Consider the following 55915-nt stretch of genomic DNA (forward strand, 5'->3'; position numbering starts at 1 on the left):
CGGGTGGCGGTGGTGGATCGGGCGGTGGCGGTGGCGGTGGCGGTCACGGCGGCGGCGGCGGGGGATCAGGCGGTGGCCACGGGGGCGGTGGATCCGGAGGCGGAAGTTCAGGCGGCTCCGGCGGCGGTCATGGTGGCGGCGGTTCGAGCAGTGGCGGCAGCTCCGGCGGCAGCAGCGCTGGTGGCTCCAGCTCCAGCAGCGCCGGTGGCGGTGGTGGACGGAGTTCCGAAAGCCGTAGCGCCAGCAGTTCCCGGTCTGACGACCGTGGCCGGGAGTCGGAAGCCCGTGGCCGCGAATCCGAAGCCCGGGGGCGCACTGCCGAAGGCGAGACCGAGGCCCGGGGCCGGGAAGCCGAAGCCCGGGGACGTGCTGCCGAGGGCGAGACGGAAGCGCGCGGTCGCGAGACCGAGGCCCGGGGCCGGGAAGCCGAAGCCCGGGGACGTGCCGCCGAGGGCGAGACGGAAGCACGCGGTCGCGAGGCCGAAGCCCGTGGCCGGGTCGCCGAGGGCGAGACGCATCGTCGCGGGCTCGACGACGCGGCCCGCGCATCCACCCGCGCGGAGATCGAGAAGGGCATGGCTGCTTCGACGTCAACCGCCCGGATTTCAGCCTACGAGCACGCAGTACGGGAAGCAGGCCGGATCGAGGATGCGGCGGCCCGGCGGGAAGCCCTGGGTGCTGCGGCGGGTATGCTGAGCCACCGCTGACCGTTCCCCTACCGATCGATAGTACGGCGAGCGCGGCGGACAAGTCTCCGCCGCGCTCGACTTTGTTTCAGAAGAAAGCCATTATAATTTTAGCTAAGGGGCGCTGATAGTTTCGTGTGCTCCCGATTCTTCGAGCCTCGATTTTCTGTGCTTTCAGGGAGGACGCCGCACCAGGGGCGGCCGGAACGACGCATGAAGCTGTTCTCACGTCTGATCATCCTCGCCGCCCTGCTCGGCGCGGGCGGTGCCGCGTACTGGTATTATAACGTCTATCTGGCCGGCACCATGCCAGTGACTGCCCAGGCACCAGCTCCCGCATCCGGCGGGGGTGGACCGCCCGGCGGCATTCCCGTGGAGGCGCAGAAGGTCGAGGTCGGCGCCGTGTCGCGCTCGGTCACGTCGGTCGGCACGCTGTTCTCCGACGAGTCGGTGATCATCCGGCCGGAAGTCGCCGGCAAGATTACCGAGATCCGGTTCAGCGAGGGGCAGGCGATCCGCAAGGGCGCCGTCGTTCTCCGCATGGACGACGCCATCGCGCGGGCGACGGTCGATCAGGCGCTCGCCAGCCTCAACCTCAGCAAGACGGAAGCGGACCGGGCGGACGAGCTGTACCGCCAGGGTTCCGGCAGCGCCCGTGCCCGCGATCAGGCGCGCGCCAAGCTGCTGGCCGACGAGGCTTCCGTGACGCTGGCCCGCGCCCAGCTTGCCAAGCTGGAACTGAACGCGCCGTTCGACGGCGTGCTGGGGCTGCGGCGAGTCAGCGTCGGCGACGTGGTCCAGGCCGGCAAGGACATCGTTAACCTGGAAGCGATCGAGACGCTGAAGCTGGACTTCCGGGTGCCCGAGCTTTACCTGCCGTCGGTCAAGGTAGGGCAGACGCTGAACATCGTGGTCGATGCGGTGCCCGACCGTAAGTTCGCCGGCACCGTCTTCGCCATCGACCCGCTGGTCGACGTCAACGGCCGCAGCATCAATGTCCGCGCCCGTGTGCCGAACAAGGACGACGCCCTGCGCCCCGGCCTGTTCGCCCGCGTCAACCTGACCCTGACGACGCGCGAGAACTCGATCCTGGTGCCGGAGCAGGCGATGGTCGCGGTCGGCGTCGACCAGTTCGTCTTCAAGGTGGTGGACGGCAAGGTGGCGCGGGTCAAGGTCCGCACCGGCGAGCGCCGCGCCGCCAAGGTGGAGATCCTGGACGGGCTGTCTCCCGATGACGTGATCGTCACCGCCGGACACCTGAAGATCCGCGACGGCGTGCCGGTAACGGTCGTTCCCGCGGTCGGGAGCTGACCGCCATGCAGATGTCCGAACTGAGCATCCGCCGTCCCGTCCTCGCCACCGTCATGAGCTTGACGGTTCTGCTGGTCGGCATCGTGGCCTATCAGCGCCTGTCGGTGCGCGAATACCCCAAGATCGACGAGCCGGTCGTCACCGTCACGACCAAGTACCAGGGCGCCAGCGCCGAGATCGTCGAGAGCCAGGTGACCCAGCCGCTGGAGGAAAGCCTGTCCGGCATCGAGGGCATCGACGTGATGTCGTCGATCAGCCGGTCGGAAACCAGCCAGATCACCGTCCGCTTCCGGATCACCCGCGAACCCGACGTGGCCGCCAACGACGTCCGCGACCGGGTCGGCCGCGTACGCGGCGCCCTGCCGGACGAGATCGACGAACCGGTCATCGCCAAGGTCGAGGCCGACGCCCAGCCGATCATCTATCTGGCCTTCTCCAGCGACCGCCACTCGCCGCTGGACGTCACCGATTACGCCGACCGCTTCGTCAAGGACCGGCTTCAGAACCTGCCCGGCGTCGCCGATATCCGGATCTTCGGCGAGCGGCGCTATGCGATGCGGATCTGGCTCGACCCGACCCGGCTGGCGGCTTACCGGGTCACCCCGCAGGACGTCGAATCGGCGCTGCGCCGCCAGAACATCGAAATCCCGGCGGGCCGGGTGGAAAGCGTCCAGCGGGAGTTCACCGTCGTGTCGGAAACCGACATGCGGACCCCGGCGGAGTTCGAGAACATCATCCTGCGCGACGAGTCCGGCTATCTGGTCCGGCTGCGCGATGTCGGCCGGGCGGAGATCGGGGCGCGCGACGAGCGGGTGAACGCCCGGTTCAACGGCCGCAATGCCGTCGCCATGGGCGTCGTCAAGCAGTCCACCGCCAACCCGCTGGACGTCTCCAAGGCGGTGCAGAAGACGCTGCCGGTGATCCGCGCCGGCCTGCCGGAAGGCATGAGCGTCGATATCGGCTACGACAGCTCCGTCTTCATCGCCGAATCGATCGACGCCGTCTTCCACACGATCCTGGAAGCGATCGTCCTGGTCGTGCTGGTGATCTTCTTCTTTCTGCGGTCGCTGCGTGCGACGCTGATCCCGCTGGTGACCATCCCGGTGTCGCTGATCGGCGCCTTCGCGATCATGTTCGTCTTCGGATTCAGCATCAACACGCTGACTCTGCTGGCGATGGTGCTGGCGATCGGGCTGGTCGTGGACGACGCCATCGTCATGCTGGAGAACATCTACCGCCACGTCGAGGAAGGCATGCCGCCGTTCCAGGCAGCCCTCAAGGGCGCGCGGGAGATCGGCTTCGCCGTCGTCGCCATGACCATCACCCTGGCGGCGGTGTACGCGCCGATCGGCTTCCAGACCGGACGTACGGGGCGGCTGTTCACGGAGTTCGCGCTGACTTTGGCGGGCGCCGTGCTGGTGTCGGGCTTCGTGGCGCTGACCCTGTCGCCGATGATGTGCTCCAAGTTGCTGAAGCATCAGGCGAAGCACGGCCTGATGTTCAACCTGATCGAAGGCTTCCTGAACGGCCTGACCAACGGCTACCGCTGGCTGCTGCGCAATTCCCTGCGCGTCCGGCCCTTGGTCCTGCTGGTCGGTCTGGGAGTCGCCGGCTCCAGCTATGTACTGTTCGGCCAGATCAAGTCGGAACTGGCGCCGACCGAGGACCGGGGCACCATCGTCGGCATCGCGATAGCTCCCGAAGGTTCGACCATCGAGTACACCGACCGTTATACCCGCGTGATCGAAGGCTTCTACAAGCAGATCCCGGTGGTCGAGAAGTTCTTCATGGTCGTGGGCTTCCCGGTAGTCAATCAGGCGATCTCCTTCGTCCGGCTGATCGACTGGGACCAGCGCGACGTCAAGCAGCAGCAGATCGTCCAGCAGCTCGGTCCGAAGATGTTCGGCGTGCCCGGCACGCTGGCCTTCGCGGTCAATCCGCCCTCATTGGGGCAGAGCCCGACCGAGAAGCCGATCCAGTTCGTCATCCAGACATCGCTTCCCTATGGCGAGTTGCAGGTGATGGTCGACAAGATCATGGCCGAGGCGCGGACCAACCCCGGCTTGATCAACGTCGACAGCGACCTGAAACTGAACAAGCCGGAACTGAAGGTCTCGCTGGACCGCGACAAGGCGGCGGACCTTGGGCTGGAGATCGATACGATCGGCCGGACGCTGGAAACCCTGCTGGGCGGACGTCAGGTCACGCGCTTCAAGCAGAACGGCAAGCAGTATGACGTGATCGTCCAGGTCGGCGGCGTGGACCGCACCAACCCGGACGACATCGCCCGCATCTATGTGCGCGGTAAGCAGAACGAGATGGTCAGCCTCGCCAACCTACTGAAGATCGAGGAGCGGGTGTCGCCGAAGGAACTGAACCACTTCAATAAACTGCGCTCCGCCACCATCACCGCGACGCTGGGGCCGAACTACACGCTGGGCGAGGGGTTGACCTTCCTGACGGATGCTGCGGAACGGGTGCTGTCGGCCTCGGCGGCGCAGGTTGACTATGCCGGCCAGAGCCGCGAATTCCACGAGACCAGCAGCAGCCTCTACGTTACGTTTATCCTCGCGCTGGCCTTCATCTATCTGGTGCTGGCGGCCCAGTTCGAGAGCTTCATCGACCCGTTCGTCATCATGCTGACGGTGCCGCTGTCGATCACCGGAGCGCTGCTGGCGCTGAAGCTGACCGGAGCGACGATGAACGTCTACAGCCAGATCGGCTTGGTGACGCTGGTCGGCCTGATCACCAAGCACGGCATCCTGATCGTGGAGTTCGGCAACCAGCTTCAGCGTCAGGGCGTGGACGTACGGGACGCCGTGATCCAGTCCGCCGTGCTGCGCCTGCGCCCGATCCTGATGACCACGGGCGCCATGGTCCTGGGGGCGGTTCCTCTGGCGCTTGCGACCGGCGCCGGCGCCGAAAGCCGGCAGGCGATCGGCGCTGTCATCGTCGGCGGCATGCTGCTGGGAACGGTGCTGACCCTGTTCGTCGTGCCGACCGTCTATACATACATCGCGAAGAAAAAGCCGTTCGAGGGCGAAGCTCCCGTAGCCACGCAATTGCATCCGGCGGAGTGAGCCAGTCGCTATAAACCTCGGATTTGTAGGTCGGTATAGTACTACCGCGGATCGACTCGCTCCGGAACTTGTCGGCTTTACTGTTGACGTCAAGTCAGGATCGTTTTGGCGATCCGTCACATCAACTCGCGACGTGCACAACTCTGCTCGAGATGATGCCAATTCAGTAACGACCTTCCTTGATCAGCAGGGCCGCAAATGTCTGACTCGGCGAGCCGGATTGCCGGCTATGGCCATTGGGTTGCGAATAGCCTTCGTTCGTTGTGGGCAGCCGAAGCCTCGAAGGATTATCTTCAGGCAAACACACGGCAGGCGGAGCTCGAAGGCCTCCAGTTTGCCTTTTACGCAAGGCTGACGGCTATCGTCATCGTTTCGGCGTGGCTTTTCTCGATCGTGCCCTGGCCGCGCGACCTCTATTACGGCGGATACGCCTTCGGGTTCTTCCTGCTTGGCTACATCCCGTACCGATTGCGGCACCATCCTCACGGCGAAACCATCAAGCTTGGCTTTATCGTTCTTGACGTGGCCTTGGTGTCCGCGGCGATCCTGGTTCCGCCTCCGGTCGATTTCGGCTCACAATGGCCCGTCCAGACGCGGTTGCGCGGCCAGGAGTTTCTCTACCTTCTGCTGCTCCCCGCCGAGGCCGCCCTGACCTATTCGCCAAGACGCGTCATCTGGACAGGGGTGTCGATCCTCGTCATCTGGTCGATCGGAGTGTTCACGATCTACTCCCAGCCGGACACTCTGCGCTTCAATGACGTCGCCGCCGAAGAGGTGCTGACGTCGGCCACTGTCCTGGAACTTTCCCTACAGCCGACCTTCGTTGGCCTGACGCCGTGGTATACCCAGCTTGTCGCGACGTCCCTGTTCACCCTGCTCCTGACGCTGACCGTCTGGCGCAGTCGGCGGACCTTGTTGAGGCAGGTCGAGACCGAGATCGTGCGGGCGGATCTCGCGCGCTATGTTTCTCCGGATGTGGCCGAGGCTCTTACCAAACGCGGCGGGACCAGGTTTGGAGATCCGACGACAAGGACGGTGACCGTCCTGTTCGCGGATATCGTCGGGTTTACGAAGCTAAGTGAAACCCTGTCCCCCGACCGAACATTCACCTTGCTGCGGAGCTTTCAGGAGCGAAGCTGCGCCATTGTCTTCAAACATGGAGGAACACTCGACAAGTACCTGGGCGACGGCTTCATGGCGACTTTCGGCTCGATCGACCCGCAACCGGACGCTTCGGCCCGCGCGCTCGCCTGTGCGTTCGAACTTCAACGGGAAATCGAACGCTGGAGCCTGAAAAGGTCCGGCGACGGCGCGGATCCACTTCGCACATCGATCGGAGTCCACTGTGGTCCCGTGACGGTCGGGAATCTCGGTGGCCGGGAACGTGTCGAGTTTACCGTCGTCGGGGACGTGGTGAACGTAGCGAGCAGACTGGAGGAGGTTACCCGGGAGATCGGTGGTTCGATCGTGGTCTCGGAGGACTGCATCGGGGCAGCGGGACGCTCGGAGTGGATCGACAGGTTTCAGTCGTCTCGCGAGATTCACCTCCGAGGCCGCCAGCAGGGCATCGTCGTTCACATTGCGGTATGATACCAGGGGCCGAAGACGGCGCGACCTGTGTGGAGGGTGCTTGTTGGGCCACGGCCCAACCTACAGGCTCCTGCTTCGTAGGTTGGGCCGTGGCCCAACACTTGCCGAACGCCTCCTCGTGGTTCCCGGAGTGGGCCTCAGGCCGGCAGCAGGGAGGCGATCATCTTCAGCAATTCCGTCGGGCGGACCGGCTTTCCCAGAAAAGCGTTCATCCCGGCGGCATGGCAGGCCTCGCGGTTCTCGCCGTCGGTATGGGCCGTCACGGCGATGATCGGGGTCCGGGATTCATCGCCGGGCAAAGCGCGGATCTGGCGGGTTGCCTCGATCCCATCCATGCGTGGCATCATGACGTCCATCAGGACCAACCCGATGCCGCCTTCCCGGATGGCGTCAACGGCGGTGGAGCCGTCCGGAACGATACGCGTCTGATACCCGGCCTTGCGGCAGATGAGATCCACCAGCTTCTGGTTGATCGGGTTGTCTTCGGCGATCAGGATCTGCATGTGCGCTCCGGCAGCCCGGAAAATATCCGGGAAAAGAACTTTAGAGAGAAATATAAACAATTTTCAAACTAAATAAGTGAATAGCGTGGTCTGCCGGGTTCGGTCAATCGGGAAAGGCTCGTTTGTCCGTTAGAGGAAACGACCTATGCCTTTGGGCAGGTCCTGCGCGGCTTCGGTCACCGGCAGCAACAGCCGCGTTCCGGCCGCGTGGAAAGTCAGGGTGATCGTCCGGCAATCGACCAGCCGCGTTTCAGCCGCTTCCGCCCCAGTGCCGGGATTTACGGGAAAGGCCGGGAAGCATGCGCCGGCAAGGCTTAGACGAAGGCGGCTGCCGGCCGGGACCGTGACGCAGACCGCTCTCATGCCGACCTGGACAGGGCGGATGGCGTTACCCTCCTCGACCCGCCGGTAGCCCTGGGTCAGGTTCAGGACGCGGCCATCAGGCTCGACCTGCGCCAGGACGGCCGAGATGTCGAAGCTCGGCGCATCGGCCTCCACCATCAGGTCGAGCCGGACCGGTCCGGCCAGAAGCAGCGGCGTTTTGAGCGGCTCGGTCGTGTAGCAGGCGATATCGGCGCGCTCGTCCAGCGCCGCCCGGTCACGCACTCCGCTTTCGCTGCCGGCATGTCCGCCGATGCTCGGAATCGGACGCCAGGGATCGTGGACGATGCGGTCGGGAAACGCGCAATCGATCGGCTGGGGCGTCAGCCTGCCGTCTTCCGTGCTGATGGCGGCAAGGCCGGTGCTGGAAATGTGGAGGGGGGCAGGCTCCGGTGACGGCAGGGCGTCGTAGACTTGCCACCGCTTCGTGCCGAGATCGAACAGCTCGACGGCGGGTCGCACCGGTCCGGCCTTGCCCTTCAGGTGACGGTCGAACCACGCGACCTGTTCGGCGTCGATCCTGCTGACCGCTTCGGCGCCGAAATCGACGGCTCCCACTCTGCGGCTCCAGGGCATGTGGGTCCAGGGACCGACCAGCAGCCGTTGCGGCGACGCGGAACGCCGGCTGATCTCGTGGAAAGCGTTGAGCGTGCCGGTCAGCATCTGGTCGAACCAGCCGCCGACGAACAGCATCGGCACGTCGACCGGCTTGTCGGACAGCAGCGCGCGGGGTGAGATCCCGTCCCAGTAGCTGCCGGGAAGTAGATTGCCGAGCCAGTCGTCATAGTGGGAATAGCGGGCGTAGCCGCGCAGCACGCGCGGATGGGTCGGCAGCTCCTCGTCCAGCGGCAGGTTCCGCGATGCGGCGTAAAGGGCCTGATGGGCGATGAAGTCCTGGCGCCTCCGGGCGGCTTCCGCCGCCATCTGGATGCCCCAGGCAAGGTTGTCGGCCAGCCGGAAGGCTCCCCCTTCATAGGCCCAGTCGGCATGCATGTCCCATGCAACCATGGCGGGGCACAGCGCCTTCAGCGCCGGCGCCCCGGCCGACAGCGCCAGCAACTGGATATTGCCCTGATAGGAGAAGCCGTACATGCCGACCTCGCCGGTCGACCCCGGCAGGTCGGCAGCCCAGGCGACCGCGTCGGCGCCGTCCTCCGCCTCATGTTCGAACAAACGGAACTCCCCGCCGGACGTGCCGCAGCCGCGCACGTCCTGAACAACCACGATGTACCCATGGGCCGCGTACCAGGCGGGATGGGCATAGACGACGGTGCTCGCTATGACGCGGCCATAGGGCTGGCGCATCAGCAGGACCGGGAACGGACCGGGGGCCTCCGGCACATAGACGTCGGCGTCCAGCCGCGTTCCGTCGCGCGCATTCATCGACAGGGTTTCCGGCGGACGGACAGGGATCATGGCGTCGGTCCTCAAGGCCGTTCGGAGTGCAGGCCGTTCAGAAGGTGATCGGATGTGGTGACGAAGCCGAAGCACTGCTTCACATTGTACAGCGTCGCCTCAAGACAATAGCTGGGAGACGTGGTAGCCGAGCAATCGCTTACCAGAATGCAGTCATAGCCCAGGAAATTGGCGTCCTGGAGCGTACAGAGGACGCATTGGTCCACGTTGACCCCGGCGAACAGCAGCGTCGTGACGCCCAGGTTGCGCAGGATGCTGTCCAGTTCGGTATCCCAGAACCCGCTTATGCGGTACTTGGCGACATGGATATCGGCCGGCTCCGCCGTCAGGCCGTCCACGATGGCCGCCGCCCAGCTGTCGCGTTCGAGCACCCGAGCACCGGCCGCCGGGCTCGCGGAGCCGGGCAGCGGATCGCCCAGTCCGACGCCTTCGCCGGTCGGCTTGTAGACATGGAGCAGGGAAGGGCTCAGGTTCAGCCGGTCGGGGCGGTTGCCCCAGTTCAGCCAGAGCACCGGAACGCCTTTTCCGCGCAGGCGCGGAAGCAGCGCCTGAAGCGGCGCTATCGGGGTGCGGACGGGTGTCACGTCCACCCCGATATGCGACAGCCAGCCGTGGGGCGAACAGAAATCGTTCTGCATGTCGATCACGACGATGGCGGTGCGGGCGAGATCGATGACGATGTTCTGCGGCTCGGCCTTGGCGGCCAAGGGATAGGGTGTCGGCGGCGGCCGCACCATGTCCACCGTTTCCCTGCACACGCGCCAGCGGTTTACCGGTGTCGAGCCGAGTGGAACCATCGCCTATCCCCTGTCCTGGTATCACCCCTCCAGGACCCGCACGCACACGCCATGCCAGAAACGGCGGTGGCGGCTTACTCCCATATGCTCCGGCATCCGGTAATCCGATCCGGCTATGCCCACACCGATGCCCGCCAAATGGGCGGTGACTTGCCCGTCTATTGGGCTTGATGCGCCGCCAGTACCCGGTATCGTAAGGTGCTATGACGAACGATTGGGCGGCAAGGTGTCGGACATGGCTGACGGGGACCGGGGAAAGCCGATGAACGGACTGCACGGGAACCGGCTCGGCGCCTTCTGCCCTCACATCGCCCTGGACGTGCCGGGCGCCGCCGAGGGGCCGCTGGCAGGATTGACTTTCGCGGCGAAAGATCTGTTCGACGTGGCCGGGCACGCCACGGGGGCCGGCAACCCGACATGGCTTGCGACCCATCCGCCGGCAACCGCCACCGCGCCCGCCGTGAAGACTCTGCTGGATGCCGGGGCGCGGCTGGTCGGCAAGACGATCACCGACGAACTGGCCTTCAGCATCAACGGCGAGAACGCCCATTACGGCACTCCGTTGAACGCCAAGGCGCCGCAGCGCATCCCCGGCGGCTCGTCCAGCGGGTCGGCTTCCGCCGTTGCCGGCGGCGCCGTCCCGCTGGCGCTGGGGACGGACACCGGCGGCTCCGTCCGGGTGCCCGCGGCCTTCTGCGGGATCTACGGCTTCCGCCCGACCCATGGGCGCATTTCGCTGGACGGCATCACGCCGCTGGCTCCCAGTTTCGATTCGGTCGGGTGGTTCACCCGCGACGCCGGACTGCTGGAACGGGTGGGGCGGGTCCTGCTGGACCTTCCGGGTGACGAAGAAGGACGGCCCCGCAGCCTCCTGCTGGTGGAGGACGCCTTCGCCATGACCGACCCGTCCGCCCGGGCGGCGCTGGGTCCGGCGATCGACGCCGTCACCGCCACGCTGGGATCGCCGCGCGATGTCAGGCTGAGCGGCGACGGGCTGGGCGAAGGCTGGCTGAACGCTTTCCGCACTTTGCAGATGCACGAGGTCTGGCGCACCCACGGCGCCTGGATTTCCGGTCACCGGCCGCATTTCGGACCCGGCGTCGCCGAACGGTTCCAAGCGGCGTCGCGGGTGACCGACAAGGCTGCCGGCGAGGCGGCCAACTTCCGCCGACGCGTGACGGAGCAGATGGACAGCCTGCTGGCGGGCGGCGACCTCCTGCTGATGCCGACGGCGCCCGGCATAGCGCCGCTGAAGAACACGCCGCAGGGGGAACTCGACCAGTTCCGCGCCCAGGTCCTCAGCATGACCTGCATCGCCGGGCTTGCCCGCCTACCTCAGGTCAGCCTGCCGGCCGCCGAGATCGAGGGCTGCCCGGTCGGGCTGTCGCTGGTGGCGCGGCGCGGCGGCGACGGGATGCTGCTGGCGGCGGCGAAGCGGGTCGCGGAAGTCCTGTGACGCTGCCCGGTGCCGCCGGTGGCCGATAGCGGCCGGCTTACGACTCGTAGCTGACCAGCGAATTTACCGGCACGTCGAGCTTTTCGGCGCCCTTCAGGAAGGCCAGCTCGATCAGGAACTGTGCCGCGACCACCTCGGCGCCGACGCTCCGCAGCAGGTTGATGGCGGCGACCATCGTGCCGCCGGTAGCGAGCAGATCGTCGCACACGACGACGCGGGCGCCCGGCTTGATGGCGTCAGCCTGGATCTCGATCGTGTCGGAGCCGTATTCCAGGTCGTAGTTGTGGGTGATGATGTCGCCCGGCAGCTTGCCGCGCTTGCGGATCATGACGAAACCCAGGCCCAGCGTCAGCGCCAGCGGGGCTGCGACCAGGAACCCGCGCGATTCGATCCCGACTAGGACGTCCGGCTTGTAGGGCTTGACCGCGTCGGCCAGTTGGCCGACGGCATCCTTCCAGGCTTCGGCATGGGCGAGCAGCGTGGAAATGTCGTAGAACAGGATACCGGGCTTGGGAAAGTCCGGGATGCTGCGGATATGGTCTTTTATGTTCATCGCTGTCCTGCGAATTCCCGTGACTGGTTCCCATGAATGGATCAGGGCGGCATCCTAGTGGGCCGGCGCATCACATGCAAACAGGTGACCCGTCATGACGGATCTTCAGGTGAACGGCGGGGGATGGATCGAGGCCGTCGAAGCGGGTGATCGCGGCGGTCCGGCGCTCGCCGCGGTCGGGCGCTGGGTCATCGCGACCGCCCGCGAACTGAGCGCCGACCTGGAGACGGTCAGGCTCGAGCGGGGCAGGGCCATGCGCCTCGACCTCGGCCGGCTCGAGGCGGTCGATACCGTCGGCGCCCTGCTGCTGCTGCGGTTCCAGGCGAAGCTGAACGCGGCCGGCTCCCCGCTGGAACTGACGGGAGCCAGCCCCGCCCACGCCGCCCTGATCGAGGCGGTGAGACGCGCCGACCGGCGCTGCGACCATACCGTCAAGGACACCCGCCACCCCATCGTAGCGATGGTCGAGCGAACCGGTGCCGCCACCTTCCAGGCCGGGCGGGAGGCGTTGGATCTTCTGAACTTCCTGGGCATGATGGTGACGGCGCTGGCGCGGACGGTCGCCTCGCCCCGGCGGCTGCGGGGCATAGCGCTGGTCCACCACATCGAGCAGACCGGCCTCAACGCCCTGCCCATCGTCGGACTGCTGTCGTTCCTGATCGGGGTCGTGCTGGCCTACCAGGGGGCGGACCAGCTTCGCCAGTTCGGCGCGGAGCTGTTCGTGGTCAACCTGCTCGGCGTCTCGATCCTGCGGGAGATCGGCATCCTGATGACCTCGATCATCATAGCGGGACGGTCGGGCTCCGCCTTCACGGCCCAGATCGGCACCATGAAGGTCAACCTGGAGGTGGACGCGCTGCGCACCCTCGGCCTCGATCCGATCGAGCTGCTGGTGCTGCCCCGGGCGATCGCCCTGATGATCACGCTGCCGCTGCTGGCGTTCTACGCCGATGTCGTGGGGCTGCTCGGCGGGGCGGTGATGTGCTATTTCGTGCTGGATATCGGGTTCGGCCAGTTCGTCCAGCAGCTCCATGGCGCGATCAAGCTTTCCACGCTTATGGTCGGACTGTGCAAGGCGCCGGTCTTCGCCTTCGTTATAGCCCTGGTCGGATGCTACGAAGGGCTGAAGGTCAGCGGCAGCGCCGAAAGCGTCGGGCGGCTGACGACCCGGTCCGTGGTTGTGGGAATTTTCCTGGTGATCGTTCTCGATGCGCTCTTCTCGATCCTGTTCTCGTATCTCGGCGTCTGAAGAATGCCGGCATCCGACCACAGTGCCGTGATCCGGGTGCGTGGGCTGGTCACCCGGTTCGGCGCCCAGACGATCCATGACGGGCTGGACCTGGATGTCCGGCGCGGCGAGGTGCTGGGCGTGGTCGGCGGCTCCGGCACCGGCAAATCGGTGCTGCTCAAGGCCATCATCGGTCTGGTCCGTCCCGCCGCCGGATCGATCGAGGTGCTGGGCGAGGACACGGCCACCCTGAACGACGCCGAACGCATCGGCCTGCAAGCGCGCTGGGGCGTCCTGTTCCAGGACGGCGCGCTGTTCAGCTCGATGACGGTCGCGGAAAACATCCAGGTCCCGCTGAAGGAGCACACGACGCTCGACCGCGCGACCATCGCGGAGGTGGCGCGCATCAAGATCGCCATGACGGGACTGCCGCCGGACGCGGGATTGAAGTATCCGTCGGAACTGTCCGGCGGCATGAAGAAACGGGCGGGGCTGGCCCGAGCGCTGGCGCTCGATCCGGAGATCCTGTTCCTGGACGAGCCGACGGCAGGATTGGACCCGATCGGTGCCGCCGCCTTCGACGACCTGATAAAGGGCCTCCAGCGCAGCCTGGGCCTGACGGTGTTCATGGTAACCCACGACCTCGACAGCCTGCGCGCGATCTGCGACCGTATCGCCGTGCTGATCGACAAGCGCATCCTGGTGGACACGATGGAGGCCCTGCGTTTGCTGGACCAACCCTGGATTCGCGAATACTTCCATGGACCGCGCGGCCGGGCCGCCCTTGGCGCGGGTGCCTGAGCGATGGAGACGCGCGCCAGCTATCTCCTGGTCGGCGGCTTCACGCTGGTCTTCATGGCCTGCCTGTTCGCGTTCGTCGTCTGGCTGGCGAAGTCCAGCTACGAGGAAGCGAGCTCGACCCGCTACCACATCTACTTCACCGGCTCGGTCGCTGGATTGCAGGAGGGCAGCCCGGTGCGCTACCGGGGCATCGCCCTGGGATCGGTCCGCGACATCCGGATCGATCCGAAGAACATCGCGCGCGTCCAGGTGACGATCGAGGTCGCGGCCAATACTCCCATCAAGGAGGATGCCGTGGCCTATCTGGCGCTGGAGGGGATTTCCGGCGGCGCCTATGTCGAGATCTCCGGCGGCACCCAGGAAAGCGCCCTGCTGAAGCCGGAAGACGGCGACTTGGCCATCATCCAGAGCCGGCCGTCGTCGCTGGCGGCCCTGGTGGAAACGACGCCGGAACTGCTGACGCGGCTGGTCGGCCTGTCGACCCAGGTCACCGGGTTCCTGACGCAGCAGAACCAGGAGGAAGTCACCCGCATCCTGGTCAATGTCCGCACCATGACCGACCACCTGGCGCAGGCTTCCGCCGGGGCCGGCGGGACGGTCGAGGAGCTGGGCACCACGCTGGGGCTGGTCAACGGCCTCGTCATGGACCTGCGCGACCATGCCGACAAGCTGGCCGGCAGCGCCGACGCGGCGCTGGGGCAGGCGCGCGTCACAATGGGGACGGTCGGCAAGGACGCCAGCCGTCTTTCCACCGACTTCACGCGGCTGTCCGGCGACCTGCGGACCTTGACGGCCTCGCTCGACCGGACGGCGAGGGAAGCCGAAACCCTGCTGAAGGAGAACCGCGAGCCGATCGCCGACTTCACCGCCAGCGGGCTTTACGACTTCACCCTGCTGATGACGGAACTGCGTGGGCTGGTGACCAACCTGTCGCGGGTGACCATGAAGCTCGAGCGCGATCCCGGCGACTTCCTGTTCGGCGGTACCAGGCAGGGCGTCGATGTGCAATAGCAAGGCACGCGGGCGAATAACGGTCGGGTTGACGCTTCTGCTCGGAAGCCTGCTGGCGGCCGGATGCAGCCTGCCGGGATTTTCGCCACCGCCGCAGCTTTTCACCCTGACGCCGAAGAACACCTTCGTCGAGGGGCTGCCGGTGGTCTCCGACCAGATCCTGATCGAAACGCCGGTGGCGGCGGCCGGTCTCGACACCGGGCGGATCGCCCTGAGCCGCAGTTCCACCACGCTCGATTACTTCGCCGGCGTGAGCTGGACCGACAGGGCGCCGGCCATGGTCCAGACGCTGATGGTCGAATCCTTCGAGAACAGCAGCCGCGTCGTGTCCGTCGGCCGCGATACCATCGGGCTGCGGGCGGACTACGTCCTGAAGAGCGAGCTGCGGGAGTTCCAGGCGGAGTACGCCGGAGCCGGCGACGGCGGACCACCCCAGATCCACGTCCGGATCAACGCCAAGCTGGTCGCCATGCCCCGCCGCACCATTGAAGCCGGCAAGACCTTTGAGGCCCTGGAGCGGGCGGGCAGCCCCGCCTTCCAGGACATCATCGCAACTTATGACGAAGCACTCGGCAAGGTCCTGCGCCGGCTGGTCGAATGGTCGCTGACCGAGGCGGCGAGGATCGACCGGCAGAAGCAGGGGCAGGATGCTTGGGGAGGACCGACGCCGTCCTTCCTGAAGCGCCCAGGTTGAGGAACCGAAGCCGGCTTCGTGAGTTTGTTCCCCATGCCTTGAAGAGCGCCGGCTTCCGGCGGAGCAAGCTACGGAGAACAAGTCTTATGAGATCAGCCGTCCTGGGCATGGCGTTCGCCCTGACAGCCGCGACGGTTACGGCAGGAACCATGGTTGCCCCAAACCCGGCGGTGGCGCAGGAGCAGCGCTTCGTCACGATCGGAACCGGAGTCGTCACCGGCCTCTATTATCCGGCGGGAGGGGCGATCTGCCGGCTGGTCAACCGGAGCCGCGCCGAGCACGGCATCCGTTGCGCGGTAGAGTCCTCGGATGGTTCGGTCTTCAACCTGGAGGCCTTGCGGCGGGGCGAAATGGACATGGCCATCGTCCAGTCGGACTGGCAATACCATGCCTACAAGGGCACGGCCCGGTTCCGCGACGAAGGTCCGTTCAAGAACCTGCGGTCCGTCTTCAGCCTGCATGGCGAGCCGCTTACGGTGGTGGCAAGGGCGGATGCAGGCATCGGCACGTTCCAGGACCTCAAGGGCAAGCGGGTCAATATCGGGCCGGAAGGCTCCGGCGGGCGTATCATGCTGGATACGGTGCTGAAGGCCTTCTCGTGGACGGTGCGGGATTTCTCGCTCGCGTCGGAGCTTCCGGCATCCGAGCAGGCCGGCGCACTGTGCGACAACCGGGTCGATGCCATCGTCCTGGCCGGCGGCCATCCCAGCGGCGCCGTTCAGGAGGCCGCCTCAGCGTGTTCGATCGCGCTGGTTCCCGTCGCCGGACGTGCCGTCCAGCGGCTTGTCGGCGACAGTCCCTGGCTTGCCCGCAGCGTCATTCCCGGTGGTCTTTATACCGGCGTTCCCGAAGAGACCGAGACCTTCGGCGTCAAGGCGACTCTCGTCAGTTCCGCCGGGGTGGATGCCGACACGGTCTATGAAATGGTCAGGACCGTGTTCGAAGGCCTGGACGATTTCACGTCGCTCCATCCGGTCCTGCGGGAACTGGAGCCGGAAGCCATGGCGACGGAGGGATTGACGGCTCCGCTCCACGAAGGGGCGAAGCGGTATTTCAAGGAGGCGGGGCTGCGGTAGAACCGGGCTGGGATAGGACTAGGCTGGGACGGGATAGGGCCGGCGAGCCTGCGTTTTGTCGGTTCCTGCTGTCTTCTTTGCGGATCACCGCGTTGTGAATTGCCGGTGATGCACGGCGCTGGCAGCATCGCATCAAACGGGCGGCCCTGGTTCCGCCTGACACCACAACCTTGCGAGTCAGTCATGCGCCAGCCGGTAGCCACGATCTCATTGATCGCCCTGGGCTTCGCCGTCACCGTATTCGGGATCGTTCCGAGAGCTTCGGCACAGGAAACGCCGGTCGAGGAACAGATCGTCGATGCCTTCCAGACCCTTTTCGGCAAGCATCCCGGCCAGCGTGTCAACCATGCCAAGGGCATCGTCGCCGAGGGCAGCTTCAAGGCCTCGCCGGATGCCGCCGGACTGACCCGCGCCGCCCATTTCCAGGCAGGAACCGTCCCCGTGACCGTCCGCTTTTCCAATGCCACGGGCGTCCCGAACATTCCCGACGGCGACCCCAATGCCAATCCCCACGGCTTGGCGGTCAAGTTCAGCTTGCCGGACGGCAGCGAAACCGACATCGTGATCAACAGCCTGCATTTCTTCCCGGTGGCGACCCCGGCCGAATTCCGCGACCTGCTGCTGGCGGTCGCCGCCAGCAAGCCCGACAGCCCGAAGCCGACCAAACTCGAAGAGTTCGTATCGAAGCATCCGGCGGTCGCCAAGGCCGGGGCCACCGTCAGGACGCCGGAGAGCTTCGCCACCGAACAGTATTTCGGCATCAACGCGTTCGGGTTCACCAACAAGGCGGGGGAGACGAGTTTCATCCGCTACGTCGCCGAACCGCTGGCCGGCGTCAAATACCTCGCCCCCGAGGATGCCGCCAAGCGGGCGCCCGACTACTTGAGCGAAGACCTGAAGGCCCGGCTGGCGAAGGCGCCGGTACAGTTCCGCCTGCTGGCCCAGGTCGCGGCCGCCGGCGACCCGATCACCGATGCGACCATCCCCTGGCCGGAAGACCGCAAGCGCGTCGAACTCGGCGTCCTGACGATCACGGCTCCGGCGGCAGACAACGAGGAAGCGGCGAAGTCGCTGCTGTTCCTGCCGGGCAACGTGACCGACGGCGTGGCGCCGTCGGACGACCCGCTGATCGCCGTGCGCGACGCCTCCTACGCGGTCTCGTTCTCCCGCCGGAGCGAGTGACGCTGCCCTGCCCGTGACGGTCAGCGCCGCTGGTCGGACAGGTTCTCCCTGAGGATCTGGCGGACCAGCGGCAGTGCCCTGTCCCGAGGCATCCCGGCGCTCAGGCGGGGATCGTACAGCGTCCGCAGCAGAAGCCGGTCCATCGACCCGAGTTCCCGGTAGCCGATATCGTCGTCCAGCACCGTTTCCGGGTGCCCCGGCGTTTCTCCGAAGAAACCCATGCTCTGGAAGATCTCTTCCAGCAGGCAGGCGCTTACGCCGTCGGGCGGCATGACGCCCGCGTTGATGTGGATCTTCGATCCCCTGATCTCGCCGTTAACGGTGGAGGGAAGGGCGATGCAGGTAAAGGGCTCGTCCTTGACCCCGCTGGCGGGTTCGACGAAGAACGGCCAGTAGGAGGCCCGGTTGGTCACGTATACGTCGATGTCGCCGGCCCAGAGCGGGTTGTCCTCGACCGTGATCTGCTGCCCGGTCAGGTCCGCCAGATCGTCGGCAATCTGCTGGACCCGGGCGAGCCACTCGCTTCCGGCATCGCCGCGCACCGCGATGCCGATAGCGCCCGCCCACTTGGTCACCGGCCTGGCATGGCGCGTTTCGTTCGCCAGCGCACCCTGGTCGAACAGCCCGACGGCGCGGTTCAGCCACTGGGAAGGATGACCGTCGGGGTCGGGAGGTGCCTGAAGCACGATGGCGGGAAGATCGACGGAACTGCCGAGGACCGGCGCCGGAGCCAGCGGCAGGAGCAGCAGCGCGAGCAGGACTGATCGCGATGACGGTGAAGCTCCGGCGGTGTGCTGGCGCATCGTTTCCCTGACCTCCCGCTGCCGGTTGGCATCGACTGCTTCATGTAGAATGGGTTGCCGGACCAATGGGTCCAAGTGGCCGGGCCTTCCTTGTTTCGCGCCCCCGCGGGTATGCCGAAAATCCAGAATGCCCCTTCATGGTTTGTGGGTTAAGCTATCCAGCCGCCGGGAACGTATTCAGCCTTTGAGTCGTTCGTCGGCTGGTGAGTGAAGGACTCAACAATGCGGGTGGGATGATCCGGCAATGACCGACTTCGGTTTGTTGTCACGCGGAGAGTTGCAGGCCATGGCCGATGCGGCGCGTGAAGTGCTGACCTGCCAGCGTGTTCTCACGAAGACCGGCGACAACGTCGTGGGCGAGATTCTTCGCGGTGCCGGCACCTTCTTCGAGTGGCGGCATTACCCGCAGGGCGACATCTACGATTCGGAGCATCACGCCCAGTATTATTACCATGCCCATCCCGAGGAAGAGCGCGTATCGGGCGAGCACGGCCACTTCCATACGTTCCTGCGGCCGCTCGGCATGCCGGCGGGAGTAGCCCCGGCTCCCGTACCCGACCTCAAGGAACCTTCGTCCGAGAACGATGCGCTGTGTCATCTGGTCGGCATTTCGATGGACAGGGCGGGACTGCCGATCCGCCTGTTCACCACCAACCGCTGGGTCACCGGGGAAACATGGTACTCGGCCGGCGACGTGGTTCGCATGCTGGACTGCTTCGTCATCGACCATGCGCGTCCTTCGTGGCCGGCCAATCGCTGGATCACCGCGCTGATGCGGATGTTCCGGCCGCAGATCGTGGAACTGCTCCATGCCCGCGACGCCGAGATCCAGCGGCGATCGGGCATGCATCCCCGCGTCAACATCTTCGAGGACCGAGACCTGGAGGTGACGTCCGAGATGCGCGTGTCGATCGAGGACCAGATCGCCCGGATCGAGCTGGCGCTGGCCCGGGTCCGCCGGCGCGAGGCACCGGCAGAGCGAAGTTTGCTGAAAAGCAGCTCTCAAATTAACTAAAGATTAGGCATTGCAGCCGGAAAATCGACGCGAAGAGTGAGCCGGTCCTTGGGATAATTCCCATGCCGCCCGTAGCGCCGGAATACGACTGGAAACATGACCGAACACCTGACCCAACGGGATGTCGAACGGCTGTTGGCGGATCCTTCTCCGCAGACCCGCGCCGAAATGGCCGCCAAAGTCGCGGCAAGTCTTGAAAGCGTCAGTCTGACCGAAGGCGAGCGAAAGCTTGCCGAGGGCATCGTCCGCGTCATGGCGCGCGATGCCGCCGAGCGCGTCCGTCAGGCGCTTGCCGAAAATCTCAAGTCATCGCAGAGCCTGCCGCGCGACGTCGCCTTGACGCTCGCCCGCGACGTGGAGGCGGTGGCCCTGCCGGTGCTCGGGGCATCGTCGGTCCTGACCGACGTCGATCTGATCGAACTGGTGCGCACCGGCACCGCCGCCAAGCAGACGGCCATCGCCGGGCGGCCGGAAGTCAGCGCCGAGGTCGCCGACGTGCTGGTGGAAACGGCGCCGGAGCAGGCGGTCGCCAAGCTGGTGGCCAATCCCGGCGCGAAGATCGCGCCGGAGAGCCTGGGCCGCGTGCTTGACCGCTTCGGCGACAGCCCCGCCATCCAGGAACCGCTGGTCCATCGCGACCAGTTGCCGGTGACGGTGGCCGAGCGGCTGGTGGCGCTGGTTTCCGACACCCTGCGCGACTATTTGGTGACCCATCACGACCTGCCGGCGGGCATCGCCAGCGATCTGGTGCTGCAAAGCCGCGAGCGCGCGACGGTTTCGCTGTTCACCGACGGCCAGGACAACGCCGACGTCGAACGGCTGGTCGAGCATCTGCGCCGCAACGGCCGCCTGACGCCGTCGCTGATGCTCCGGGCGCTTTGCATGGGCGACGTGGCGATCCTGGAAGCGAGCCTGTCGCTGCTGGCCAAGGTGCCGCTGACCAACGCCCGTCTGCTGATCCACGATGCCGGGCGGCTGGGCTTGAAGTCGCTTTACGAGCGCGCCGGCCTGCCGACCCGCCTGCTGCCAGCCTTCCGGGTAGCGGTCGATGTCTCGCACGAAACGCTGCTAGACGGCGAACCCGGCGACCTCGACCGCCATCGCCGCAAGATGATCGAGCGGATCCTGACCCAGTACGAGGATCTGTCCTCGGATGACCTGGATTACCTGCTCAACAAGCTGGGCGACCTGGTCGAGCCGGCGGACTGAGGAAACCGTCCGCCGCCGCTAGAAGCTGGGCGGCGTACAGGCGCTGACGACTTCGCAGATTTCCTCGCCGACGGTGCGGAAACGATGGGGCAGGCGGCTGTTGAAGTAATAGGCGTCTCCCGGCCCCAAGATGCGGCGCTGGTCTCCCACCGTCACCTCCAGCCGGCCGCGCAAAACAACGCCGCCTTCCTCCGCCGCATGGCGCAGCATGTTCTGACCGGTGTCCGCCCCTGGCTGATACTGCTCATGCAGGATCTGGAGCGCCCGCGCTTCCGGGTCGCGGCCGACCTGGGCATAACGGATCGCTCCATCGCTGATGACGGTCAGGTCTTCGGCGCGGAAGAACACCTGCTCGCGCGGCGCCTGTTCCATCGAGAAGAAATCGGCAAGGCTCATGGGGATGCCGTCGAGCACTTTCTTGAGCGAGCCGACCGAGGGGCTCGACCTGTTCTGCTCGATCAACGAGACGGATGCATTGCTGACGCCGGCCCGCTTCGCCAGTTCACGCTGCGACAGCCCGTGCATCTCGCGGATTGCCCGGAGCCGGGCGCCGACATCGAACTCCATGGGATTCTACCCGCGAACCACTGTTAAACCTGTTGAATATATTGAACAGGTAAGTGGCTTTCGCGCAAGGCACCTTATTGTCTCATTTTGCGGCTGCAAGGCCCTTGTCGATTTTCTTGAGCGTGGCTTAGGCTGCTGGCAACGAGACGAACAGACAGAGCTGTCCGTTCGTGCCAACCCGCCATAATCCTCGACCAGTGAAGGAGAGCCCGTCATGGACGGCATCATGACCAGTCAGCCGAACAACCTCGAAGCTTTCTGGATGCCGTTCACGATGAACAGGCAATTCAAGAAGGCGCCGCGCATGCTGGTGTCGGCCGAGGGGATGTACTACACGGCGCAGGACGGCCGGAAGATCCTGGACGGTGCGGCGGGCCTGTGGTGCGTCAATGCCGGCCACCGCCGTCCCAAGATCGTCGAGGCTGTTCAGAAACAGGTCTTCGAGCTCGATTACGCACCGGCCTTCCAGATGGGGCATCCAGCGGCGTTCGAACTGGCATCGCGCCTGATCAACCTGATGCCCGGCGACCTCGACCACGTCTTCTTCACCAACTCCGGATCGGAGTCGGTCGATACCGCGCTGAAGATCGCGCTGGCGTATCAGCGCGCCAGGGGCGAAGGCACCCGGCAGCGGTTGATCGGCCGTGAGCGCGGCTATCACGGTGTCGGTTTTGGCGGCATCTCGGTCGGCGGCATCGTGTCCAACCGCAAGTTCTTCGGCAGCCTGCTCAACGGCGTCGATCACATGCCGCACACCCACGACAAGGCACACCAGGCCTTCAGCCGGGGCCAGCCGGAATGGGGCGGCCATCTGGCCGACGAACTGGAGCGCATCGTCACGCTGCACGACGCCTCCAACATCGCCGCCGTGATCGTCGAGCCGGTTGCGGGCTCGACCGGCGTGCTGATCCCGCCGCAGGGCTACCTTCAGCGGCTGCGCGAGATCTGCGACAAGCACGGTATCCTGCTGATCTTCGACGAGGTCATCACCGGCTTCGGTCGCCTGGGCGCCGGCTTCGCCACCGATTACTTCGGCGTGATGCCCGACATCGTCTGCACGGCCAAGGGCATCACCAACGGGACCATTCCGATGGGCGGCGTCTTTGTCCGCAAGCACATCTACGACGCCTTCATGACCGGCTCCGAAGGCGCCATCGAGCTGTTCCACGGCTACACCTATTCCGGTCACCCGGTCGCCTGTGCGGCGGCACTCGCCACGCTGGACACCTATCAGGAAGACGGACTGTTCCAGCGCGCCGCCGATCTGGCGCCGTACTGGGAAGACGCGGTCCATAGCCTGAAGGACGCCCGCCACGTCATCGACCTGCGCAACCTGGGTCTGATCGCCGGCATTGAACTCGAGCCGCTGCCCGGCCAGCCGACCAAGCGGGCGTTCGAAGCCTTCCTGAAGTGCTTCGAGGCCGGCGTGATGGTCCGCACAACCGGCGACATCATCGCCCTGTCGCCGCCGCTGATCATCGAGAAGGCCGAGATCGACCGGATCTTCACGACCATTCGGGAAGTCCTGGCGACGATCGAGTAGAGGCCGGGCGATAGTGATGTTGGGCCGTGGCCCGACATCACTTCGTCAACGCAGACTTATGGCTGCTCCAGGTTGGTGCAAAGACGGGGCTCGGACGCGCACAGGACGGGCTTGGAATTGCCGAGCTTGCCATGGGCGCAGACATCGCCCGTACGGGAATACTCCTCCCTCGAGTCGTGTCTGTCATGCAATCTGTCGCGTTCGCTCAGCATATCGCCGGAGACACGGTCGAGATGCTGACGGATCGTCCGAGCCATCCGCTCGCCGATCCGCTCCACATCGGACTCGCGTTTGGCGACCTGGGAGCCGGCCTGCTTCACCGCGAACTCGATCTTGCGCTGGATGATCGGCGTGAAGCGGTCCAGCACGTCCTGGTCGATCCTGTAATGCAGGACCTCGTGCTGCCAGACCGATTCGCGGATGCAGTCGTCGTCTTCCAACTCGCTCCCGACATAGATCTTCGGGTCGGTCAGCGTGATCGTGACATCCACCGCCTCGATCGAGACGCACAATTCCCGTCCGTCGCTTGTCCAACGGTAGCGTGACTGCTGGGCGACAGTGAAGGCCCCGACATAGAGGCCGGCGGGATGGGCGCCGGGCTTCTTGAACAGGCGGGTCAATTCGCTGTAGGTGCGCTCTTCCCGGGTCAGCGGCGCGTTCTGCGCTATTTTCAGCGAAACGGTCGCGTCAGGCGGGCGGGTCTGGCAGGTCTGCGCGGATGCCGGAGCCGCGAGCGGGAACGTCAGGATGAACAGCCCCAGGGCTGCCGATACGATCGACCTATTGGACACGGGCGGGCGCGCTGCTGTGATGACTGATCTCATCATTCATCACAGCAAATGCGGCAATTTTCCAATCCTTTCGAGTTAACTCCCGGCCCGAGACCTGCTCATGTCACAGCAGGTCGCGCAGCCTGAACCATGCCATCGCCAGCACGAGCAGCGGTGTGCGGGCAGCGCCGCCGGGGAAGCTGGCGTGGGGCAGGCGGGCGAATACGTCGAACCGCTCGGCGGTCCCGCCGACCGCTTCCGCGATCAGCTTGCCCGCCAGCCCGGTCAGGGCGACGCCGTGGCCCGAATAACCGTGGGCGAAGAAGACGTTGTCCCCGAGTCGCCCGAAATGGGGTGTCCGGTTCATGGTGATGGCGACGTTGCCGCCCCAGCAATGATCGATCCGCGTGTCCGCAAGTTGCGGAAAGTAGCGCAGCATCGTCTTGCGGAGAAGCCGCTTCAGGTCCGGCCGGTCGAGCGCCGAATAGCTGACGCCACCTCCGAACAGCAGGCGGTGATCGGGCGAGCGGCGGTAGTAGTTGAGGACGAAGTTGACGTCCGCGACGGCGTGGCCGCAGGGAATCAACTCGGCCGCGCGCTTCTCGCCCAAGGGTTCCGTCGCGATCATGTATGTCGCGACCGGCATGATCTTGGCCGCCAGTTCGGGGGCGAGGCGGCCCAGATAGGCGTTGCCGGCCAGCACCATGTACCGGGCGCGGACCACGCCGGCAGCGGTATGAGCCGCGGGGGAGGCTCCGGTTTCGATCCTCAGCACACGCGAGCCTTCGAAGATCCGGGCGCCGGCTTCCGCCGCGGCGGACCCCAGGCCGATCGCATAGTTGAGCGGGTGAAGCTGTCCGCTGCCGCCGTCGAACAGGCCGCCGACATAGGCGTCGGATGCGACCATGGACCTGATCTCCGCCCGGTCGAGTGGTCGCGCTTCCCCATAGCCATAGTCGTTGCGCCATTCCGACTCCATCTCACGGAGGCCGGTCATCTGGCGCTGCTTGAGGGCGGCCATCACGTAGCCCCAGCGCAGATCGCAGTCGATCCTATGCCGGGCTACCCGGTCGCGCAGGATGGTCTTGGACTCTTCGCCCAGTTCCCACAGCAAGCGCGCATCGTCCTTGCCGACCCAGCCGGCCATGGTGCCCATCGGCGGGTTGTAGGCGGTGACGATCTGGCCGCCGTTGCGGCCCGAGGCTCCCCAGCCGATCTTCTCCGCTTCCAGCACGACGACGTCATAACCCCGCTCCGCAAGGTTCAGGGCGGTCGAAAGCCCGGTATAGCCGCCGCCGACCACGCAGACGTCGCACCGGATCTCGCCGTCGAGTTCCGGATGGTCGGGCTGGGGCAGGGCGGTGTCGGCGTACCAGGAACGGGGGTGCAGCCTGCCGGCCACTTAAGGTCGTCCCCTGCCGCAAGAGGTGGGACTGCGGCAGCCAAGGATCGGCCAGCGGCTGTCGCACCACGGCGTACATCTCCGCCAGAATACAAGAGTCTGCGCCGATCCGAACATCGCGGCGTGGAGCCCGGCTATGGTCAAGGTCATGAAAACTCCGGCATAGATCACGTCGTTGAAGAAATGGGCTCCCATCGCGATCCTGAGAAGCCCCGCTCCCAGTCCGGCAGCCATGCCCGCCATGAGCAGCGGTCCCGAAAAGCGGCGCGCCACGACATAGGCCACGATCTGGAGATAGAAACCCATGGCGGCATCGCCGGCCACGAAGGAGCAGTTCTTCTCGCATTGATTGCTGAACACCATCGGCGGGCTGTAATATTGACGCCCGCCGAATTCCTCGACCTGAACAGGCCGCGCCCGGTTCCACATGTCCTTCAGCACGACGTTCGCAACCAGTCCCGGCCCAAGCACCAGTCCCAGGAACAGGAAGGCCCAACTCTTCGGCCCGAGCCGCAGCAGTGTCCCAGCGGTCTTCGACCGAACGGTGCGGATGGCGGTATGGAGAAATGCCAGCAAGGTGACGGTGCCGATAATGCGCGCCGTTATCTGGATCGCGCTATGCAGGAACTCCGGTACCGGCTGGTTGCGCCACATGAAGCCCGCGGCAGGATCGAAGAAAAGCATGGAAACGTTGAGGTCGATCGCTGGGACCAGTACCAGCACGATCAGGATCGCCAGCCCTATCTGAATGCTCCGCCGCACCCGCGACGTCCTGAAGGCCGCCAGACCGCTGTTGTCGGAGGTCCGCTTGTCAGGTGCCATCGGCATAGATCCAGATCCGTTCCACTCGTGCATATGACTATGCCGTATGGAGTAAACCTGGAAGGCCTTTTCGGTGTCGAGACTTCCTTCGAGCCGCGGAAAAATTCCGCGGCCCGTCTCTCCGTATTTTCGGATCAAGCGCCGAGGGCCTGTTCGCGAATGGTCAGATAGGCCTGATCGCTCCACTTGCTCCAGGCCCGCGATTTTTGCAGGGCGTTGGTGAAGGACGCGTGGACCTTGCCGGCCAGTTCGCTGGACGCAGCGATTTCCGTCAGCACTTCCTTGGTCGCCCGGCCCATCTCGGCGACGACGTCGTCCGGCCATGTGCGCGGCTGGACCCCATGGTCGCGGACCAGCGGCTCCAGCGAGATGGCGTTGTGCCAGTTGAAGTCGGCCAGAGTCGTGGTCGCGGTGGCCTGTGCCGCCGCCGCGACGATCTGCTGGAGATCCTTCGGCAGGGCGTCATATTTCTGCTTGTTGACGCTGATCTCCAGGGCCGGTCCGCCCTCGTGGAAGGCGGGCAGGTAATAGTATTTGGCGATCTGGTGCAGGCCGAACGCAAGGTCGTTCCATGGTCCGACCCATTCCGCCGCGTCGACCGCGCCGGACTGGAGCGCGGCGAAGATCTCGCCCGGCGGCGTCAGCACGACGTTGACGCCCATCTTCTGCATCACGGCGCCGCCGAGGCCGGCGATCCGGAACTTGCGGCCGCGAAGGTCGGCCAAGCTCTTGACCTCCCGGACGAACCAGCCGCCGGCCTGTACGCCGCTGCTGCCGGCGTAGAGCGGCTTGACGCCGAACGGGGCATAGGCCTCGTCCCAAAGCTGCTGTCCACCACCGAAATAGAGCCAGGCTGCATGTTCGGTCGCGTTCAGGCCGAACGGAACGCCGGTGAACCAGTGGAACACCGGGCTTTTGCCCTGCCAGTAATAGGGGGTCGCGTGCAGCATATCGGCGGTGCCGCTGACGACGGCGTCGAACGCTTCGAACGGCGGCACCAGCTCGCCCGCCGCATAGAGCTTGACCGAGAGCCGGCCGCCGCTGAGGGCCGTGATCATGTCGGCGGCCCGTTGCGCATTGACGCCGACTCCAGGAGCGTTCTTGGGCCAGGAGGTGACCATGGTCCACTGCTGGCGGCCCTGCGAGATCGCCGGCGCCGGGAACGAGGATGCCGCACCGAGCGCCGCCGCTCCGCCGATGGCGCCTGTGGTGATGAATTGACGTCTTTTCATGTCGCCTCTCTTGATGGAAGCCTGTCCGGCACCTCTTTGGGGCGGCATAGTGCCTTCTCCGCCGTCGCGTTACAACGCGTTCGGAAGCCGCGCCCGGTCATGTGCGATCCAGTCCGGTTCGAATCAGTTCAGCGGTTCGCCGCGCGTGACCGGCTGGACCGGCGCCGTAAGGGGAGCGGGCGCACCGGTCGCTCCGCCGTTCTGGTTCGACGGATAAGGCTGCGAGGCACCGGGATCGGCCGGATAAGTCTGGGTCGGGTAGTTCTGGGTAGGGTAGTTCTGGTTCGGATAAGCCTGCTCCTGCTGCACCGCCTGATCGGTGTCGCCGCCCGCCGGTCCGTATCCCTGCTGGCTGCGGGCCTGGATCTCCGGATCACGCTCCACCCGGTTGATGACGTATTTGGTGCCGTCGCTGACGCCGCTGGCGATCATTCCGACCAGACCGCAGCCGGACAGCATCATCACCGCCGGTAAAGCCAGGAACACGATGCGCATGCAATCCCCCTTGTCATATCGTCCCCTGCGCTAAAGCCAAGGTGCTTCCGGCGCAAGCACCAAATGCGATCCGCTCTCCGAAAGCGACCTCTTCAGGGAGATGGACAAAATGCATACACCCACTGGCGCGTTTTGCCGGCAAGACCCATAATGCAGGCCATCGAGCGCAACAAAGCGGAGCCGGCGGGGGTGCGCCCGCGCCGTCATATATATGAACCTGCTCAGTGATTTCATTCAGCGCCACCAGATCACCGAAGTCGAGTGCCTGGTCCCGGACATGTCCGGGATCGCGCGCGGCAAGATCCTGCCGGCTGAAAAGTTCCTCCGCATCCTGCGCGAGCGCGGGCTCCGCATGCCCGAGGCGATCTTCATCCAGACCGTCACGGGCGAATATCCCGACGACGAGGACGTGACCAGCCCGGCCAATTCCGACATCTACATGCGGCCGGATGAGAACACGATCCGCCTCGTCCCCTGGTACACCGAGGCGACCGCCCAAGTGATCAGCGACTGCGACTATGCCGACGGCAGCCCGGTGGATATCTCGCCGCGCTGGGTCCTGAAGCGGGTGCTCGAACTGTACGACGCGCGCGGCTGGAAGCCGATCGTGGCGCCGGAGCTGGAGTTTTTCCTGGTCCAGGTCAACAAGGACCCGGACTATCCGCTGGTGCCGCCGGTCGGCCGCTCCGGCCGTACCGAGAGCGGGCGTCAGGCCTACGGCATCGACGCGGTCAACGAATTCGATCCGATCTTCGAGGATGTCTACGACTACTGCGAAGCCCAGCGGATCGACATCGACACGCTGACCCATGAAGCTGGCGCCGCGCAGATCGAGATCAACTTCAATCACGGCGACCCGCTGGAACTGGCCGATCAGGTCTTCCTGTTCAAGCGCACCGTCCGCGAGACCGCCATCCGCCACAATGTCTACGCGACCTTCATGGCAAAGCCGATGCAGGGCGAGCCGGGCAGCGCCATGCACGTCCACCAAAGCGTGGTGGAGAAGGATACCGGGCGTAACCTGTTCTCGACCGACCAGGGCGAGGACACGCCCCTTTTCCTCAGCCACATCGCCGGCCTCCAGAAGTACCTGCCGTCGGCGATGCCGCTGCTGGCCCCCAACGTCAATTCCTACCGCCGGCTGATTGCCGGGTCCGATGCGCCGATCAACGTCCACTGGGGACGCGACAACCGCACCACCGGCTTCCGCGTGCCGGTGTCGCCGCCCGAATCGCGCCGTGTCGAGAACCGCGTGGCCGGAGCGGACGCCAACCCGTATTTGGCAATGGCAGCCTCGCTCGCATGCGGTTATCTGGGCATGATCCAGGATCTGGAGCCGACAGACCCGGTCAAGGGCAGCGCCCACCGGCTGGCCTATACCCTGCCGCGTCACCAGTCCGACGCGATCAACAAGTTCAACGCCAGCAAGCCGCTCCGCGAGATCTTCGGCGAACGCTTCATCGCCGCCGTCACCCATGTCAAGCAGGCTGAGTACGACGCCTACCAGCGGGTCATCAGCTCCTGGGAGCGGGAAAACCTGCTGCTGAACGTTTGATCACCGAAGCCGGAATATTCCGATCTGCCGACGCGTCGATGTCGGGCTGAAGAGGCCCGACCTACGGGTGACGCCAGCCAGAAACGCCGACGCCACCACCGGATCGACTCCTAGGTCGGGCCTCTTCAGCCCGACATCGACGCGCTGGTATCACTTCAGTTCAACGGCGTAGTCGTCCAGCTTGGGCACCGACGCGATAAGCTCACGTTCCTTCAGGAACTCCGCGAATCGGGTATAGCGCCGGGAGTCGAGGGCGCCGGGGCTATGGGCGAAGCGTGGCAGGGTATCGCGCCATGCACGCTTGTTGAGCTCGTCGTCCAGTTCCGGGTTCGCCTTGACGAACAGCTTCCATGACTCTTCCGGATGGTTGATCAGGTACAGCGTGCCGCGCTCGAGCGCTTCCAGGAAGCGGGGCAGCCGCTTGTCGGCGACGTTCTCCCGGTTCGCGACGACGACCAATTCGTCATAGGGCGGTACGCCCTCCTCCTCCGGGTAGAAGGCGCGGCCGGGCCGGCCTTCGATGTCCATCTGGTTCAGTTCGAAGTTGCGGTAGGCGCCGACCACGGCATCGACCTGACCCGACAGCAAGGCGGGAGACAGGCTGAAATTGACGTTGACCAGCGACACGTCGGACAGCTTCAGCCCGGCTTTCTCCAGCATGGCGCCGAGCAGCGCGTCTTCCAGGCCGCCGACCGAATAGCCGACCTTGCGGCCCTTCAGGTCCTTGATCGACTTGACCGGACCGTCGGCCAGCACGACCACCGTGTTGAGCGGAGTCGAGATCAGCGTACCGATGCGGGTCAGCGGCAGTCCTTCCGCCGCCTGCATCTGAAGCTGCGGCTGGTAGGAGATCGCCAGATCGGCCTTGCCGGCGGCTACCAGCTTCGGCGGGTCGTTGGGGTCGGCGGGGGCGACCAGATCGACGTCGAGACCGACTTCCCGGAAATAGCCCATCTCCTGCGCCACATAGAGCGGCGCGTGGTCCGGATTGACGAACCAGTCCAGCAGGACGGTCAGCTTGTCCTGGGCAAAGGCCGGGAGCGAGGTTACGAGTCCCGCCGCTATCACGGCGGCGCCTATGCCGGCCTTCAGCGCGGTCCTTCGCGATGCTGGAATACGCATGGGTGATCAGTCCCTCTCATCGTTCGAATTTTTTGTCGGTTGCCAGGGCAGGGCGTGCCGGAGCAGCGCGTCCACCGCGAAGTAGAACGTCACGGAAATCACGGCCAGGGTCAGCAACGCCGCGAACATCAGGTCCACCTGCATTCGTCCGTTGGCGTGAAGCATCAGGTAGCCGAGACCGGCCGATGCCCCGACCCATTCGCCCACGACAGCCCCGATCGGCGCCACCGCCGTCGCGACCCGCAGGCCGGAGGCGAAGGCGGGCAGGGCAGCCGGCAGCCGGACATGGATCAGCGTGCTCCAGCGCGACCCGCCCATGGTCTGGGCGAGGTCCAGCCAGCCCGGCTCGGTCCGCCGCAGCCCGTCGAAGAAGGCCGAAGTTACCGGGAAGTATATGATGAGCGTCGCCATCGCGATCTTGGACGCCATGCCGTAGCCCATCCACAGCACCAGCAGCGGTGCCAGTGCGAAGACGGGTATCGCCTGACTGAACACCAGCACCGGCATCAGCCAGCGCCGCGCCGGCCGGAAATAGCTGAGGACCAGGGCCGTCACGGCGCCCAGCACGCCGCCGAGAGCCAGGCCGCCGAGGATTTCAGATACCGTGAACAGGGCGTGGTAGCCGATGATGCCCGCGCGCTCGTACAGGGCCGCTGCCACCCGGACCGGATCGGGCAGGATGAAGCGCGGCACGCCGGTCGCCCAGACCAGCATCTGCCAGGCGACAACCAGCACCGCTGCGGTAACGGCGGGGCGGACGACCCGCATCATGACGCGAGCAGCCTGAGCAGGTCCGCCTGACCCGCGAGAAGTGCCGGGGCGTCGGGCGGACGCGGCGGTGGTCCTGACGGCGAGATGGCGGGGCCGATCACCGCCGGCTGGCCGGCCATGACATGGATGTCGTGGCCCAGGCGCAGCGCTTCCAGCGGGTCATGGGTGACCAGCAGCACCGTCCGGCCCGTCAGCAGCCGGGCGGCCTCCTCCTGGAGCCGCAGCCGCGTGATGGCGTCCAGGGCGGAGAAAGGCTCGTCCATCAGGACGATCGGCCGGTCCTCCATCAGCGTGCGGGCAAGCGCCACGCGCTGCCGCATGCCGCCGGAAAGCTCGGCCGGCTTGGCCCGCAGGCGGTCGCCCAAGCCGACCTTGTCGAGCAGGTCCCGCGCCCGACCGGTCAGGGCGGGGCTTATCTTCTCTCCCCGGAGCCTGGAGCCGACCAGCACGTTATCCAGGGTGCTCAGCCACGGCAGCAGGAGGTCCTGCTGCGCCATATAGGCGACGCGGCCGGCAAGCGGTCCGCCGTCCTCGGCCGTCACTTCGGTCGGCGGTTCTGGGGCGGCCAGTCCGGCGATCAGCCGCAGCAGCGTCGTCTTGCCGACGCCGCTGGGACCGAGCAGGCAGGTCCATCGCCCGCCTTGCAGCGAGAAGTCGAGGCCGTCGAACACGGCGGCGCCATCGAAAGTCAGGCGCGCCCGCCGGATCGAAACGCCGACGGGGGGTATTGGAGCGGATGCGGAAGGCCGCACGATGTCGTGCATGGGTCACTGATCCCTACGCCGGTATCAACCGGATCAGGTTCCAGGGGTCGTCCCGAGACTTGGGACCTCTCAGCCGACCATCGGCTCCCCCCAGTGAGGTTGGGCAGACTATTGCAAGTCCATGACGGTCTGGCAAGCATCCCCGGCGATGTCCGGCCGATATAGTTGACGAACCCTGAACAGCGGCCTAGTTGACCTTCCATGCTGACCAGACCCCTGTTCATCGGCAGCGAGATCTACCGGGCCTCCTCCTATGGCCGGAAGCATCCGCTGGCGATCCCCCGAGTCTCCACCGCCATCGACCTTTCCCGCGCCATGGGCTGGCTGGACCACCGGTCGTATCTGGACAGTCCGATGGCGACGCCGGACCAGCTCGCCCGGTACCACGACCGGACCTATATCGATACCGTCCGGCGTGCGGAGGCGGACCAGCGGCTCGATCCGGAATCGCGCGACCGGTACAACATCGGCCGGCTGGAGAACCCGATCTTCGCCGAGGTCTTCCGCCGTCCCGCCACCGCTTCCGGCGGGTCGCTGATGGCGGGACGGCTGCTGGCCGAACATGAAGGCATAATCTACAACCCGGCGGGCGGGACCCATCACGGCATGCCCGACCGGGCCAGCGGCTTCTGCTATTTCAACGATCCTGTCCTTGGCATCCTGACCATGCTCGACGGCGGGCTGGAGCGGGTCTACTACGTCGACCTGGATGCCCATCACGGCGACGGCGTGGAATACGGTTTCGCCGATGACGACAGAGTGCTGACCGTGTCGGTCCACGAAGCCGGCCGCTGGCCCTATACCGGTAAGGTCGAGGAACGCGCCGGCGGCTTGGCGCGCAACCTGCCCGTTCCCATCGAGTTCAACGATTCGGAACTGGCCTATATCGTGGACGAAGCGCTGATGCCGCTGGGCCGGCGGTTCGATGCCGACGCCGTCGTGATCCAGTGCGGCGCCGACGCGCTGGCCGACGATCCGATGAGCCGGCTCGGCCTGTCCAACCGAGCTCTGTGGGCGGCGGTCGCCGAGCTTTCGACGCTGGCGCCCCGTGTCCTGGTGCTGGGGGGTGGCGGCTACAATCCGTGGTCGGTCGGGCGCTGCTGGGCCGGCGTCTGGGCGACGCTCAACGGGATCGACCCCGATGTGCCCGTGACACCGGACGCGGAGGAAGTCCTGCGGGCGCTGACCTGGACCCGCCGGCAGGGACAGAACCCGCCGGAACACTGGTTCACCACGATAGCCGACGCGCCGCGCCCCGGACATGTGCGCGACGACATCCTGCGGATCGTCGATACCGTCATGGAATGACGGGATGGCATGGCGGGACCTGCCCGGATGCTCAAATGCTTTACATATTCAAGGCGCTGCTGTAGCGACTGGAACATGGCTGCTGCGATTACCCGAATCCTCACCCTCGTCCTGCTGCTGGTTGCGGCCGGAACAGGGCCGCTCTACGCCTCTGAAACCTTCCCGACGGGGCGCCTGACCATCGAGACCGCATCGGGCGGCAAATACGGCTTCGCGATCGAGATCGCGCAGACACCGCGCCAGATGGCCCAGGGCTTGATGTTCCGCGAACAACTGGCGCCCGACGCCGGCATGCTCTTCATCCTGCCGGCGACACAGACGATGTCGATGTGGATGAAGAACACGCTGATCCCGCTGGACATGGTCTTCATCGACACCGACGGCCGGATCGTGAACATCCACGAGCGCGCCGTTCCACATTCGCTCGACACGATCAGCTCGGCCGGCCCGGTCAAGGGCGTGCTGGAGATCGGCGGCGGGATGGCGTCGAAGCTCGGCATCCGCGCCGGCGACCGGGTCGTGCATGAGGCTTTCCAGCCTCCGAAGTGAGGCTCGGGGATCAGGAGCCAGGGATCAGGGGCGCTTCCGCGCCAGGGTCAGGCCGTCGCCCAGTGGCAGCATGACCTGGGTCACCCGCTCGTCGGCATGGACGAAGGCGTTGAAGGAACGGAACGTCTCCGTCTTCGGCTTGGTCGCCGCCGGGTCGACCACCGTGCCGCGCCACAGCGTATTGTCGATCGCGATCACGCCGCCGGGGCGGACGAGGGTCAGCGCCTGCTCGTAGTAGGAGGGGTAAAGCTCCTTGTCGGCGTCGATCAGGGCGAAGTCGAAGCTGCCCGCCGCCCCTTCGCCGACCAGGGCCGCCAGCGTATCGGAGGCGGGCGCCAGCCGCAGGTCGATCCTGTCGGCGACCCCGGCTTCTTCCCAGTAGCGCCGGGCGACATCGGTCCACTCCACGCTGACGTCGCAGGCGACGACCTTGCCTTCCGGCGGAATCGCCAGAGCCGCGATCATGGCGCTGTAGCCGGTGAAGGTGCCGATATCGAGCGTCCGCCGCGCCCGCAGAAGTTCCAGCACCAGCGTCAGCAACTGTCCTTCTTCCGGGGCTATCTGATAGTGACCGTGGGTCAGCTTCGCCGTTTCGTCCCGCAGACGGGTAAGGATGGGCGGCTCGCGCAGCGAGTTGTCGAGGATGTACCGGTGGATGTCCGGAGGCAGGAAAACGGATTGCTGGGTCAACGCGAGACCTCGTCGGAATTTTTCGGGGAAGGGCGGATCAGGAGGGATGGGACCGGTGGCTAATCGCCACAGGGTTACATATATATGCGGGTGGCGGAAATTTCTTGAGGAGAGTTCCAGAGCGGTGGGTTGCTGCCGTCTCGATCATGTTGTATGTCACGCATCGGCGGAACGTAGCGCAGTCTGGTAGCGCATCTGCTTTGGGAGCAGAGGGTCCCGAGTTCGAATCTCGGCGTTCCGACCATTGCGAGAAGTCGTGGAGAAGCGAACCATGCAGGTGCGTATTTATCAGCCCAGCAAGTCGGCCATGCAGTCCGGCCGCGGCAAGACTCATGATTGGGTTCTGGAATACGAAAACGCGACGCCACGGCGCGCGGAACCGCTGATGGGTTGGATCGCTTCCGGCGACACCCTCAATCAGGTCCGTCTCAAGTTCCCGACCAAGGAAGAGGCAACGGCTTTCGCCGACCGCAAGGGTTGGGAATACATCGTCCAGGACGCGCACCAGCGCCGCGTCCGCCCGCGCAACTACGCCGACAATTTCCGCCCCGACCGCGTCCGCTGAGGACGCGCCCGGGGCCACCCGCCCAACGCGGCGCCCTTAGCTCAGCTGGATAGAGCACCCGCCTTCTAAGCGGACGGTCGCTGGTTCGAATCCAGCAGGGCGCGCCATTTTTTGATGAATTTCAATACCTACAGAATCAAGCGCGGACAAAAGCACGCTGGCGTAGGTCGGGCCTCTTCAGCCCGACATCTAACATTCCAGACGGGCGAATACTTTTAACTCCACTGGCATCAGGAAGCCGCCTTCGCCAGTTGCTGTTCGCGATGGAAGACGAACATGCCGCTGCCGATGATCAGTGCGGCGCCGAACGCCACCGGCAAATCCGGCACGTCGCCCCAGAACGCCCAACCCAGTGCCATGGCCCAGACCAGCGAGGTGTACTGGTAAGGGGCGACGACCGCCGCCGGGCTGAGTTTCAGCGAATGGTTGACCAGCACGTGGGCGACCAGTGCCACGACACCCAGCACGCCGATCAGCGACAGTTCGAGCAAGCTGGGGGCGACCCAGACGAAGGGCAGGGCGACGGTCCCCGCCACGCCGACGCCGAGGGTCTGGGTCGTGATCAGGGTGAGGCCGCTGGCGCCCCGTAACGACCGCGTCGAGATGAGCGTCAGCGCGAAGGTCAGGCTGCCGGCCAGGGCCAGGGGAGTTCCCGCCGACAGGAAGTCGCCGCCGGGGCGGAGTACCAGGACGACCCCGGCGAAGCCGATGCCGACCGCGATCCAGCGCCTAAGCCCTACCTTCTCGCCCAGCAACGGTACCGACAACGCCGTGACCAGCAATGGGGCCGCCATGTAGATCGTCATGACATCGGCTAGCGGCATTTCGCGGACCGCCAGATAGAAGAAGGCGACTTCGGCGACGATCAGGACGTTCCGGATCAGATGGCGGCCGGGATCGGGCACGCGGAAGACGCTGGAGAAGCCTGCACGCATGACCAGCGGCGCCAGGATCAGCAATGCCGAGGCGCTGCGTACGGCCAGGATCAGCGGGACCGGGCAAGTTTCCACCAGCCATTTGCCCATGGCGTCGTTCAGCGTGAACAGCGCCATGCCAGTGACCATGCACAGGATGCCCAGGCGGTTCTCGGCTGCGGACGATGCGGATGGGTCGGCCAGGGACGCGGGTGAGGACAAGATCGGCTCCGGCGGTGCTCGACGCCGCGTCAGGCGGCGGCATCTCGCGTCAGTCTGCGGTGAAGGAAGGCCATGACGGCGGCTTCTTCCGGCTTCAGCGCATCCAGTTGGGTGCGCAGGTCTTCTTCTATCTGGTCCTTCAACTGGTTGACCAGATCACCTTCGAGATAGCAGTCCAGTACCTGGGGATGGATGTAGCACTTGCGGCATATGGCCGGGGTATTACCAAGCCGGGACGAGACACGCTCGATCGCATCGCGCAGGTTGCGCTTGGCGGCAGCCTTGGTGTCGACGGTCTCGAACTCGGTCAGGGCGATGGCGGCCAGCACGGTACCGGCCCAGGTCCGGAAATCCTTGGCGGAGAAGTCCTGTCCGCTGATCTCCCGCAGGTAATCGTTGACGTCCTGCGAGGTGACGCCATGCCGCTGGCCATCGTCGTCGAGGTACTGGAACAAATGCTGCCCCGGCACGTCCTGACAGGACTTGACGATGCGGGCGATGCGGCGATCCTTGACCTGGAGGTTCCAGGTCTTGCCGCTCTTCCCCTTGAACTGGAAGCGCAGCTTGCCGCCGTCGACCTCGACATGCCTGTCCTGAAGCGTCGTCAGGCCGAAGCTCTTGTTCTCCTTGGAGTAGGTGGCGTTTCCGATCCGGATCAGAGTGTTTTCCAGGAGGTGGACGACGGTCGCCAGCACCTTCTCGCGCGGCAGGCCGCGCTTGCCCATGTCGGCCGAAATGCGCTCGCGGATGGCGGGCAGGGCCTTGCCGAAATCCAGCATACGCTCGTACTTCGTACTGTCGCGTACTTCCCGCCAGCGCTGATGGTAGCGGTACTGCTTGCGGCCCCTGTCGTCGCGGCCGGTCGCCTGGATGTGGCCCTTGGGGTCGGCGCAGATCCAGACGTCGGTATAGGCCGGCGGGATCGCGAGCGACTTGATGCGGCCCAGCGTCTCCTTGTCCTTGACGGCCGTTCCGTCGGGATTGCGGAAGCTGAAACCCTTGCCGGACTTGCGCCGCCGGATGCCGGGTTCCTCGTCCGAGACATAGACCAGCCCGGCCTGTTCGGCCGCGGCCGGTGCATCGACTATCGTACCTTCGTCTCCGGTTTCCGGACCGTTGACCGATCCGTTCGCCGGGTTCTTCGCCTGAGTAGCGCCGTTCTTCATTCTCACATCCTCAACCGTACTCCCCTGCAATAACGGTCTGTGAAGAAAATCAGCGCGCCTGATTTTGCGGATGGGACCCGATTGGCTGCTGGATTGTTCACAGGTGACTGAATCATTGAACACCCGTTCTTTTTCACTCCGTCGAGGCCGATCCGTGAGCAGACTACAGCAAGCTTCAAAGACTATTCGTCGGTCACGTGTACAGGAAGGTCTTCCCTTTCCGCTGGGCGCAACCTGGGACGGCCTGGGGGTGAATTTCGCGTTGTTCTCCGCTCATGCCACCAAGGTCGAACTCTGCCTGTTCGACCAGGACGGGCGGCGCGAACTGGAGCGGGTCGTACTGCCGGAGTACACCGACGAGGTCTGGCACGGCTACCTGCCGGATGCACGGCCGGGGACGGTCTATGGCTACCGAGTCCACGGGCCGTACGAGCCGACCGTCGGGCATCGTTTCAACCCGAACAAGCTTCTGCTCGATCCCTATGCCAAGGCGCTGGTCGGGCATATGCGCTGGTCCGACGCCCATTTCGGCTACCGGATCGGCTCGCCCCGCGACGACTTGTCGTTCGACCGGCGCGACAGTGCCGCCGGCATGCCGAAATGCCGGGTCGTCGATCCCGCCTTCACCTGGGGCAACACCCAGGCGCCGCGCATTCCGTGGGAACGGACGATCTTCTACGAGACGCATGTCGGCGGATACACGATGCGGCATCCCGCGGTTCCGCCGCAGTTGCAGGGAACATACGCCGGCTTGGCGCACCAGGACGTCGTCGACTACATCAAGAGCATCGGCATCACGTCGATCGAACTGTTGCCGATCCACGCGTTCCTGGACGACCGTCACCTGCTGGAGCGGGGTCTGCGCAACTTCTGGGGCTACAACAGCATAGGCTTCTTCGCGCCCGAGCCGCGCTACTCGGCGAGCGGCACGATCGGCGAGTTCAAGGAGATGGTCGCGCGTTTCCATGATGCCGGGATCGAAGTGATCCTGGACGTGGTGTACAACCACACCGCCGAGGGCAACGAGCGCGGGCCGACCCTGTCGTTCAAGGGGATCGACAACGCATCCTACTATCGTCTGGCGCCCGATCCGCGATACTATATCAACGATACGGGGACGGGAAACACGCTGAACGTGTCGCATCCGCGCGTCCTCCAGATGGTGACCGACAGCCTTCGCTACTGGGCGACCGAAATGCGGGTGGATGGCTTCCGCTTCGACTTGGCGACGATCCTGGGACGCGAGCCGCATGGCTTCGACCAGGGCGGCGGCTTCCTGGACGCCTGCCGTCAGGACCCCGTCCTGTCTCGCGTCAAGCTGATCGCCGAGCCCTGGGACATTGGCCCCGGCGGCTATCAGGTCGGCGGCTTCCCGCCCGGCTGGGCGGAGTGGAACGACCGCTACCGCGACACGGTACGCAGCTACTGGAAGGGCGACGAGAGCAAGTTGCCGGAACTGGCATCGCGCATGACGGGGTCGAGCGACTTCTTCGACAAGCGCGGCCGCCGGCCCTGGGCCAGCGTCAACTTCATCACCGCCCATGACGGCTTCACGCTGAACGATCTCGTATCGTACAACGAGAAGCACAATACGGCCAATGGCGAGAACAACCAGGACGGACACTCCAACAACCACAGCTGGAACCATGGTGTCGAGGGTCCGACCGACGACCCGACGATCAAGGAACTGAGGGAGCGCCAGAAGCGCAACTTGCTGGCGACGCTGCTGTTCTCCCAAGGGACGCCGATGATCCTGGCGGGCGACGAGTTCGGCAATACCCAGAACGGCAACAACAACGCCTATTGCCAGAACAGCGACATCGCCTGGATCAACTGGGACAAGATCGACGACGACGGCTACAGCCTGATCGAGTTCGTGCGTCAGGCGGTGGCACTGCGCCACTCCCATCCGCTGCTCGGTTTGCCCAAGTTCCTGCACGGGCAACAGGACAGCGAACTGGGCGTCAAGGACATTACCTGGATCACTCCGGCCGGGACCGAGAAGAGCCCGGAGCAGTGGCAGGACCCTATGGCCCGTTGCGTCGGCATGCTGCTGGACGGCAGGGTGGCCGCCGGCCTTCAGCAGCGGACCGATAAGCCCGGCGACATCCTGATGCTGGTGGTGAATTCCTACCACGAGGACCTGCCCTTCACCGTTCCGAGCGTCCCCGGCGTGGTCGGCTGGCAGACCCTGATGGACACGGCGCAGCCGGATCGCAAGACCCAGATGCTGAAGGCCGACGGGAGCTTCAAGGCGTCGGGACGTAGCCTGGTCCTGCTGTCCGCCTTCCACGACGGAGCGGTCTGGACGACGGCGGAGCCGGCGCGTGAACGCCTGGCGATGCCGGAGGCCGATCCCGTACCCGAAGCACCGGTAGAGGATGCGCCGCTGGAGGTATCGACCGGAGCGGAAGCCGCGGCTTTCGATCCGGCCGACCATGGCGAAACCGTTGAAGAGGCATCCGACGCCGAAGCTGAGGCGATGGAAAACACCGCTGCCGAACCGGGCGAGCAGCCCGGAAGCCAGGAAACAGAGCCGAGCGAGACGCGATGACCGAGCCGCTGGGGCCTGACGAGGAGCGGTTCCGCGCTCTCGCCGACAGCGCTCCGGTGCTGATCTGGATGTCGGATATTTCCATGGGCGGTATCTATTTCAACCGCGCTTGGCTGGATTTCACCGGCCGGCCTGCCGAAAGGGAGGCCGGCGAAGGTTGGAGAGAGTCGCTGCACCCGGAAGATCTGGCGCCCTTGGAGGCCGCGCAGGCGGCGTTCGCGGTGCGGCAGCCATTCCAGGTCCAATTCCGCCTGCGCCGGCATGACGGGATCTGGCGCTGGATGCTCAACAGCGGCAAGCCGCGTTTCGATCCGGCTGGCGGGTTTGCCGGCTATACCGGAAGTTGCGTCGATATCACGGAGCGGTTCGAGGCGGAGGAGGATGCACGTCGGCAACTGCGGGTAATGCGGACGATCACCGACAACGCCGTGGAAGGGATGTTCCTGATGGATGCCCGCGGCAGGGTCTCCTTCGTCAATCCGGCGGCCGAGCGGATGTTCGACTGGAAATCCGACGAGCTGTTCGGTGAGATCCTCCACGACAAGCTGCATTACAAACGGGTCGACGGCAGCCCGTTCTCCATCCGGGAATGCCCCCTCGGCCGGGTCTTCACGAACGGAGAAACCCTGAACGAACATGAGGACATCTTCTACCGGCGAGACGGCACGCCGGTTCATGTCCAGTGCTCGATCGCGCCGATCCGGAGCAACGGCAGGGTGGACGGCGCCGTTCTCGTGGTCCACGACATCACCTACCGCAAGCAGGCGGAAGAGGCGCTGCGTCTCAGCGAAGACCTGTTCTCGGCGATCTTCCGGCAGGCCATCGTCGGCATCACCGAGATCGACCTGACCGGACGCTTCCTGATGATCAACGACCGCTTCTGCGAGATCGTCGGCCGACCAAGGGAGGAAGTGCTGGCGCTCCGAACCCAGGACATCACCCATGCCGACGACGTGCCGAACAACATGGCGATGCTGGAGCGGGCGCGGGCGACCGGTGAGGACTACCAGCTCGAGAAGCGCTACCTGCACCCCGACGGCACCGTCGTCTGGGTCCATAACAGCGTTTCGGTCGTACGGAACTCGGATGGGCGACCATTGCATCTGGTCGCGGTCGTCCGCGATATAACCGAGCAGAAACGCGTCGAAGCCGAGATGATGCGGGCCAACCAGGATTTGCAATCGGCCCTGACCGAGCGCGAGGTACTGGTCAAGGAGGTCCATCACCGGGTCAAGAACAACCTTCAGGTCGTCGTCAGCCTGCTTCGCCTCCAGGCGAGCCGGCTGCGCGACGAAGTCGGCAGCGACGCGCTACGGGAAAGCCTGAACCGCGTCTCGGCGATGAGCACGATCCATGAGCTGCTCTACCGTTCGACCACGATGGCGGATATCGACTTCGCCGAGGTCCTGCGCACCCTGACAGCCAACCTGCACGACGCCTATGGACATAACGAGGATCGGGTCGCCATGATCGTCGAGACCGACCCGGTGCCTGTCAGCATGGATGCGGCCGTTCCGCTGGCCCTGATCGCCAACGAACTGATCTCCAATGCTTTCAAGCACGGTTTCCCCGATGACGCCGAAGGATCGGTGCGGGTCGGGCTGGTGCGGGACGGGGACACCGTCGTCCTGACGGTGTCCGATACCGGGCCAGGTTTCGTGCCGCCGAAGCGCAGCAGCAGCCTTGGGCTGATGCTGGTGGACCGGCTGGTGCGGCAGGTGTCCGGGGAGCTTGAAATGGAACCGCCGCCGGGAACGCGCTACCGGCTGAAGTTCACGCTGGAATAGGGCGGGCCGCTGTAGGTCGGTCTCAGACCAGTAGCCGAAGAGTTTGACCTGCGATCGGCAAGTGTTGGGCAAGGGCCCAACCTACGAAGCAGAAGCCTGTAGGTTGGGCCGTGGCCCAACAAACACTGTCCATACAGGTCACATCAAAGGCCGCCGTTGTTACCGAGAATTCAGGTTTAGCTGAAGGCCTTGAACGTGATGAGGGTGAAGGTGTCCTTCACCCCCGGCAGGGTCTGGACCTGCTCGGTCACGAAGCGGCCGATATCGGTATTGTCGTCCAGGTAGCACTTCATTAGCAGGTCGTACTGGCCGGAGGTCGAGTGAACCTCCGACACCTGTTCCACGTCCTGTACCGCGCGGTCAGCGACCTCGTACGCTTGTCCGAGATCGCACTTGACCATGATGAAGATGGTCTGCATGGCGGCGACGCCCTTCTTACGCTTCCGGAGTGGCGACCGGGCGAGCCCGGCGCAGCAGGAAGGCCGGGATGTGATCGCCGAAGCCGATCACGACCTCGTCGTCGTCGTCGTCGTCACGGCGGCGGCGGCGGTCGTCGCGGCGCGGCGGCGCATCGCTCCGCAGTGCTTCGACCCGCTGTTCGCGCTCGGGCCGTACAACTTCGCGTTCCGGTCTGACGGCTTCGCGCTCCGGACGAACCTCGCGCTCGACACGCACTTCGCGCTCGGGGCGGGCTTCACGCTCAGGCCGGGCTTCCCGTTCGGGACGCGGTGCGCGGCCTTCGGCGCGGGGCTGGCGGCCATTGCTCGACGCTGTCTTGGCCTCGTCGCCATCCTTGCGGGAACGGCGGCGGCGGCGATCGGACAGTTCCTCAAACTCGGCAAGCTCGATCCCATCGATCGAGATCAGCGGGATCTCGCGTTTGATCAGCTTGGAGATCGCGGCGACCTGCTTGCCTTCTTCCGGGTTAGCGATCGTGAAGGCGCGGCCCAGTTTGCCGGCGCGGCCGGTACGGCCGATCCGGTGGACGTAGTCCTCAGCGTGCAGCGGCGTGTCGAAGTTGAAGACGTGGCTGAGGCCGGCGATGTCGATGCCGCGCGCGGCAACATCGCTGCACACCAGCAGGGTGATCTCACCCTTCTTGAACTGGTCGAGCGTTTCGGTCCGCTTGCTCTGCGGCATGTCGCCGTGGAGCGCGCCGGCGTTGAAGCCGTGCTTTTCCAGGCTCTTGTGCAGGATCGCGACATCGCGCTTGCGGTTGCAGAAGATCAGCGCGTTCTTGACGTCTTCCGTGCCGAGCAGGTGGCGCAGGGCCTTTCGCTTATCTTCCGGCTGGACGACGGTCAGCGCGTGTGTCACCGTTTCCGCCATCGAGGCGGGTGGCGACACCGAAACTTCGCGCGGGTTCATCAGGAAGGTGTCGGCGAGGCGCTTGATTTCCGGCGGCATCGTCGCGGAGAACAGCAGCGTCTGGCGCATCTTCGGCAGCAGGCCCACGATCCGCTCGATATCGGGAATGAACCCCATGTCGAGCATCCGGTCGGCCTCGTCGATCACGAAGATCTTGATGTCGCTGAGCAGGATGTTGCCGCGCTCGAACAGGTCGATCATGCGGCCCGGTGTCGCGATCAGCACGTCGACGCCGCGATCCAGCTTCTTGATCTGGTCGCCGAACGATTCGCCGCCGATCAGCAGCGCCATGGTCAGCTTGAGATGCTTGCCGTAGGTCTCGAAGTTTTCCGCGACCTGGGCTGCGAGTTCACGCGTCGGTTCCAGGATCAGTGAGCGCGGCATCCGCGCCCTTGCCCGGCCGTTGGCCAGGATTTCGATCATCGGCAGCGTAAAGCTGGCGGTCTTGCCGGTGCCCGTCTGGGCGCAACCAAGAACGTCGCGCCCTTGGAGTACCCAAGGGATCGCCTGTTCCTGGATCGGAGTAGGTTGGGTATAACCCGCATCCTCGACGGCGCGCAGGACTTCGGGCCCGAGCCCAATTTCCGAAAAATTCATTAAGCCAGTGTCGGTTGGAGAAAGCAGCGTAAGCCATATGGCTTGCAGCACAGATTGGGGCGGCAGTATGAAAAGTCAAACCGTCTTGTCAACAATCCGTGTTGTCGCACCAAAAATTCGGTACGCGTACGGGCACGGCCGGAAGGGAATGGCTTCGCATGGAACGGCAAGATAATGTCGAAGTCCCGATACGGCAAGAAAGTTCTTCGCCATGCTGCTCGAATCCCAAAGATCGGTACTTCTGGTCGTCGATGTCCAGGAAAGACTGGCACCTGCCATAGCTGGGGGCGAAAGTCTGCTGAATAGAATTTCCACGTTGCTGAAGGCGGCGGCGGAACTGGACGTGCCGATACTGGCGACCGAGCAGTATTCCAAAGGACTTGGAACTACCGTCGAGCCGCTGGCGGGACTTCTGCCCACCGGGTCCGTCGTGGAGAAGATCCATTTCAATGCGGCGAACGAGCCTGGATTTGTCGAGCGCGTGCGGGGTTTGGACCGGCCGCAGATAGTAGTGACGGGGACCGAGGCGCATGTCTGCGTGCTTCAGACGACGCTGGGATTGCGGGCCGCTGGGTTCGACTGCTTCCTGGTGGCCGACGCGGTCGGGTCGCGCGACCCGGAGAACCGCCATGTCGCCATGGAGCGGATGCACGCAAACGGGGTTGAGATCGTGACCTCCGAGATGGTCATGTTCGAATGGCTGCGCCGGGGATCGACTCCGGCGTTCAAAAGGGTGCTTCCGCTGATCCGATGACCGATTCCATGAAAAGACTCCCGTTGATCCTGCTTCCCGGCCTGCTGTGCGATGCGGCGCTCTGGTCCCATCAGACGCGCCATCTGGCGGAGGTCGCCGACATGACGGTGGCCGACCTGACCGGCCGCGACAGCGTTTCGGCGCTTGCGGCCGATGTGCTTGCCGGCGCACCGGAGAAGTTCGCCCTCGCCGGCCTGTCGATGGGAGGGTACGTGGCGCTGGAGATCGTCCGGCAGGCGCCCGAGCGGGTAGCGAAGCTGGCGCTGCTCGACACCAACGCCAGGGCCGACACGGACGAGCAGCGTCGGCGCCGCCGGGGCCTGATGGCCCTGGCGGACCGGGGAGAGTTTCGCGGCGTCACGCCGCGCCTGCTGCCGATGCTGATCCACCCGGATCGGTTGGAGGAGGCCGACCTGACCGATGAAGTGATGGCGATGGCCGAGCGGGTCGGGCGCGATGCCTTCCTGCGGCAGCAGAAGCTCATCATGGACCGGTCGGACAGCCGGCCGATGCTGCCTTCGATTTCCTGTCCGACGCTGGTGCTGTGCGGGCGGCAGGACGCCATCAGTACGCTCGAAATGCATGCCGAGATGGCCGAGGCCATCCCCCGGGCGCGCCTTGCCGTGGTGGAGGAATGCGGACATCTTGCGTCGCTCGAACGCCCGCATGCCGCCACCGCGCTGATGAGGGACTGGCTGATCTATTCCTGATTAGCACCAGGAAGCTCAGCAGCCGATGCTCATGCCGCAATTGCTGTCGCTGCGGTTCGGATCGCGGAGCGGGAACAGCTCGAACGTCGTGTCGGTGATCAGGCTGCGGAACGCCGCGTCCTGCGGCGATGCGACGGCCGGCGCCCAGCCATTGGTGGACGTCAGCGTTCCACCCCGGCAGAAGGCTGCCTGGAGGCGAATCGGCTGTCCTGGCCGCTTGTCGGTCGCGATCGGGCCGCCGCTGCAAATCTGTGGGTTGGCGATGTTTTCCGCCGGATTGAAGACCATCACCACCTTGTAGCGGCGGTTGGCGCTCTCGTCCGGCGTCGTCGTGAAATGGGTCGGCGGACCGAAATGCTGGCCCTGCATCAGGTCGGTCACGCTCCTGTCGAAACTGCTCTGGTCGACCGGGAAGGGATTGCCGTAGACTTCCGTGGCGAGATCGCGCCCACCGGCGGCCGAGCTGAATTCGAGCGGCGAATAGGCCGTGCTGACGTTGTCGGAAACGACCCGGCTGCCGGAGCAGGCCGAGAGCGCCAGCGCGAAGGTCAGCGTCACTGCCGGCGCAGCGGTCGCAACGAAACGAGCCATCCTGGAACCTCTGGTCCTGACTGGAGATCATTCTGATATCTGTCCGCCTTAGCAGGCCGCCAGTCCAATACCGGACCGTGCAATGGTGGATAGCTGAAAGGATGAGGCTTTGCCGTCCGAGCCTTCTCCTGCTTTTGGCGGTACTGGTGACTGGGTGCGGCCTGGACCCGGCGGAAACGGCGTCGTGCCTCCGCGTGATCGCCGCTTTCGAACCGGACGCCGACGGGGTCGAGATCCTGCGGCAGGCGAGCGACCCGGCGGCCTCCAACGGCATCGTGCTGGAGTACAGGACGGCGGACGGTGTCGAGCGATGGGTGAATTGCCGCTTTTCCCTTCGGCGGGTGGAGAACGCACCGCTTGAACTGGCTGGCGTCGCCACCAGCCGCGAAGGTATCCTGCCGGAAATGCGGCTGTTCTGGCTGAGGCGCTGGCTTGCGCTGGAGTCGGGCGCCCCGGTTCCTGCGGCACTTCCGGACACTAATATGACTGACGAGGCGGCCGGGACGCCCTATGCCGGTGCGCTCTATGCCTTCCAGCAAGTCCTGAACGGCAGCGTGCTCGGCTGCATCTATGCGCTGCTGGCCGTCGGGTTCTCGCTGGTCTACGGCATCGTCGGACGGATCAACTTCGCCTTCGGCGAGTTGCTGATGCTGGGCGCGTACCAGACCGTGATCTTCGCGATCCCGCTGGCCGTGATGACCGGTACGGGGGCATGGGCGCTGCCCGTGGTGCTGCTGATCGCGGTCGGCATGACGGCGGGGCAGGGATGGGCGGTCGAGCGGCTGGTGTTCCGGCCCTTGCGGGGCACGGCGACCCATGTGCCGCTGATCGCGGCGATCGGCGCTTCGGTATTCCTTCAGGAAGCCGTCCGGCTGCTCCAGGGCGCCCGCGACCGGTGGCTGGCTCCCGTATTGACGGACCGCTTCACGCTGGCGGGGGAGGGGGTCTTCCCGGTTACCGTATCAGCCGCGCAGGTCCTGATCGTCGCCCTGACCCTTGGCCTTTCCGGCGCGCTCTGGTGGCTGCTGGTCCGCACCGAATTCGGCCGGAGCCACCGGGCATGCAGCGACGACATGCGGATGGCGGCGCTGCTCGGGGTCGATACCGACCGCGCTGTTGCGGCCGCCTTCGCCCTGGGCGCCGCCTGCGCCGGCACGGCCGGCTTCATCGTGGCGCTGCACTATGGCGGGGTGAACGCCTATATGGGAGCGCTGCTCGGCTTCAAAGCGCTGACAGCCGCCATCGTCGGCGGCATCGGATCGGTCCCCGGCGCCTTCCTGGGCGGGCTGCTGATCGCCGCGCTGGAAACGGGCTGGGCCGCGTGGCTGCCGCTGGAAGGCAAGGACGTCGCGGTGTTCACGGCGCTGATCGCCATGCTGGTGATCCGGCCCACGGGATTGCTGGGAGTGGAGCGTACGAGGGGCGACTGAGGCCGGACTCAGCGCAAACGCGGTTTCGACTGCGGCAGCATGGCACTTGACCGGCCCGTGATGGGCCGGTTATGGTCCACCCCATGTTCCAGGCATCCTACCTTGCGATCGTCGCGCGAATTAGCGGCCCGGTCCTCTGCTGAGGGCCGGGGTCATTATCCGCTGAATTCCTGCTGCTTCGATCAAAAGAGGAAAGCCTGTCATGGCTATGCCAACCCTGTCGGCGCCCGGCGTCGAATCCCGTCCGTACGATCCCGACTATACCGCCTGCTTCTCGATCCAGGCCAATGCCGATCCCGGCGTGATGTCGCGGGTGCTGGAGCTGTTCGCCAAGCGCGGCCTCGTCCCGTCCTCCTGGCACAGCCGGGTCGGCGGCATCCAGGACGACGAATTGATCATCGATTTGCAAATGCAGGGCATGGTGCGTAGCGAGGCCGACTATGTAGCGGCCTGCCTTCGCCAGATCCCGGATGTGGGTACCGTGCTGACATCAGAGCGCTTCCGCGCGGCGGCCGAGTAAATAGCGCGTGACGAACCAGGCAATGGGCGGTTAAATCCGCCCATCATGAGCTATTTTCATCACATCCGCGCCTGCAACAGCCACGATTTCTCGGGCTACCTGCCTTTTTTCGTCGGGACCGACCGGGTCGGCTGGGTCCGCCATGCGCTGGCCTCGCGATTGCGGCAGTTCACCGACGCCTTCGAGGTCGAGCAGGACCGCATCTCGCTGGCGGCGGCCTCAAGCGATTTCGACTCTCGGACCGAGGCCATGGCGCGCGTCGTCGCTGAATTGGTGGAGGAGGGCACGGTACCCCAACTCCGGGATGAGTATTATCCCGTGACCACAGGCTGGGGCCGGCCGCCGCTGCTGAAGATCGACCGCGTCGCCGTCGCCCATTTCGGCATCCGGTCATACGGCCTGCATATCAACGGCTTCGTCCGGCGGGCCGACGGGATCCACCTGTGGGTCGGCAAGCGGGCGGGCGACCGCAAGATCGCACCGGGCAAGCTGGACAATCTGGTCGCCGGCGGCCAGCCGATCGGGCTGACGCTGGACGAGAACCTAGTGAAGGAAGCGCACGAGGAAGCGGGACTGTCGGCGGATGCCGCCCGGCAGGCGGTTCCGGTCGGAGTCGTGTCTTACCTGATGGAGAACCCGGCAGGCCTGAAGCCGGACACGCTGTTCCTCTACGACCTCGAGGTCGCCGATGACTTCGTGCCGCGCAACACCGATGGCGAGGTCGAGCATTTCATGCTCTGGCCGCTGGAGGAGGCGGCCCGGCGGGTGCGGGAAACCGATGATTTCAAATTCAACGTCAATCTGGTGATCGTCGATTTCCTGATGCGCCACGGCTATCTGAAGCCGGACGATGCCGAATATCCGGACCTCGCGATCGGTCTGCGCCGGGCGGTCTGACGTCAGGTTTCTTCCGGAAAGCCTGCCATGGTCCGGACCTCGGCCGGCGTCCTGCCGCTCTCCCGCAGCGCCCTCAGCGACACCGATTTGTCCCGCTTGGCAAGCCGTTCGCCACGGTCGTTGGTCAGCAGGCCGTGATGGTGGTAACCGGGTGTCGGCAAGCCCAGCATGGCTTGCAGCAGCCGGTGCAGATGGGTCGCGTGGAACAAGTCGCGTCCACGGGTGACCAGCGTGACACCCTGCAAGGCATCGTCCACCGTCACGCTGAGATGGTAGCTGGTCGGGATATCCTTGCGGGCCAGCACCACGTCGCCGAGGATTTCCGGAGTAGCGTCGATCGTTCCGGCATCGCCGTCGTGCCACGACAGCGGACCGGCAAGCCGGCTGGCCCGCGCTACGTCAAGCCGGATGGCGAAGGCTTGGCCTGATGCCATCCGCTCCGACCTTTCGCCGGCGGACAGATGGCGGCAGGTTCCGGGATAAAGGGCGCCGTCCGGGCCATGGGGCGCATGGCCGGCGCGGGCGATCTCTTCCTCGATCTCCTTGCGGGTGCAGAAGCACGGATACGTCACGCCCGAACTCGCCAGCCGGTCCAGGGCGGCGCGGTAGTCGTCGAGATGGTCGCTCTGGCGCCGCACCGGAACCGGCCAGGACAGGCCCAGCCAGGACAGGTCTTCCATCAGCGACAGTTCGAACTCCGGGCGGCACCGTCCCGGATCGATATCCTCGATCCTCAGCAGGAAGAGCCCGCCCCGCTCGCGCGCGGCTCGCCAGCCGAATAGCGCGGAGTGGGCATGGCCCAGGTGAAGCAGGCCGGTCGGGCTGGGGGCGAAGCGGGTGACGGTCTTCATGGGCGGCATCGTCCACGGCACTCTCATATCGGCATATCGCACCTCTGTATCCCCGGACAGTCGCATGGGCCAGTGGGTTCAACCGGTGCGTTGAGCCATTGACAGGCGCGTCGGCAGTAGTCAAAACAGGCACATGAGCGATCTTGCCAAACTGACTGGACCCAAGGTCCTGCCCGCCTCCGGTGGCCCCGCGCGCCAACTGGTCGTCCTGTTGCACGGAGTCGGCGCCGACGGCGACGATCTGATCTCGCTGGCCGATTATTGGAGCGCGCTTCTCCCAGATGCGGAGTTCGTGTCGCCCAACGCACCGGACCAGTGCGACATGTCGCCCTACGGGTTCCAGTGGTTCAGCCTGCTCGACCGCTCGATGGCAGCCATGACCGCCGGCGTCAAGAAGGTTGCTCCCGTCATCAACGCCTATATCGACGAAGCGCTCGCGGAGCGGGGCCTGACACCGGACAAGCTGGCGCTGGTCGGTTTCTCCCAGGGGACCATGACGTCGCTGTACGTGGCGCTGCGCCGGCCGGAGCCGGTCGCGGCCGTGCTTGGCTATTCCGGCGCGCTGCTGGCGCCAGACCTCCTGACCGCGGAAATCAAGTCGCGCCCGCCCGTGCTGCTGGTCCACGGCGATGCCGATCAGGTCGTTCCCGCCCAGGCGCTTCCTGCGGCGCAGTCCGCCCTGCAAGCCGCCGGCGTGCCGGTGGATGTGGAGGTCCGGCCGGGCCTGGGGCATGGGATCGACCAGGAAGGGCTGACACGCGGCGGGTTCTTCCTCAAGCGGTCGCTGCTCGGCTGAGTCCAGGTGACAGTGGCGCAGGGGAGTCCCCTGCAAGATCCGCCACGCTACCCCGATAGTTACAGTGTCATGAAGTTCGGGATTGCTCCCGGTCCAACTTGTTGAGTTTGGGCCGAGGATGCTCTATGAGAGAAGAACATCCAGGTCAGGCATTTGGGCCTGACGGGCAAGGGAACCAGAGGAGGGCGTGGGCTTGGCACCACCACCCGATCACTGTCCGGCGCTGGTACTGAATGCGGACTTTCGTCCGCTGAGCTACTTCCCTTTGTCTCTGTGGTCCTGGCAGGAAGCTGTCAAGGCCGTGTTCCTCGACCGCGTCAACATCATTTCCGAATATGATCGAGTCGTCAGGTCGCCCAACTTCGAGATAAAGCTTCCCAGCGTCATCTCATTGAAGGAATACATCCCGGCGACCCGTCGCCCGGCCTTCACCCGCTTCAATGTCTTCCTGCGCGACCGGTTTTCCTGCCAGTACTGCAACGAGCCGTTCCCGACCCAGGAACTGACGTTCGACCACGTGATACCGCGATCCAAAGGCGGGCGAACTACGTGGGAAAACGTCGTGACGTCCTGTTCCGCCTGTAACCTCAGGAAAGGGAACAGGCTCCCCAAGCAGTGTGGCATGATACCGTTTTATCCGCCGTTCCAGCCCACGGCGTTTCAGCTTCAGGAAAACGGACGATCCTTCCCGCCAAACTTCTTGCATGAAAGTTGGCGGGATTTTCTTTACTGGGATACCGAACTCGATCCTTTCTGACGCTCGAGTCGCACCATGCCGGCTCTTTCCTTGTACCACAAGCCGAAGAATTCAACCGGCGCTCCGGCAGTGTTGGGCCACGGCCCAACCTACGAAGCAGGAGCCCGTAGGTTGGGCCGTGGCCCAACAAGCACTGTCCCCACGAGTCAATCTCTCCGGCCGGCTTGGTATTAGAACCGCTGGGCCGCCCAGATGGCGGCGCGGGAGCCGGCCTTGATCAGGCTGGTCAATACCGGATAGCCCGCCGTCAGCTCCGCCTCGTGGGCAAGACCGATATCGCGGTGCTCCAGCTCTTCCGCCCTGAACTTCTCGATGGTGGCCTTCAGCTCCGGTTCGGAGTCGCCAAGCTGCTCCGCCTGCTCGGCGTAGTGCTCGTCGATCACTTCCTCCACCGCGACCGTGCAGGCCATGGCGGCACGCTGTCCCAGCAGGGCGGTTGCGGCGCCCAGCGCGAAGCCTGCGACGTGCCAGACCGGGTGCAGCACGGTCGGGCGGACGCGCCGTTCGACGATCAGGCGCTCGAAGGTGTCGAGGTGCTCCTGCTCCTGATCCTTCATGTGCCGGATGATCTTGGCGGCCGGCGTGCGCTTGAGGACGGCAAGCTGGCCCTCGTAGATCCGCTTGGCGCCGTACTCGCCGGCATGATCGACGCGGATCATCCGCGCCAGCCGCTCCCGATCTTCCGGATCGCCGGGCAGGTAGCGGGGGCGGGGCCGTTTGGGCGCTTCCAGCAGAGCGAGTTCTTCCGGGGCGGAAATCTTGGGCCGTTCCGTCGTTGCCGTCATGGTTCGCTCCTCTCGAGTTTTATCCGGTCGAGTCTCATCCGGCCGAGTCTTATCCGGCCGATCCGAATGCGCGCCGCGCCGCGAAGAAGGCGACGGCCGCAAGGACCAGCGAGATCAGGATATTATATCCCGCCATGGAGATTCCAAACAGCGACCATGCGACTTGATCGCACCGCACGACCGGTGCCGCCATGATCTGTGCCCGCAAGGCGTCGATGGAATCGGCGGTGGCCGTGACACCGCAGCCGGACGTTCCGGTCCACCAGTGCTGCTCGACGCCGACATGGAAGACCGCGACGCCGCCGCCGACCAGCAAGGCGACGCCGCAAAGCGCCAGCAGGGCGGCGCGAAGCTTGTGGGCATCCGTAGCCGCCGCGAGGGAAACGATGCTCAGCGCGATCACGACGGCATAGGGCCAGCGCTGCCAGATGCACAGCACGCAGGGCTGAAGACCTACTACGTACTGGAAGAAGAACGCCGCCAGCAGCGACCCGGCGCTGGCGCCCAGCAGGAACAGCGCTGAGATACGCGATGTGGACAGGTCTGCGATGGCCATGGTGATGTCGTCCGGAGCCGCGGTCGGTAACCGGCACGAGGGAGCCGGGGATGCAAGGTCGTCACATTACATAGCGGACGGCGGCGAAACCACCTAGCAGGAGCGCAAAGAATGCCGATGCGAGCAGGCCGAGGTGCTTTTCGATGAAGACCCGAATCGGCGGACCGAAATACCAAAGCAGGCCGGCGACCAGGAAGAAGCGGGCGCCGCGCGATACGACGGAGGCCACCATGAAGACGGCAAGGTCGAGATGCGTCACCCCGCTTGCGATGGTGATCACTTTATAGGGGAACGGCGTGAACCCGGCCCCGGCGACGATCCAGAAGCCCCACTCGTTATAGAGTGCGGCGAATTCTTCCATCTTCGCGGCATAGCCGTAGAAGTCCATCACCTGCTGGCCGATGGTATCCCACAGGAAATACCCGATCATGTAGCCGAACAGTCCGCCGACAACGGAGGCCAGCGTGCAGACGGTCGCGATCCGCCAGGCCTTGTCCCGGCGCGCCAGCACCATCGGCATCATCAAGGCATCGGGCGGTACCGGGAAGATCGAACTCTCGATGAACGAGATAAAGCCCATGGCCCACATGGCATGGCGATGACCGGCCAAGCGCATCGTCCAGTCGTAAAGCGGTCTGATCAAGGGAATCTCGTCTGGTTGAGGAAAACCGGCTGCGGAAATCGGTCAGGCTTATGGCGTGATCTGAATAGGCATCCGTATCTAACAGTGTGCCGCACTGCACGCAATCGTCCCGATTGTACCGGCGCTTGACCCTTACAGGTCAATGCGTGCGAGATATTGCAACGAATTCCGATTGACCCGGGGCCTCCGGTGAGTATGATCCGCGCACTTTCCCCAGGCAGCCCCTGTGGCGGAACCGGTAGACGCGGCAGACTCAAAATCTGTTGTTCGCAAGGACGTGCCAGTTCGAGTCTGGCCGGGGGCACCAAAGCTTTCAAAGACCTGGATAGTGACGGTTCCGGGAGAGGTGTCGGGCTGAAAAGGCTTGGCCTACGACTGCACGCAATCCTTTCAACCAGCGCTCCTGCCATTTTTCACGAGCACGCACCCGTAGGTCGGGCCTCTTCAGCCCGACGTTTAACGGACCAGACCGGTCATGCTTCAATGTCCCTGGTCTGATGTGGGGTCCCGGTATTCCTCAACTCGCCCGCTTTCAAATCCCCCTACGCCTCCCTCATTCAGTGCCGCTGCACACTCGTTGAACTATTGACGGACGGACAATCCGTCGCAGTGGGTCTAAGGTATCATATACAGCCGCCCCCGAAATGATGCATTCATATCGTCATCAGCAGGCTAAACATTGAAGCGGCAAAGGGGGATGAAATGATCCATCAGGCTCTCGACAAGTTGAATGGTAAAGTGGCCATCCGTTCGAAGTATGATAACTTCATTGGCGGCAAGTGGGTAGCTCCGGTTCAGGGGCGTTACTTTAGCAATATTACGCCGATTACCGGCAAGCCGGTCGGCGAGATCGCTCGTTCGACTGCCGAAGACATCGAACTGGCCCTCGACGCTGCCCACAAAGCGCGCGAGAAGTGGGGTCTGACTTCTCCGGCCGAGCGGGCGAAGGTCCTGAACCGCATCGCCGACCGCATGGAAGAAAACCTGGACCTGCTGGCGCTGGTTGAGACCATCGACAACGGCAAGCCGATCCGCGAGACAACCCACGCCGACCTGCCGCTGGCGGTCGATCACTTCCGCTATTTCGCCGCCTGCATCCGCGCTCAGGAAGGCTCCGCCGCCGAGCTGGACAGCACCACGGTCGCCTACCACTTCCACGAACCGCTGGGCGTCGTCGGCCAGATCATTCCTTGGAACTTCCCGCTGCTGATGGCCGTGTGGAAGCTGGCTCCCGCCCTTGCCGCCGGCAACTGCGTCGTCCTGAAGCCGGCCGAGCAGACCCCGATGGCCATCATGGTCCTGGTCGAACTGATCGCCGACCTGCTGCCCGAAGGCGTGCTGAACATCGTCAACGGCTTCGGCGTCGAAGCTGGCAAGCCGTTGGCGCAGAACCGCCGCATCGCCAAGATCGCCTTCACCGGCGAGACGACGACCGGCCGCCTGATCATGCAGTACGCGTCGGAAAACATCATCCCCTGCACGCTGGAACTGGGCGGCAAGTCGCCGAACATCTTCTTCTCCGACGTCATGGCCGAAGACGACGATTTCTTCGACAAGGCGCTGGAAGGTTTCGCGATGTTCTCGCTGAACCAGGGTGAAGTCTGCACCTGCCCGAGCCGCGTCCTGATCCAGGAAAGCATCTACGACCGCTTCATGGAAAAGGCGATCGACCGCGTCAACAAGGTGAAGCAGGGCAACCCGCTCGACAGCGCCACCATGATCGGCGCGCAGGCCTCCAACGACCAGCTCCACAAGATCCTGTCCTACATCGAGATCGGCAAGGCCGAAGGCGCCAAGGTGCTGACCGGCGGCAACCGCGCCGTCCTGGATGGCGAGCTGTCCGAAGGCTACTACGTCCAGCCGACCGTGCTGGAAGGCAACAACAAGATGCGCGTCTTCCAGGAAGAGATCTTCGGGCCGGTCGTGTCCGTGACCAGCTTCAAGACAGAGGAAGAAGCCCTCCATATCGCCAACGACAGCCTCTACGGTCTGGGCGCCGGCGTGTGGAGCCGCGACGGCAACCGCGCCTACCGCATGGGCCGCGGCATCCAGGCCGGCCGCGTCTGGACCAACTGCTACCACCTGTATCCCGCGCACGCCGCCTTCGGTGGTTACAAGCAGTCTGGTATCGGCCGCGAAAACCACAAGATGATGCTCGACCACTACCAGCAGACCAAGAACCTGCTGGTCAGCTACAGCCCGAAGGCGCTGGGCTTCTTCTAAGCCTGACGGTCCCTCGTTTCTGCCGGAAAGGGCAGAAACGAGGGACCGCCGAGGTCTTCAATGGGCACGGTCTTCACGGGGGAGAATAAGAAACAATGGTGGAACGTGTCACCGTCACGCCGGCCGCCGAGGCGGTCATCGCGACCCTCAAGTCGATTCACGGAGACCTTGCGTTCCATCAATCGGGTGGCTGCTGTGACGGCAGCGCCCCTATGTGCTTTCCGGCGGGCGAATTCCGCACGAGCGCGCAGGACATTCATCTGGGCGAGATTGCCGGCTGTCAGTTCTTCATCGGGGCCGCACAGTTCGAATACTGGTCGCATACCCAGTTGATCATCGACGTGGTGCCGGGGCGGGGTTCGGGGTTTTCGCTGGAAGCGCCCGAAGGCGTGCGGTTCCTGACGCGCAGCCGGGTCTTCAGCGACGAGGAGATGGCGGAGCTTGTCGCGGCGGGGCCTCCGGCCAACGGCGCGCACTGATCTTCCTTAATGCGCCGGGTTGATCGACCCCGTGCGAGACGCCGGTTGCTTCCCGGTTTCGGTGGTGCATCTTGTGTGGTGCACAGATCGAAGAATTTCCGGGGACCATGGACAGCATCACACAGAGCCTGCTCGGCGCGGTCGTAGCGCAGGCTGGATTCCGACGCACGCTTGGCCGCAAAGCGATGGTGGCAGGGGCCTTGCTGGGGGTCGTGCCCGACCTGGACGTGGTGGCAGGGCTGGCCGGTCCATACGCCAACTGGCTTTACCATCGCGGCATCACGCATTCGATCTTCTTCGGCCCCGTCGTCGGGCCACTATTCGGATGGGCGCTCTGGCGCTTCTCCCGCTGGCGCGCGATGCGGAGG

At 65.0% G+C, this 55915-nt stretch carries 54 protein-coding genes, 3 tRNA genes and 1 riboswitch (1 of these 58 cut by a window edge); of the genes, 33 read left to right on the forward strand and 24 right to left on the reverse strand.

What is annotated here, in order from left to right:
* The 4 genes from N826_RS45710 to N826_RS12020 form a co-directional block, all read left to right on the forward strand.
* Positions 1 to 707 (forward strand): hypothetical protein (locus N826_RS45710; protein ID WP_282183076.1); only part of this gene is annotated, 707 nt, incomplete at its 5' end.
* Positions 708 to 899: 192 nt separating this feature from the next.
* Positions 900 to 1997, forward strand: a complete 1098-nt coding sequence (locus N826_RS12010; protein ID WP_044429070.1) for an efflux RND transporter periplasmic adaptor subunit — start codon at positions 900 to 902, stop codon at positions 1995 to 1997.
* Positions 1998 to 2002: 5 nt separating this feature from the next.
* Complete coding sequence (locus N826_RS12015) at positions 2003 to 5077, forward strand: efflux RND transporter permease subunit (protein ID WP_044429071.1); 3075 nt, start codon at positions 2003 to 2005, stop codon at positions 5075 to 5077.
* A gap of 198 nt (positions 5078 to 5275) precedes the next feature.
* Positions 5276 to 6667 (forward strand): adenylate/guanylate cyclase domain-containing protein, encoded by a 1392-nt coding sequence (locus N826_RS12020; RefSeq protein WP_044429072.1) that lies wholly within the window; start codon positions 5276 to 5278, stop codon positions 6665 to 6667.
* 137 nt (positions 6668 to 6804) lie between these two features.
* Here the strand turns inward: N826_RS12020 and N826_RS12025 are convergent, their stop codons facing one another.
* The 3 genes from N826_RS12025 to N826_RS12035 form a co-directional block, all read right to left on the reverse strand.
* A complete protein-coding gene (locus N826_RS12025; protein ID WP_052831103.1) occupies positions 6805 to 7170 on the reverse strand; it encodes a response regulator in 366 nt (121 codons plus the stop codon).
* Between the two features lie 129 nt (positions 7171 to 7299).
* On the reverse strand, positions 7300 to 8967 hold the full coding sequence (locus N826_RS12030; RefSeq protein WP_063772245.1) for a CocE/NonD family hydrolase: 1668 nt from the start codon (positions 8965 to 8967) through the stop codon (positions 7300 to 7302).
* 11 nt (positions 8968 to 8978) lie between these two features.
* Positions 8979 to 9764, reverse strand: coding sequence for a cysteine hydrolase family protein (locus tag N826_RS12035; protein ID WP_044429073.1), 786 nt, complete (start codon positions 9762 to 9764; stop codon positions 8979 to 8981).
* A gap of 235 nt (positions 9765 to 9999) precedes the next feature.
* On the opposite strand from N826_RS12035, the gene N826_RS12040 reads away from it, so the two are divergent.
* A complete protein-coding gene (locus N826_RS12040; protein ID WP_211099266.1) occupies positions 10000 to 11220 on the forward strand; it encodes an amidase in 1221 nt (406 codons plus the stop codon).
* Between the two features lie 37 nt (positions 11221 to 11257).
* Here the strand turns inward: N826_RS12040 and N826_RS12045 are convergent, their stop codons facing one another.
* Entirely contained in the window at positions 11258 to 11773 is a 516-nt protein-coding gene (locus tag N826_RS12045; protein WP_044429076.1) for an adenine phosphoribosyltransferase, read from the reverse strand.
* A gap of 94 nt (positions 11774 to 11867) precedes the next feature.
* Between N826_RS12045 and N826_RS12050 the strand changes: the two genes are divergently transcribed.
* The 6 genes from N826_RS12050 (at position 11868) to N826_RS12075 (ending at position 17765) form a co-directional block, all read left to right on the forward strand.
* Positions 11868 to 13022, forward strand: a complete 1155-nt coding sequence (locus tag N826_RS12050) for an ABC transporter permease (RefSeq protein ID WP_084720690.1) — start codon at positions 11868 to 11870, stop codon at positions 13020 to 13022.
* Between the two features lie 3 nt (positions 13023 to 13025).
* Complete coding sequence (locus N826_RS12055; RefSeq protein ID WP_044429077.1) at positions 13026 to 13802, forward strand: ABC transporter ATP-binding protein; 777 nt, start codon at positions 13026 to 13028, stop codon at positions 13800 to 13802.
* A 3-nt stretch (positions 13803 to 13805) separates the two neighbouring features.
* Positions 13806 to 14813, forward strand: coding sequence for an MlaD family protein (locus tag N826_RS12060; protein ID WP_044429078.1), 1008 nt, complete (start codon positions 13806 to 13808; stop codon positions 14811 to 14813).
* A complete protein-coding gene (locus N826_RS12065) occupies positions 14803 to 15507 on the forward strand; it encodes an ABC-type transport auxiliary lipoprotein family protein (RefSeq protein WP_084720691.1) in 705 nt (234 codons plus the stop codon). The genes N826_RS12060 and N826_RS12065 overlap by 11 nt, the downstream gene beginning before the upstream one ends.
* Positions 15508 to 15593: 86 nt before the next feature.
* Positions 15594 to 16583 (forward strand): TAXI family TRAP transporter solute-binding subunit, encoded by a 990-nt coding sequence (locus N826_RS12070; protein ID WP_052831105.1) that lies wholly within the window; start codon positions 15594 to 15596, stop codon positions 16581 to 16583.
* Positions 16584 to 16766: 183 nt separating this feature from the next.
* On the forward strand, positions 16767 to 17765 hold the full coding sequence (locus N826_RS12075) for a catalase family peroxidase (protein WP_044429079.1): 999 nt from the start codon (positions 16767 to 16769) through the stop codon (positions 17763 to 17765).
* A 20-nt stretch (positions 17766 to 17785) separates the two neighbouring features.
* Here the strand turns inward: N826_RS12075 and N826_RS12080 are convergent, their stop codons facing one another.
* Positions 17786 to 18568: a DUF2927 domain-containing protein gene (locus N826_RS12080; protein ID WP_044429080.1), complete on the reverse strand. Its 783-nt coding sequence runs from the start codon at positions 18566 to 18568 to the stop codon at positions 17786 to 17788.
* Between the two features lie 244 nt (positions 18569 to 18812).
* On the opposite strand from N826_RS12080, the gene N826_RS12085 reads away from it, so the two are divergent.
* Together N826_RS12085 and spbR are read left to right on the forward strand one after the other, a co-directional pair.
* Entirely contained in the window at positions 18813 to 19583 is a 771-nt protein-coding gene (locus N826_RS12085) for a DUF6969 family protein (protein WP_044429081.1), read from the forward strand.
* Positions 19584 to 19679: 96 nt separating this feature from the next.
* Entirely contained in the window at positions 19680 to 20792 is a 1113-nt protein-coding gene (spbR, locus tag N826_RS12090) for a SpbR family protein (protein WP_044429082.1), read from the forward strand.
* Positions 20793 to 20810: 18 nt separating this feature from the next.
* On the opposite strand, the gene N826_RS12095 is transcribed toward spbR, so the two are convergent.
* Positions 20811 to 21359 carry a cupin domain-containing protein gene (locus tag N826_RS12095; RefSeq protein ID WP_044429084.1) on the reverse strand — a complete coding sequence of 183 codons (549 nt, stop codon included), beginning with the start codon at positions 21357 to 21359 and terminating at the stop codon, positions 20811 to 20813.
* Between the two features lie 214 nt (positions 21360 to 21573).
* Here N826_RS12095 and aptA point away from each other — a divergent pair, with 214 nt between their 5' ends.
* A complete protein-coding gene (gene aptA, locus N826_RS12100) occupies positions 21574 to 22902 on the forward strand; it encodes an omega-aminotransferase AptA (RefSeq protein WP_084720692.1) in 1329 nt (442 codons plus the stop codon).
* A 56-nt stretch (positions 22903 to 22958) separates the two neighbouring features.
* Here the strand turns inward: aptA and N826_RS12105 are convergent, their stop codons facing one another.
* From N826_RS12105 to N826_RS12125, 5 genes are all read right to left on the reverse strand, one after another.
* Positions 22959 to 23693, reverse strand: a complete 735-nt coding sequence (locus tag N826_RS12105) for a hypothetical protein (protein WP_147040501.1) — start codon at positions 23691 to 23693, stop codon at positions 22959 to 22961.
* A 103-nt stretch (positions 23694 to 23796) separates the two neighbouring features.
* Positions 23797 to 25074: an NAD(P)/FAD-dependent oxidoreductase gene (locus N826_RS12110; RefSeq protein ID WP_044429086.1), complete on the reverse strand. Its 1278-nt coding sequence runs from the start codon at positions 25072 to 25074 to the stop codon at positions 23797 to 23799.
* Positions 25075 to 25896: a phosphatase PAP2 family protein gene (locus N826_RS39910; protein WP_169789331.1), complete on the reverse strand. Its 822-nt coding sequence runs from the start codon at positions 25894 to 25896 to the stop codon at positions 25075 to 25077.
* Between the two features lie 134 nt (positions 25897 to 26030).
* Entirely contained in the window at positions 26031 to 27128 is a 1098-nt protein-coding gene (locus tag N826_RS12120; protein WP_044429354.1) for a TRAP transporter substrate-binding protein, read from the reverse strand.
* A gap of 123 nt (positions 27129 to 27251) precedes the next feature.
* Positions 27252 to 27623 carry a hypothetical protein gene (locus tag N826_RS12125; RefSeq protein WP_044429088.1) on the reverse strand — a complete coding sequence of 124 codons (372 nt, stop codon included), beginning with the start codon at positions 27621 to 27623 and terminating at the stop codon, positions 27252 to 27254.
* 211 nt (positions 27624 to 27834) lie between these two features.
* On the opposite strand from N826_RS12125, the gene N826_RS12130 reads away from it, so the two are divergent.
* Positions 27835 to 29178, forward strand: coding sequence for a glutamine synthetase family protein (locus N826_RS12130; RefSeq protein ID WP_044429090.1), 1344 nt, complete (start codon positions 27835 to 27837; stop codon positions 29176 to 29178).
* 150 nt (positions 29179 to 29328) lie between these two features.
* On the opposite strand, the gene N826_RS12135 is transcribed toward N826_RS12130, so the two are convergent.
* The 3 genes from N826_RS12135 to N826_RS12145 all read right to left on the reverse strand — a co-directional run bounded on the left by N826_RS12135 (position 29329) and on the right by N826_RS12145 (position 31835).
* Positions 29329 to 30300: an ABC transporter substrate-binding protein gene (locus tag N826_RS12135; protein WP_044429091.1), complete on the reverse strand. Its 972-nt coding sequence runs from the start codon at positions 30298 to 30300 to the stop codon at positions 29329 to 29331.
* Between the two features lie 6 nt (positions 30301 to 30306).
* Positions 30307 to 31071, reverse strand: coding sequence for an ABC transporter permease (locus N826_RS12140; RefSeq protein ID WP_044429092.1), 765 nt, complete (start codon positions 31069 to 31071; stop codon positions 30307 to 30309).
* On the reverse strand, positions 31068 to 31835 hold the full coding sequence (locus N826_RS12145; RefSeq protein ID WP_044429093.1) for an ABC transporter ATP-binding protein: 768 nt from the start codon (positions 31833 to 31835) through the stop codon (positions 31068 to 31070). The genes N826_RS12140 and N826_RS12145 overlap by 4 nt, the downstream gene beginning before the upstream one ends.
* Positions 31828 to 31936, reverse strand: a riboswitch (TPP riboswitch). It overlaps the preceding gene by 8 nt.
* 100 nt (positions 31937 to 32036) lie before the next feature.
* Between N826_RS12145 and N826_RS12150 the strand changes: the two genes are divergently transcribed.
* Together N826_RS12150 and N826_RS12155 are read left to right on the forward strand one after the other, a co-directional pair.
* Positions 32037 to 33143: an acetoin utilization protein AcuC gene (locus tag N826_RS12150; RefSeq protein ID WP_044429095.1), complete on the forward strand. Its 1107-nt coding sequence runs from the start codon at positions 32037 to 32039 to the stop codon at positions 33141 to 33143.
* A gap of 75 nt (positions 33144 to 33218) precedes the next feature.
* Positions 33219 to 33692 carry a DUF192 domain-containing protein gene (locus tag N826_RS12155; protein ID WP_044429097.1) on the forward strand — a complete coding sequence of 158 codons (474 nt, stop codon included), beginning with the start codon at positions 33219 to 33221 and terminating at the stop codon, positions 33690 to 33692.
* A 24-nt stretch (positions 33693 to 33716) separates the two neighbouring features.
* Here the strand turns inward: N826_RS12155 and N826_RS12160 are convergent, their stop codons facing one another.
* Positions 33717 to 34382 (reverse strand): class I SAM-dependent methyltransferase, encoded by a 666-nt coding sequence (locus N826_RS12160; RefSeq protein ID WP_044429099.1) that lies wholly within the window; start codon positions 34380 to 34382, stop codon positions 33717 to 33719.
* A gap of 167 nt (positions 34383 to 34549) precedes the next feature.
* Here N826_RS12160 and N826_RS12165 point away from each other — a divergent pair.
* The 3 genes from N826_RS12165 (at position 34550) to N826_RS12175 (ending at position 35054) form a co-directional block, all read left to right on the forward strand.
* Positions 34550 to 34626, forward strand: a tRNA-Pro gene (locus N826_RS12165).
* Positions 34627 to 34653: 27 nt separating this feature from the next.
* On the forward strand, positions 34654 to 34947 hold the full coding sequence (locus tag N826_RS12170) for an ETC complex I subunit (protein WP_044429101.1): 294 nt from the start codon (positions 34654 to 34656) through the stop codon (positions 34945 to 34947).
* Between the two features lie 30 nt (positions 34948 to 34977).
* Positions 34978 to 35054 (forward strand) — tRNA-Arg (locus tag N826_RS12175).
* A 123-nt stretch (positions 35055 to 35177) separates the two neighbouring features.
* Here N826_RS12175 and N826_RS12180 read toward each other — a convergent pair.
* Together N826_RS12180 and N826_RS12185 are read right to left on the reverse strand one after the other, a co-directional pair.
* Positions 35178 to 36083 (reverse strand): DMT family transporter, encoded by a 906-nt coding sequence (locus N826_RS12180; RefSeq protein ID WP_244619533.1) that lies wholly within the window; start codon positions 36081 to 36083, stop codon positions 35178 to 35180.
* Between the two features lie 29 nt (positions 36084 to 36112).
* Positions 36113 to 37249, reverse strand: a complete 1137-nt coding sequence (locus tag N826_RS12185) for a DNA topoisomerase IB (protein ID WP_052831109.1) — start codon at positions 37247 to 37249, stop codon at positions 36113 to 36115.
* A gap of 154 nt (positions 37250 to 37403) precedes the next feature.
* Here N826_RS12185 and glgX point away from each other — a divergent pair, with 154 nt between their 5' ends.
* Both glgX and N826_RS12195 read left to right on the forward strand, forming a co-directional pair.
* Complete coding sequence (gene glgX, locus N826_RS12190) at positions 37404 to 39803, forward strand: glycogen debranching protein GlgX (RefSeq protein WP_373866629.1); 2400 nt, start codon at positions 37404 to 37406, stop codon at positions 39801 to 39803.
* Positions 39800 to 41590 carry a PAS domain S-box protein gene (locus N826_RS12195; protein WP_044429104.1) on the forward strand — a complete coding sequence of 597 codons (1791 nt, stop codon included), beginning with the start codon at positions 39800 to 39802 and terminating at the stop codon, positions 41588 to 41590. The genes glgX and N826_RS12195 overlap by 4 nt, the downstream gene beginning before the upstream one ends.
* A gap of 176 nt (positions 41591 to 41766) precedes the next feature.
* Here N826_RS12195 and N826_RS12200 read toward each other — a convergent pair whose 3' ends face one another.
* Positions 41767 to 42009 carry an Lrp/AsnC ligand binding domain-containing protein gene (locus tag N826_RS12200; RefSeq protein WP_044429106.1) on the reverse strand — a complete coding sequence of 81 codons (243 nt, stop codon included), beginning with the start codon at positions 42007 to 42009 and terminating at the stop codon, positions 41767 to 41769.
* Positions 42010 to 42025: 16 nt separating this feature from the next.
* Positions 42026 to 43555 (reverse strand): DEAD/DEAH box helicase, encoded by a 1530-nt coding sequence (locus N826_RS12205; protein WP_044429107.1) that lies wholly within the window; start codon positions 43553 to 43555, stop codon positions 42026 to 42028.
* Positions 43556 to 43766: 211 nt separating this feature from the next.
* On the opposite strand from N826_RS12205, the gene N826_RS12210 reads away from it, so the two are divergent.
* Both N826_RS12210 and N826_RS12215 read left to right on the forward strand, forming a co-directional pair.
* Positions 43767 to 44309, forward strand: a complete 543-nt coding sequence (locus N826_RS12210; RefSeq protein WP_044429108.1) for a hydrolase — start codon at positions 43767 to 43769, stop codon at positions 44307 to 44309.
* A gap of 8 nt (positions 44310 to 44317) precedes the next feature.
* Positions 44318 to 45019 carry an alpha/beta fold hydrolase gene (locus tag N826_RS12215; RefSeq protein ID WP_244619532.1) on the forward strand — a complete coding sequence of 234 codons (702 nt, stop codon included), beginning with the start codon at positions 44318 to 44320 and terminating at the stop codon, positions 45017 to 45019.
* 15 nt (positions 45020 to 45034) lie between these two features.
* Here the strand turns inward: N826_RS12215 and N826_RS12220 are convergent, their stop codons facing one another.
* Positions 45035 to 45610: a hypothetical protein gene (locus tag N826_RS12220; protein ID WP_044429112.1), complete on the reverse strand. Its 576-nt coding sequence runs from the start codon at positions 45608 to 45610 to the stop codon at positions 45035 to 45037.
* Between the two features lie 146 nt (positions 45611 to 45756).
* Here N826_RS12220 and N826_RS12225 point away from each other — a divergent pair, with 146 nt between their 5' ends.
* From N826_RS12225 to N826_RS12235, 3 genes are all read left to right on the forward strand, one after another.
* Positions 45757 to 47040 (forward strand): branched-chain amino acid ABC transporter permease, encoded by a 1284-nt coding sequence (locus N826_RS12225; RefSeq protein WP_244619531.1) that lies wholly within the window; start codon positions 45757 to 45759, stop codon positions 47038 to 47040.
* A 202-nt stretch (positions 47041 to 47242) separates the two neighbouring features.
* Positions 47243 to 47560, forward strand: coding sequence for a hypothetical protein (locus N826_RS12230; protein ID WP_044429114.1), 318 nt, complete (start codon positions 47243 to 47245; stop codon positions 47558 to 47560).
* Positions 47561 to 47605: 45 nt separating this feature from the next.
* Positions 47606 to 48457: a DUF4743 domain-containing protein gene (locus tag N826_RS12235; RefSeq protein WP_044429115.1), complete on the forward strand. Its 852-nt coding sequence runs from the start codon at positions 47606 to 47608 to the stop codon at positions 48455 to 48457.
* 2 nt (positions 48458 to 48459) lie between these two features.
* Here the strand turns inward: N826_RS12235 and gluQRS are convergent, their stop codons facing one another.
* On the reverse strand, positions 48460 to 49308 hold the full coding sequence (gluQRS, locus tag N826_RS12240; RefSeq protein ID WP_044429363.1) for a tRNA glutamyl-Q(34) synthetase GluQRS: 849 nt from the start codon (positions 49306 to 49308) through the stop codon (positions 48460 to 48462).
* Between the two features lie 133 nt (positions 49309 to 49441).
* On the opposite strand from gluQRS, the gene N826_RS12245 reads away from it, so the two are divergent.
* A complete protein-coding gene (locus N826_RS12245) occupies positions 49442 to 50104 on the forward strand; it encodes an alpha/beta hydrolase (protein ID WP_044429117.1) in 663 nt (220 codons plus the stop codon).
* Positions 50105 to 50297: 193 nt separating this feature from the next.
* Complete coding sequence (locus N826_RS12250; RefSeq protein ID WP_052831111.1) at positions 50298 to 50861, forward strand: HNH endonuclease; 564 nt, start codon at positions 50298 to 50300, stop codon at positions 50859 to 50861.
* Between the two features lie 170 nt (positions 50862 to 51031).
* Here the strand turns inward: N826_RS12250 and N826_RS12255 are convergent, their stop codons facing one another.
* The 3 genes from N826_RS12255 to N826_RS12265 form a co-directional block, all read right to left on the reverse strand.
* Positions 51032 to 51646, reverse strand: a complete 615-nt coding sequence (locus N826_RS12255; protein ID WP_084720696.1) for a demethoxyubiquinone hydroxylase family protein — start codon at positions 51644 to 51646, stop codon at positions 51032 to 51034.
* Between the two features lie 49 nt (positions 51647 to 51695).
* Positions 51696 to 52202, reverse strand: a complete 507-nt coding sequence (locus N826_RS12260; protein WP_052831113.1) for a disulfide bond formation protein B — start codon at positions 52200 to 52202, stop codon at positions 51696 to 51698.
* A gap of 61 nt (positions 52203 to 52263) precedes the next feature.
* Positions 52264 to 52845, reverse strand: a complete 582-nt coding sequence (locus tag N826_RS12265) for a YqaA family protein (protein WP_044429119.1) — start codon at positions 52843 to 52845, stop codon at positions 52264 to 52266.
* A 220-nt stretch (positions 52846 to 53065) separates the two neighbouring features.
* Here N826_RS12265 and N826_RS12270 point away from each other — a divergent pair.
* The 4 genes from N826_RS12270 to N826_RS12285 all read left to right on the forward strand — a co-directional run.
* Positions 53066 to 53152 (forward strand) — tRNA-Leu (locus tag N826_RS12270).
* A 395-nt stretch (positions 53153 to 53547) separates the two neighbouring features.
* Entirely contained in the window at positions 53548 to 55068 is a 1521-nt protein-coding gene (adh, locus tag N826_RS12275) for an aldehyde dehydrogenase (RefSeq protein ID WP_044429120.1), read from the forward strand.
* Between the two features lie 95 nt (positions 55069 to 55163).
* Positions 55164 to 55547 carry a DUF779 domain-containing protein gene (locus N826_RS12280; protein ID WP_044429121.1) on the forward strand — a complete coding sequence of 128 codons (384 nt, stop codon included), beginning with the start codon at positions 55164 to 55166 and terminating at the stop codon, positions 55545 to 55547.
* A gap of 107 nt (positions 55548 to 55654) precedes the next feature.
* A protein-coding gene (locus N826_RS12285) for a metal-dependent hydrolase (RefSeq protein WP_044429122.1) crosses the window boundary here: on the forward strand, positions 55655 to 55915 show its start. Its footprint extends 789 nt past the window's final position; the window shows 261 of its 1050 coding nt (coding positions 1-261); its start codon is at positions 55655 to 55657; the stop codon falls past the right edge of the window.

Source organism: Skermanella aerolata KACC 11604 (genome assembly GCF_000936425.1).
In the GTDB taxonomy this organism is placed as follows: domain Bacteria; phylum Pseudomonadota; class Alphaproteobacteria; order Azospirillales; family Azospirillaceae; genus Skermanella; species Skermanella aerolata.

Coding starts and splice junctions, on each gene's coding strand:
- N826_RS12135 (WP_044429091.1), bottom strand. CDS start 30,300: ATGCGTATTCCAGCATCGCGAAGGACCGCGCTGAAGGCCGGCATAGGC.
- N826_RS12205 (WP_044429107.1), bottom strand. CDS start 43,555: ATGAATTTTTCGGAAATTGGGCTCGGGCCCGAAGTCCTGCGCGCCGTC.
- N826_RS12045 (WP_044429076.1), bottom strand. CDS start 11,773: ATGAACATAAAAGACCATATCCGCAGCATCCCGGACTTTCCCAAGCCC.
- N826_RS12215 (WP_244619532.1), top strand. CDS start 44,318: ATGAAAAGACTCCCGTTGATCCTGCTTCCCGGCCTGCTGTGCGATGCG.
- N826_RS12070 (WP_052831105.1), top strand. CDS start 15,594: ATGAGATCAGCCGTCCTGGGCATGGCGTTCGCCCTGACAGCCGCGACG.
- N826_RS12155 (WP_044429097.1), top strand. CDS start 33,219: ATGGCTGCTGCGATTACCCGAATCCTCACCCTCGTCCTGCTGCTGGTT.
- N826_RS12185 (WP_052831109.1), bottom strand. CDS start 37,249: ATGAAGAACGGCGCTACTCAGGCGAAGAACCCGGCGAACGGATCGGTC.
- N826_RS12050 (WP_084720690.1), top strand. CDS start 11,868: ATGACGGATCTTCAGGTGAACGGCGGGGGATGGATCGAGGCCGTCGAA.
- N826_RS12120 (WP_044429354.1), bottom strand. CDS start 27,128: ATGAAAAGACGTCAATTCATCACCACAGGCGCCATCGGCGGAGCGGCG.
- N826_RS12010 (WP_044429070.1), top strand. CDS start 900: ATGAAGCTGTTCTCACGTCTGATCATCCTCGCCGCCCTGCTCGGCGCG.
- N826_RS12085 (WP_044429081.1), top strand. CDS start 18,813: ATGACCGACTTCGGTTTGTTGTCACGCGGAGAGTTGCAGGCCATGGCC.
- N826_RS12035 (WP_044429073.1), bottom strand. CDS start 9,764: ATGGTTCCACTCGGCTCGACACCGGTAAACCGCTGGCGCGTGTGCAGG.
- N826_RS12140 (WP_044429092.1), bottom strand. CDS start 31,071: ATGATGCGGGTCGTCCGCCCCGCCGTTACCGCAGCGGTGCTGGTTGTC.
- N826_RS12280 (WP_044429121.1), top strand. CDS start 55,164: ATGGTGGAACGTGTCACCGTCACGCCGGCCGCCGAGGCGGTCATCGCG.
- N826_RS12015 (WP_044429071.1), top strand. CDS start 2,003: ATGCAGATGTCCGAACTGAGCATCCGCCGTCCCGTCCTCGCCACCGTC.
- N826_RS12150 (WP_044429095.1), top strand. CDS start 32,037: ATGCTGACCAGACCCCTGTTCATCGGCAGCGAGATCTACCGGGCCTCC.
- N826_RS12210 (WP_044429108.1), top strand. CDS start 43,767: ATGCTGCTCGAATCCCAAAGATCGGTACTTCTGGTCGTCGATGTCCAG.
- N826_RS12220 (WP_044429112.1), bottom strand. CDS start 45,610: ATGGCTCGTTTCGTTGCGACCGCTGCGCCGGCAGTGACGCTGACCTTC.
- N826_RS12235 (WP_044429115.1), top strand. CDS start 47,606: ATGAGCTATTTTCATCACATCCGCGCCTGCAACAGCCACGATTTCTCG.
- N826_RS12080 (WP_044429080.1), bottom strand. CDS start 18,568: ATGCGCCAGCACACCGCCGGAGCTTCACCGTCATCGCGATCAGTCCTG.
- spbR (WP_044429082.1), top strand. CDS start 19,680: ATGACCGAACACCTGACCCAACGGGATGTCGAACGGCTGTTGGCGGAT.
- N826_RS12125 (WP_044429088.1), bottom strand. CDS start 27,623: ATGCGCATCGTGTTCCTGGCTTTACCGGCGGTGATGATGCTGTCCGGC.
- N826_RS12130 (WP_044429090.1), top strand. CDS start 27,835: ATGAACCTGCTCAGTGATTTCATTCAGCGCCACCAGATCACCGAAGTC.
- N826_RS12095 (WP_044429084.1), bottom strand. CDS start 21,359: ATGGAGTTCGATGTCGGCGCCCGGCTCCGGGCAATCCGCGAGATGCAC.
- N826_RS39910 (WP_169789331.1), bottom strand. CDS start 25,896: ATGGCACCTGACAAGCGGACCTCCGACAACAGCGGTCTGGCGGCCTTC.
- N826_RS12195 (WP_044429104.1), top strand. CDS start 39,800: ATGACCGAGCCGCTGGGGCCTGACGAGGAGCGGTTCCGCGCTCTCGCC.
- N826_RS12255 (WP_084720696.1), bottom strand. CDS start 51,646: ATGACGGCAACGACGGAACGGCCCAAGATTTCCGCCCCGGAAGAACTC.
- N826_RS12055 (WP_044429077.1), top strand. CDS start 13,026: ATGCCGGCATCCGACCACAGTGCCGTGATCCGGGTGCGTGGGCTGGTC.
- N826_RS12020 (WP_044429072.1), top strand. CDS start 5,276: ATGTCTGACTCGGCGAGCCGGATTGCCGGCTATGGCCATTGGGTTGCG.
- N826_RS12075 (WP_044429079.1), top strand. CDS start 16,767: ATGCGCCAGCCGGTAGCCACGATCTCATTGATCGCCCTGGGCTTCGCC.
- N826_RS12145 (WP_044429093.1), bottom strand. CDS start 31,835: ATGCACGACATCGTGCGGCCTTCCGCATCCGCTCCAATACCCCCCGTC.
- N826_RS12200 (WP_044429106.1), bottom strand. CDS start 42,009: ATGCAGACCATCTTCATCATGGTCAAGTGCGATCTCGGACAAGCGTAC.
- N826_RS12030 (WP_063772245.1), bottom strand. CDS start 8,967: ATGATCCCTGTCCGTCCGCCGGAAACCCTGTCGATGAATGCGCGCGAC.
- N826_RS12025 (WP_052831103.1), bottom strand. CDS start 7,170: ATGCAGATCCTGATCGCCGAAGACAACCCGATCAACCAGAAGCTGGTG.
- N826_RS12065 (WP_084720691.1), top strand. CDS start 14,803: ATGTGCAATAGCAAGGCACGCGGGCGAATAACGGTCGGGTTGACGCTT.
- N826_RS12245 (WP_044429117.1), top strand. CDS start 49,442: ATGAGCGATCTTGCCAAACTGACTGGACCCAAGGTCCTGCCCGCCTCC.
- N826_RS12260 (WP_052831113.1), bottom strand. CDS start 52,202: ATGGCCATCGCAGACCTGTCCACATCGCGTATCTCAGCGCTGTTCCTG.
- N826_RS12230 (WP_044429114.1), top strand. CDS start 47,243: ATGGCTATGCCAACCCTGTCGGCGCCCGGCGTCGAATCCCGTCCGTAC.
- aptA (WP_084720692.1), top strand. CDS start 21,574: ATGGACGGCATCATGACCAGTCAGCCGAACAACCTCGAAGCTTTCTGG.
- N826_RS12170 (WP_044429101.1), top strand. CDS start 34,654: ATGCAGGTGCGTATTTATCAGCCCAGCAAGTCGGCCATGCAGTCCGGC.
- gluQRS (WP_044429363.1), bottom strand. CDS start 49,308: ATGAAGACCGTCACCCGCTTCGCCCCCAGCCCGACCGGCCTGCTTCAC.
- N826_RS12060 (WP_044429078.1), top strand. CDS start 13,806: ATGGAGACGCGCGCCAGCTATCTCCTGGTCGGCGGCTTCACGCTGGTC.
- N826_RS12040 (WP_211099266.1), top strand. CDS start 10,000: ATGGCTGACGGGGACCGGGGAAAGCCGATGAACGGACTGCACGGGAAC.
- adh (WP_044429120.1), top strand. CDS start 53,548: ATGATCCATCAGGCTCTCGACAAGTTGAATGGTAAAGTGGCCATCCGT.